This window comes from Desulfitobacterium elongatum (assembly GCF_055378975.1).
The window spans coordinates 3,344,144-3,401,814 of the sequence record NZ_AP038772.1; the positions used below are offsets into that span (position 1 = coordinate 3,344,144).

Here is a 57,671-nt window from a genome sequence, read left to right on the forward strand (position 1 = left end):
TGTTTAAAGCACCGGGTCCTAAAGTTCTTGAGATCGGATGTGGTACCGGACAATATACGAGCTGGCTTGTGCAAGAGGGATATGAGGTCACTGCTGTCGATATTTCCGGTGAAATGATGGCTATGGCCCAAAAGAAAATATCGGCGCTTGAGGAAAACACCTCGAAAGCTAAGCCCGTTCAGTGGTGGCATGCGGATATTACAGAAATTCTTGATCAACTTGAAACCTATGATGGGATTTTTTCCATGACCGCCTTTGAATTCGTACCTGAACCGGAAAACGTCTTGCAAAAACTTTTTAGCCGATTAAAGCCCGGTGGCTGTTTAATGATCGGACTCATCGCCGGCATGAGTGCCTGGAGTGAATACTATGCGGAGGCAGCTCGTAACAAGCCCACTTCTGTCTTCGCCCGTGCTGCTCTTTATACCAAAGAGGAAATATCTTCCTGGCAAATCGGTGTACCTGCCGAAATTGGGGAATGTCTTTTCTTCCCACCGAATGTTCAAACAACAGCTGAGGCCCTTTCTCTCGAGGAGAAAAGAGAAGGGAATCCAGGGTTTGTGGTGGCAAAGTGGGTAAAGGGCTGATAAAATTGCCGAATCAAGTTTCAAAATAAGGAAGTCCAGTCATACTGCTGGACTTCCTTATTGTATCAATTGTTAAATCCATATTGAGTGGAGACCGTGCATTTATAGACCCTTTTTATATCCAGTAGTATAATCATACTATTGGGATCAGCTTAAAACGTATATTAAATGATGCTAAGCAATCATAAAAATAATCACAAAAGGAAAGTAACATGATGGAAGAATCAAAGCTTATTGAAATGATCAAGAATAATCCTAATGCCATAGCCTATATATCTAATCCGACCGATGAGATAAAGTTGTTGGCTGTTCAAAAAAACGGACTAACGTTAAAATATATTGATAATCCAACGCAAGAGATGCAAGAATTAGCTCTAGACAATAATGGCCGGGCGATTCAATTTATAGATAACCCTACAGAAGATATGATGATAAAAGCGATCAATGATGGCTGGGTTAACTTAGAGTATCTTAAAAATCCAAGCGATCAGTTAATAAAATTAGCGATAAATCAAGCCGGCTGGGCTATTAAATATGTTAAGAATCCAAGTGAGGAAATGCAATTATTAGCTGTACGAAAAAATTACGATTCAATAAAGTTTATCAAAGAACCTTGCGCAAGTGTCCAGGAAGAGGCTGTAAAAATCAGTTATGATGCCTTAAGATATATCAATTCTCCTACCCATAAGGCAGAGCTTCTAGCGATCAAGAATAATGAGAGCGCTATTACCTTTATTAATGATTTAGATAAACATAAAATCTTGGAATTTTTGAAAGTCAATATTTTAGTGATCAAATATGTTATGAACGAAATCTCTAAAGATGAATTAGAACACGTGTTAAAGGAATCCTTAGCCAATGAAGATGTTGAAGAAAAATATGTCAGAGATTATTTGAATTGCAGTTATATCAATAAAAACAGCGACATTATGCCCATGGACATGATCATGTTTATTTATAAATATGGCAGTAAAAAAGCGAAAAAAATAGCTGTAGATGAAAAGCTGAAGATGATATAGGAGATGGAGCTATAATGAATTTTACAGATACCTTAAAAAGTGTTGACTTAGTACTATCTACCGGAGAAGTACCTCTAATCGTTGGTGAAAGCGGAATCGGAAAAACAGCGTTAGCCAAGGAAATTGCTCAAGAAAACAAGTGGAGTTTAATTGTTATTAATGGGAATCTCCTTAAAGAAGGTGAAATAGGCGGTCTGCCAACGATCGAATCTTATGCAGTTAATGATCAAGACGATCCGGTTGAAAAGAAAACCACAGTATATGCCGTTCATCATAAGCTCAGGGAAATTGATGAAGAAATATCTCAGGAAAAAAACGTTCTTTTATTTATAGACGAGATCAATCGCTGTGAACATACCGTCCAACAGGAACTTATGAATTTAATCTTAAACAGAGAAATCAATGGCTATAAGTTACCTGAAGATGTAAAAATATTAGCCGCTATGAATCCTTCAAGTAAATATGGTTCGGATTTTGATTACCAAGTTGTCGATATGGATGAAGCCCAAGAAAATAGATTTGTCTGGTTATATATGGAACCTGATTATAATCAGTGGATCGATTGGGCCATAGAGGCCGGAATTGAGCAAAAGGTTGTCGAGTTTATCTCCACCTTCCCCGATTATTTGCATAAGATCAACGAAGATGATCTAAGAGCAACCCCAAGAAGCTATGAGAGAATTTCCAGCAGTTATAAAATGTATAAGGAGAAAAAAGATTCCATACCTCGATCCGTATTTTTTAATGTTATCAAAGGAAATGTCGGGCGATTAATAGCCGAAGAGTTTGTGAGCTTTGTGGAATCCGATCATCGTTCGCTCATATCCTATCAAGATGTTTTTTCAGGAAATTCTCTTCCTGAATTGATCAGAGAAAGAGTAAAAAACGAAAGCCATACCCGGCTTTATCTATCCGCCAAGAATATTCTCAAAAACTTAGAAGCAAACATCTTAAATGATCGTGATGATTCAAGTTTTTATATGGACAGGCTGATTGAGTTTTTGAAACTATATCCTGTAGATTTAAAGATAGGACTCATGAAGGATATTAAAAACAGTTATCCTGAAGTATACAAACACGCCATAGAGAATGAAGCGTTTATCGATTCCTATTTTGAATCTTATCGTTCAATCAGGTGATATCTATGAAAACTTCTTTTGATAGCCAGGTTCAAGGGCTTTATGAAAAAGCAGATCTAATCATCAATAGTTTTTTCAAAGCAAAGCGCAAAGATGAAAATTCCAAGCTTGATATCCCCAAAGAGTTTAAAGAAGAGTTTTTCAGCCTAGTCGATCAAGTTAATTTGAGCCTTATGGAAGACAAAGATAATTTCTATGGCTATTTTTTGTTTCAAATGTCCAGAGAAATACGCTTTGACATCAGCAGCCCTACTGCTGTGAATTTTAAAGGGGCTAAATATGTTATCTATTTTAACCCCATCATTTTTTTAAATCTTAATCTAAAGCAAATGGAGAGCACCATTAAACACGAAATACTCCATATATTATCTATGCATTTAATCAGAGCCAAAGAATTTAAGGGTAGCTACAGCACATTAGCCACTAATATGGCCATGAATATCGTCGTCAATACCTATTTAGATCATCTGCCCCCCTATGCTGTTACATTAGAATGGGTCAATTTAAATTATTCTTTAAAACTCTTGCCCTTTAAACCTTTTGAATATTATCTAGAAGAGATCCAAACTGCCCTGGACTTACTGGAAGCAGATCAGGATGCAGCCGATGAAAGTGATACAGATGAGGCCGATGAGAGCAAAGATGAAGCAGATGATAGTGATCAAGACGAAACTATAGAAACAGCGTATGATCCTGAAAAAGCCCATGACATTTGGGAAGATTCCAGTGATATCGATGAAAAAACACTTCAAGAATTTACTGAGCAGTTTGTTGATAATGCTCAAAAAGGTAGCATTCCAAATTATTTAGATAGCATGATATCATCCCTTAAAAACAGCAAGGGTGAATTGCCTTGGAATCTTTATCTTAAGAGGTTGATGGGAGCTGTTGAAAGTAATAAAAAGAAGACGATAACAAGAAGAAATAGAAGACAGCCCGATAGATTAGATTTAAGAGGACAACTTAGGAGTCATAAGGCAAAAATTGTTGTTGCACTTGATATAAGCGGAAGCATTAGTGATCAAGAATTTAATCAAGCCATTAAAGAAGTCCTCGCTATTGTTAAAAATTATAATCATGAAATTACGATTGTAGAATGTGACAGCGAAATCAGACGTGTGTATAACGTCAAATCGATAAAGGACATCAAAGATCGAATTAATATCAGAGGAGGCACCAGATTTACCCCGGTTTTTGAATATGCCAATCAAAATAAGGTTAATTTGTTAGTCTATTTTACGGATGGCAAAGGCGAAGAAAAGCTTCTAACAATACCCCGGGGGTATAAAACGTTATGGGTTATTTCTGGGAAAGGAGATAAGCTTTCAATAAAAGAACCTTACGGGGCAGTTAAAAAACTTAGGAATTTTTTAACGAAAGATGATTCACTAAATATGAGTGATGTTAAAAGAGATGGATATTCAATGAATGACCAGGAAAGAATGAATATTTGATGCCCCAAACCCCTTGATACCTGGCTATTTCCTCTCTAAATTCTTATTTATTCTATTTCCGCCAAAAAGTTGAACATTCTGCCTTATCCAAAATATTAAACTCGATCATTTTCTCAAGTAATGATAAATCAACTGGACTATCCCACTGGATACGTACCAACTCCTTGCTGTGATCATAGCCAGCCTGTACAATTTCATCAGAAAAATGATTAATCCCTGCCCTTTCAGGGGCAACAGCCAAATGATGTTTGGCTACGCTAAAGCCGATAATAAATGTGCCGTGATCGGTAAACATAGGCTGATTCCACGCAATTTTTGGTATTAAATTTGGAAATTTCTTAGTTACCCAACCAAAAACCTCTTCCATTCGGGCCCTATGTTGCGGGTTATCAATACGCGCTAAATATTCTGCAAAAACTTCCATGTTGCTCTCTCCTAAAATCAATTTGGTCTGTTAACTTAAAACTAAAAGTTAGTATTATGACAGAGAAGCTCACCCTTTGCGGGAAGTCTTGCGGCTGGACTTGTTTAAGGTAACGGCAGCGCGGATTAGCTCCTTAAGCGCCTCCTCGTCCACCTTGTCTCCCTCGTGGAAGTCGATAGCCCTCCTGGTGTTCCCATCTAGGCTTGAGTTGAAAATATGTGAGGGGTCCTTTAGTGATGCTCCCTTAGCGAAAGTCATCTTCACGACGTTCTTGTAAGTCTCCCCGGTACATATCATCCCGTCGTGAGACCACACAGGGGTCCCCCTCCACTTCCACTCCTCAACTACCTCCGGGTCGACCTGCCTGATCAGGTTCCGCACTTTTGAGAGCATCTGGCCCCGCCAGTCGCCCAGTTCCTCAATTCTCTCGTCGATTAGTTGGGACGGGGATTTCGTTTCTTCCGTAGACTGCTTTTCCATAGTGAAACCCTCCTTCAATAGATTTTTGAATTTTTGACCACTTATTTTTCAGCAATTCCCATCTTTCCTGCTATTAAAATCATCTTCCATAACGAGGTTTTGTCTGTATAAAAGGCTGATGCCATGCTGGTTTGACTGCATGGCATCAGCCTTTTATACCTAAAATTTCGAAAAGCTAGCCAATAAAAGATGCCCGTCCTAAACGTGCTTTTTCCAAGGTATCTAAATCAAATTTTTTCATTTTCAAGAAAGCCTCAGTAACTCTTCGCACTTCATCCCTGGACCCTTTAGACAAGACCTCATCCATATTTTCCGGAACAATCTGCCACGAAACTCCAAATTTGTCCTTTATCCATCCGCATTGTTCTGCCTCAGGTATGGCGGAAAGCCTATCCCAGAAGTAATCAATCTCTTTCTGATCTTTACAGTTTACAATGAGCGAAAATGCCTCATTAAAACTGAAATCTACGTCAAATGCATTATCCATTGCTGAAAAATCAATACCGCAAAGTTTGAAAGCGGCATAATTCACCTTTGCCTTTGGCGATACTGCTTCTCCCTCTCCATACCTGCTGATTATTCCTATTTCTGAACCTTCAAATATTTCCGCATAGGACTCTACTGCTTCTTCAGCTTTCCCGCATGATTCATTTGAAAAAAGCAGGTTTGGTATAATCTTTTGAACAGCTTGTCCATTATCAGTAAGCATCAACTGCCAAGACAAACCATATCGATCCTGAACCCAGCCGTACCACTTACTAAAGGGGTATTCACCAAGTGGCATTAATTCAGATCCACCTTCTAATAAAGCTTTCCATTTGGTATTAACCTCTTCTACGGAGGAGCAAGCTACCATCAAGGAAATTGACGGATTAAACCTAAAATAAGGACCTGCACTTATTGCCGTAAATTGTTGCCCTGCCAATTCAAAGCTCACAATTTCTGAATCACCTGAAGGTGTGTTTTCTAGAACTGTCACATTTAATAGTCTAGACTGGTCAAATAAACTGATATAAAACAAGGCAGCTTCTCTGGCTTCTTTGTTATACCATAAATGAGGAACAATTTTTTGCATAAGAACCTCCTTCATCAATCATAAACACTTTGTTTTTAGGATTATAATCACTTTATTTTCAAATAACATACGCTACCTTTTAATAAATTACTCCACTGTAAACAATTATTTTTGGTTTTTAATGTAAGCTGAATTTCTTACTCTCATAGCCGACCAATCATCGTCCAAGGAGATAAGAGAAACGCCTTCAAAACCGTAAGGAGTGAGGACTTCTCTTAATGTATCCCTGTTACAATCGCATTTTCTGTACTTCTTTGACGTTCCTTTTGGATAGCAAATCCACAAAAGACCATCTCCTGAAATAGCGTTAGTTAGACGCTGACCCATGTCTATAATCTCTTTTTGAGAGTAAATGAATATCTGAATGTAGGAATACTCACTTTTGATTTCCTTATCTACAGTACCACTAAAACTACCCAGAACATTCAAAAACTCTTCAGGGGGATTTAAAACTGCGATGGTATTGTGCTTATTCAGTTTTAGTTTATTTAAAACAGCTTCATCCATTTTTTCAACTCCTTTTAAAATATCTACAATTCTGTTGATCATAAATTTACATGCTCAAGTAATTTCAGTAGAAATAAAGTTGATTTATTCAAACAATCAATCCTAATTTCAAGCTGTTTATCCCGTTCTCTAGATAGGCTTAAAGCATGTAAGCATAAAAACCCAGCCTTCCTTACTACCTATCAATAAATCCGTTAGTCCTTCCTTTTCAACAAATCCGCTTTCATTTACCTCTATAAGTGTTGCGGCATCATCAAGAGCAGATAGGGTAATTGCAACAGACACAGCCATTATAGCACAACGAAAATATTTTTCCATTTCATAGTAGATCTGACGTTGTGTGAGAAGGGCGGGATCTGGTTTTCCTTAATCACATCTGTATGGATGCGGTAATTAATTTTTGCCCTTTTGCTTTGCTACTCCATGTTTGACTAAAAAATTCCCCATCAAGATATTTAATCCTGGTAAAATGCTCTTTATTTTATACCGAGCTTTTTTGCTTTTCTGTAAAGAGTAGATTTACTGATACCAAGTAAGTCTGCCGTTAGGGCTATATTGTTGCCGGTTTCGGATAAGGTGTTTTTTATAGCGTTTTCTTCAACTTCTTGTATTGATTCAACCGTATGTTGCCGATTCAATTTTAAAAAAGACTGGCTTGCTTCCGCGTGTTGAACAATATTTCTTTTAACAATTTCATCCGGCAAATGTTCCGGCAGAATTATATCATTATCGCAAACATGTAGAGCATAAATCATCGCATTTTCCAATTGCCGAACATTACCCGGCCAATGATATTCCATTAATATCAGCTGCGTATCTTTGACTATATTGGGTATTATTTTACCATCACCACAGTGTTTCTTTAAGAAAAACTTAGCCAAAGTGATAATATCTCTCTCCCTTTGACGTAAAGGAGGAATATTCACTGTTAGAACTGAAAGACGATAATATAAATCTAATCTAAATAATCCATCGTTAACCATAAGTTGAAGATCTTTATTCGTTGCAGCTATTAGCCTGAAATCTACAGGCCTGTACTTTTGTCCCCCAACCCTCATGACTTGTTTATTTTCCAGTACCCTTAAGAGTACGGCTTGTGTTTCCAGCGGCATATCGCCGATTTCATCCAGAAAAAGGGTACCTCCTTCGGCTAACTCAATTTTACCTTGGCTGCCACTCTTTTTTGCTCCTGTAAAAGCACCGCCGTCATACCCGAATAGTTCACTTTCAATTAGATTTTTAGGAATTGCTGCACAATTCAGGACCATAAATGGCTCTGTTAGGCGGCTAAGATTATGAATAGCCTGAGCAAAAAGTTCTTTTCCCGTACCACTTTCACCGATCAATAGAATATTTGCTGACGACTCAGCAAAACGTCGAGCAAGCTTTAGGGCTTGAGCCATCGAGTTGCTCTCACCAATGATACTGCTGAAATGATAGCCGGTTTTCAGCCCGGTTTTAATATTCTCTTCTAAATGGTTAATATTAGTATTATCTTTAACATCATCGATATAAGACGGTAGATTTATAAAATTATAAACCTCTTCTGATTCCAATTCGGTATTGCATTTTAGACAGGATGTCCGTATTGGCTGATTTACACTGCCACAGCTTGGGCAGACTTTTATTTTAGCAGTAGTCGCAGGGCGAAAGCACATTGTATATCACCTCCTGAATTAAGAGCCATCGTGCTTATTTGTTTATTTCGTCGTCATCTTTAAAAAATCACCCATGCCCAAGAAAGAAGAGATCTATGGGCATGGGACATTTACGATAATATCCTTATAATGGACTAAATGTGACCATATCTAGACTTATCTAGCAGGCACTCATGCCAGCGTCCACTGAAAGCTCGGCGCCGTTGATCAGCTTGGACTCATCGCCGCAAAGGAACAGGCAGGCATAAGCGACCTCAATCGGGTCGCCGTAACAGAAGAAAGGCATAGCCCGGATCAGCTTGGACAGGCGCGCCGAGCCTTCGGGATGGTACTGGCCGCCCGAGTGCAAGCCGATCTCGGTCTTCATGCCGCCGGGGTGGATGATGTTGCAGCGTATGCCCTGGTTGCCGTAGGCGAACGCGATGCTGCGGGTCAGACCGGCGAGTCCGGCCTTGGCCGCTGTGTAGCTGGGTCCATGGTTGCCGCGCAGTGCCGCGTAAGAGCCGATATTGACGATAGAACCGCCTCTGCCCTTGACCATGAAGGGGATTGCCCGTCGGATGAGGCGGAACGGGGCTTTCAGGTCCAGATCGAAGACTCGGTCCCAACGTGCGTCGTCGGTGTCTTCCAGTGTGTAGCTGAGATCGTTGATGCCGGCGATGTTGCACAGGGCGTCCAGTTTGCCGTATTCTGTTTCCGCCGCGGCGAAGATGCGCTCAATGTCTTCCGCTTGCGTCAGATCGGCAGGGAAAGGAAGAACGTTTTCCGTACCCTGCCACTGAGCCAAGGCATCGGCCGCAATGTCCACAGCGAGTACCTTAGCGCCTTCCTCAGCGAAGAGCTTTGTCGCAGCCTGCCCCATGCCGTTGCCGGCGCCGGTGATGATTGCGGTTTTACCCGCGAGCCGTCCTGTCATGTTGACTCCTCCTTGTTTTAAGCACTTTATAATGGAAAGCAGAAGGGCCCCTCTGCTTTTTCCCATATCGGCATTTGGAGTTTTTAATCAAATATGCAGATTATCTTTGGTCAACCAGCTTATTCATCCTCATATATGCAATGTTTCCGCCGTCAATTGTGACATCGATTCCTGAGACAAAGGAAGCTTTATCGCTCAACAGAAATTCAATGACGGTTGCCATTTCCATAACATCTCCCATCCTCTTGAGAGGCGTATAAACATTTACCATATTAGCCATTCTCTTTGCTTCCGTTTTCATTGATGCTTCATATTCAACCCTACTGCCTAACGTATCTGCTATTCCGGGTGATATGCAATTCACTCTGATTCCCTTTTCTTCACCTAATTGAACGGCAAACTTCCGTGTCATTAAGTGAATACCTCTTTTGGCTATCGGGTAAGCCAGATTACAGGCCATTGGCTCTCCGGCAGACATAATAAACGGTGTAATCTTTTTTATAAAATCCGGGTCGGTATCTGATGCGTATAATATATCATCGATGTGATCGAGCATTTCCTTCTTCAGCATGTATGGAGATGAAGAACCGAAAAGCACGATGGATGAGCCCGCCTGCATGACCGGAGCAAACGCTTTCACGAGGCTGTTCACACCTAATAAACCGACATCCACAATTAACCTCCAGTTTCCGCAGGACGGTGTCAGTCCTGTTACCGCAACAAGCCCTTTGATCTTACCAGCCGAAGTAGATGCCTTCACCAGTTGGTTGATCTCATCTTCCTTTAAGACGTCGCAGACCAAAGCCATTGTGTCGATATTTTTGGATTTCATATAAGCGATTCCATCGTCGACCTCTTTCTGGTTTGTTCCGGTCATAACAACCTTGCCGCTTTGGGACAATTGCTCTGATACGGCAATTCCAATGCCTCCAACTTTTGCTCCGCCGATGACAACGTAGATATCATTACCCATTTATAACCACCTCCGTTTATAAGCACTTTATAACGAATCCCGACCGCTTAATAGGCCGGGATTCGTTGTAAGTCATTTCTTTGTGAGTCTACGCCAGGGGAATGTCCCCCAGGCCAATGTCTTTCTCCTTGGTACTGACATCCAGAACCTTGGACTTGCCGTCTTTCTCAATGGTCAGCTTAAAGTCAGCGTCCGGCAGGCCGCGCAGCCAGAAATCGCCGTAATTGTTCGTCGTGGCGCTGAAGTCGCCAGCGTCGCCCTTGAGCGTGACCGCTGCTCCGATGATGACTTCTTTCTTCTTAGGGTCGTAGACCGTTCCGGCCACGAACTTCCTGGGCAGACCGCGATAATAGACGCGGGGCTTCGTGCCATACTCTGGATGGAGGATTTCAGTTCCTTCGAGATCCAGTTCCGACTCCTCCCCGAAAAGGATGGCGCCAACCTGGCAATTATCAGAGCATCTCGGCACGCTGATCGGGTGGTCACCATCGAGCAGGTGAGCGCAGCCTGTGCACTTCTGCGCTAACTGCTCCTGCTCGTTCCAATAGATGACGCCGTAGGGACAGGCGTCTGCGAGATTCTGGTTGCCCTTGGCCTTTACCGGGTCGATGACGACCAAGCCGTCATCGCGCTTGTTGACCGCGTCCGGCGCCACTCTGATGCAGGGGGCATCGTCGCAGTGCTGGCAGAGTACAGGGAAGTAGGTTACCTTGACATGGGGTTTGGCGCCGCGCTCGTACTGGTTGACCTTGATCCAGAACTGGCCGGTCTCAGGCTGCGGCTTGGCGAAGGGCGACCAGTCGTTGCCGCAGTGTTCGTCTTTGCAACCGACCTGGCAGCCGTGGCAGCCCACACATTTGTTGATGTCTATTACAAATACTTTCATTCTGCTCCTCCTTCCACCCACGAACTGTAATTGATACCCACAGCCGGGTCGTAGTCCCTGGCGAAGGATTCTGGGTACTTCTGCTTCCATCCATCATACTCAATCTGGCTGAGCTTCGCGGCTTCCACCAGGTAGCCGGTGACCGGGAAGCCCATGCAGTGCTCGGAGATTGCCCTGGGCGGGCTGATGAGGTTCGTGGACCCGCCGCGGTCAATGTGAGGGGCGATAGGGTCAACCCTTGAGCCTTTGTTCACGATTACCGCGCCCTTGATGACGCGCTGGGAGACTTTGGCACCTACCAAAATCGTACCCTGGTCGTTGGTCAGTTTAACGATGTCGCCGTTCTTGATACCACGCGACTCCGCGTCCTCGGGGCTAATCCACGCAGGCTCGTAGAGATAGCCGTCGTGCCCTTTGACCTTGCAGGTCTCGATCTCGCGGAACCAGACGATGTCGTCGCCCTGGACGTGGACTCTCCAGCGCCCGGGGTTCGCGGTTAGGAGCAGCGGGTACGTTTTGGCTTTTTCGCCGGACTGGGTCTCATCATGGGTCCAGCCCTCGGAGGCCGGACCACCGATAATCCATTTGGCGATAGGCTGGCGCTCCTTGTCATCCGGGAAATTGGTGGCCAGGGCTTCGGAATAGAATTCCAGCTTGCCGGTGGGCGTGTCGAGGGGGTATTTCTCCGGATCTTCATAGAACTGCCTCATGCCGGGAGGGTCGTCTTTCCAGGTCGGGGAGATCTTGGGGATGTAGTAGCCCTTTTCCTTGAATTCTTCAAAACTGATCTCGTCTTTCACCTTGGACTCATTGAAGTAGTACTCGCGGGCTTCATCAATGTCCATGCCCAAAGTGATATACTCGTCGACACCAAAGCGTTTGGCCAGCTCCACGGCGATTTGGTAGTCGCTCATGGACTCGCCCACCGGGTCGAGGGCTCGATTCTGGTAGCCCGCGTGCTTAAGGGCGACGATTTGGCTGGCGCCGCCGATATCATCCTCCTCCAGGCAGGTCGTGACCGGCAGGATCAGGTCGGCGAACAGGCTGTCGTTCTCTATCCATTGGTGGTTGGTGACGAAGAACTCCACCTTGTCGCTACGCAGTGACTCCTGGTAGTTGAAGCCGCCGTTCCAGCAGCCCATGTTGCAGGGTTTCTCGGACCAGAGCATGTGGAACTCGCTACCGCCCTGATCGGCAGGGGCCGGATAATTGTATTCTTTGAACTGATCATCCGTTGTCACATAGACGATCTGTGGGCTGCCCCACCATTTAGCCTCGCCCTCTTGGATGGCCTTGGCCACCATAGTGCGGGGAATCGACTGAGGGTTGGGATAGAACTGACGAGCCTTGGTCCCCATAATGAAGGGCATAGTGGTTGACGGCGATATCGAGTGTCGGCTCATATCCGAGCCATTCATGAAGAACTGCTGCACGCCCGGGGCGCCGAGACCCTGCATGGCCAACTTGTAGGCTTCCGTCCTGCCGGCTTCATGGGAGTATGGACCTTTGACGGTGCCGCTGGAGAAGTGCACGAGGGCTGTCACCTTTGTGCCCCATTCGCGGGCCAAGGCCTTGATCGTCCATTCTGGCACGCCGGTAATTGGCGAAGCCCACTCCGGAGTCTTGGGAATGCCGTCCTCATCGCCCAGAATATAGGCTTTTACTTTGTCGAAGCCGACACTGTGTGTCTCCACATAGTCCTTTTTATAAAGGCCTTCCTGAATCCAAACATACATGATCGCGAAGTCCAGTGCCGCGTCGGTGTTGGGCAGGATGGGGATCCATTTCATACTGTCGTGGGCAACGGCAGTATAGTTGCAGAATGGGTCAATGATTACGAATTCCTTGCCCAGATCTTCCCAGAACTTAATGAGCTGGCTCCAAAACTGGCTGGCATAGGTCTGCGTCAGTTCCAGGTCGCCGGCGTGAAAGGCTATGAGCTCTGTGTTCTCGGTGATGTCCTTCGCTACATTCCAGGAGTTGTAGTTCGTCTGTGGCGGGGCGATCATGCCCAAACCCCTGTTGGAGCCTGAGCCCCAGACATGCTTGGCGCCCCAATAATAGCCCTCGACGCTGTCCGGCGTCCTGGTTTCCCGGGTGTAGCCACCGATGAGGTGCATTACAGTCGAGTGCATGCCGCCGGCGGCGTGGATGTTCTTGGACTCTTTGTGTCCGTCCTCGCCGATGGTGAGCACCGCGTACTTGCCGTACTTAGCCATGACACGTTTGATCTCCGATTCCATGATGTCAAACGCCTCTTCCCAAGAGATCCGTTTGTACTTACTCTTGCCGCGGTTCTGGGCATTGATCTTTGCCGGGTCGCCGCCCGGCTCCCAGTCCACGCGCTTCAGCGGATACTTCACGCGATTTTTGGAATAGACACGGTTCTTATAGGCCAGCGACATATACGGGGGAGCGGTTTTGATAGAAGGTCTGAGGGTCTTGCCCTGCACCTCAAGCTCCCACATACTCGGCTCCAACTCCTCCAGGGTGTACTTGTCATCCCAACGCATCGGCCGGATGCGCACGATCTTGCCGTCCTTGGAATCTACCGCCACGGGATCGCCACCGGTACCGCCCGACGCGATTCCCCGTATGATGGTTGTCTCGTTTGATTCACTCATAAAGGTCTCCTCTCTCTGATTATACAGTCGGTTTTTTTCTTGCTTTCCTTCGAGCTCTGTGTTAATCACCCCCTTTCAAATAGTCATATTGTTTACTCCATGTCCACGACGATCTTGATGGATTTCTCACGGTCGGCGGCCGTGTTCAGGGCTTCATTCAGCTGTTCAAGAGGAAAGTGGTGTGTGATGATGTCGTTGACAAAAGTCCGCTTATTGGTCACGTTATCGATGACTTCCTTGATATCCGAAAGGTCATAGCCGCTGGACCCCAGAATGGCGATCTCAGAGCTCATCATCCGATTCAGGTTCACTTCCTGCGGGTGGCGGTTCACACCGACGATCGAGAGCCGGGAATTCGGCTTCAGAAGCTTACAGAAGTCGTCAATGATGTTGGGCACTCCCGCGCAATCAACAACGATATCGACGTCTATTGCCGTGCCACTCTGGCGTTGCGGCAGCTCGCCGAAGTGTCCCTTCAAAAACTCGAACTTATCCCCCTCGAGGGGGCAGATAACCGCGCCAATCTTCTCCAGCAACGCTCTCTTATAGTCGCTGAGGGCAATATCGATGACGACAGGTATGATGCCCTGGGCGACGAGCCCGCTGATACAGAACAGGCCGATAGAGCCCGCGCCGTAAACCACCACATGGTCACCCGGCTTGGCTCCTGGTCTATTCTTGCCGCGGGTGCCGACCCCAAACGGTTCAATGAGTGATGCCTCATCCCAGGAGATCGAGTCGGGCAACAAGAAGAGGCTGTGATCCAGCTTCGCGTCCGGCACACGGATGTACTCGGAAAAGCCGCCGAGCATACATGTATAGTACTTCGGCATGGCATTCATGGGGTTGATCCAAACGCGATCGCCCTCCTTGAATTCCTTTACCGCCTTGCCGATCTCGGCCACGTAACCGGCGGTCTCATGCCCGAACTGTACACCCTCCTGTACGCCGACTCCATTTACGTCCGACCCGCAGATCGACGAACGGACGGTCTTTACCAGGACGTCATTCGGCCCGACTTCAGGCTTTGGGATATCCACGACCTCCGCCTGCAACTTACCTTTATAAATCCCTGCTCTCATGGTAGCCATGGTTTACAACTCCTTTCGTTGATTACCATTGAACTGCTGATCTGTGGACGTGATCAGCCCAGCTTGCGCCAGACGTCTTTGCCATCCCAGTCCAGCGACGCCTTCTGGATCATCTCCCAGAAGGGTTTGACACTGGGCGCGTGAATCTCCACGTAATGCCCCCATTTCGCCTTGCAGTCGATATAAGCTACCTTAAGGCCACCGCCCGACTGCATTGTGAACAACGGCTTAAAACCGGCGTTGGCGAACTCCCGCAGAGCGCCTTCGAAGTCTTCCACCCAGTTGGAAAAATGATGGAAGCCGTAGTGTCCTAACTCGGCGTAAGGATTGGGTTCACTCAATACCTGAACAAGCTCGATCTGCAGGCCGCCGAACTGGCCGAAAGCGGTCTGTAGGGTCACATCGATTTTCTGGCCGCGATAGTTCACATCTTTATTGGTCATCGGGTCCATATAGAAGAAAGGTCCTGAGCCGAAGAGCGCCGAATGCGCCCTGGCTGCTTCTTCGAGGTTCTCCACGTAGTAGGAAATCTGATTGGTGGCATATTTGTTGAAAATCGTTTCCATGATGATCTCCTTTCTTTGATCATTAGACGCTTGCAGTCGTTTCTTTCTGCGGCGTCTGAACCGTTTCTTTCAGCGGTACCAGGAACTGGGTGATGACGAGGGCGACGACGGCAGTGCCTACCGCGATCATAAAGGCCAGAGGCAGCCCGTTGGCGGGACCTTTCATACCGATAATCATCGTATAGACCGCCATGCCGACACCGCTACCCAGGTTTTGCGCCAACTGGAACACTGCGTTGCCCTGGACGCGAATCTGCGGTGCCAACTGCACCTGAGGCGCCGTCGAGACGAAAGCGGAGTTCTGGGCGCCATAGAAGCCGGTGATGAGCATGATGATATAAAGGGTGACTAAGGAGGTCGTCGGCGTGAGGACAAAGATTAGAACCAGCGTGATGACAATGCGGACGGATAGCCCCATAGTCAGCGCCGTACGGGCGTTGCGGGCTTTTGCGATCATACGTCCGAAGACCGGCGCCAGGAAAAGCCCGAGCACACTGTAAACCGAGGTGGCCATACCACCCCAGATCGCCTCCTTCTGCATGACGTAAATGACATAGGTGGGAATAAAGAAAAATACGGCCATATTAGAAAAATTCGTAAATAAATTGATCAGGGTGAGGCAGAGTGTGTTGCGATCTTTCAGTACCCTTGCCGGCAGGATGGCATCGTTCCCTTTCTTTTTGACCATCGCGATCAGGATGACGAGGCCGACGATTGCCAAGACGATCATGAGATTATTGCCCAGGCTGCCGAAGGGCATCACAATTGCGGAGGGACGGCTGGACTTCGGTCCCAGTGAGAGCGACAGGATGATACCGCCGAGAAAGAGAACAAAACCGAGGGCGCCGACCAAGTCAACCTGTTTCATTGAGGGCACGGCCAAAGGCGCCGCTTCCTCCTTGGTGACGTTAACCCCGAAATAAATTAGGAATGCGGCTAGTGTCAGTATCGGCCAAACCACATGGCAGGCGGCGCGCCAACTGATGGTCTGGATCAGGATGCCAGTTAGCGTCGGACCGATAAGCATGGACACGCTCATCATCGTGCCCGTCAAGCCGAGATAGAAGCCGGCTTTCTCCGTCTCGTACATGTCACGGATAAGCGAGAAACCGAGGACATAGATGCCGGCGCTGACCAGACCCCAGAAGATGCTGACGAAGACAATGAATTCCATGCTCGGCGCGATGGCGCGACCAAATGACACCAAGGCACCAGTGAAGACACTGAGCGCAATCAGGACGCGCTTGATCGCCGGGTTCTTGGCGCCGTAGTAACCGAAGAGCGGCATGGCGGCAATGCTGATTAGACCGCTGATGGTCGAGGCGAGTGGATAGAGCGTCTCACCGCCGATGTCCTTTGCCGCTGCCGGCAGGATCACAGAGAGGCCAGCGGAAACGAAGATCTGGCCCAGGAGAGCGATATAAATACCGGCCAGAGTCATGATTTTCTTCGAGTTCGGCGCCGTTTGAAAAGGATTGCTCATTTTCATTCTCCTTTCTAGGTAAAAAAACTAGATGAGGAAAACTAATTTTGCGGGCATTCAACACTTCCTCCCGAATCGCATTTTTCTGAATATGATATTGACATTCAGCTTAACCGTGGAATGAGCATTTCCTTCAATGGTTGGATCACTCGTTCGGGCTCTTGTAGGCCGCGGCTTCCTCCGCAGTCATGCCGCAATTCTTGCAAGCCGTTGCCGTCACCGGATTCTGAGTGCCGCAGCGAGGACATATGAAGGTCTCGGTCTCAGCTGCGAGCGGGGCGCCGCACTTGCGGCATTTTTCGGCATTTGGTGGGTTCAGTATTCCGCAGGCGCATCTATTCGGTTTGGCAACAGTAGGAGGACGAAAGCACATAAGCAAACTCACCTCTTTTCAAGATATCCTGATTTTTCATTGTCGTTGGCTTTTGACGATTCACCCCTTTCGTTCGCTCGCCGGGGACGCTGCCAAATTCCGGCGAACATTATTGTTTGTAATAACTTTAACAAGCCAGCTGAGGGGTTTCAATTCTCAAAATGGACCCCTTTGTCGTCAATATTGTTACAATATTTTAGTAATAGCGCTACGTTGGAAACAAATGGGTAAAAATGTTACCCTAATTTTGTGTTACCCTAATTTTGTCCGCCGCTTGCTTTCTTCTTCTGCGCGCCGGAGGCGCGGCGACCCCCCTAGTTTTCTACAACAAGTTTTATAACGCAAAAAGCCGCCGAAATCTCTCTATCTGAGGGCTCGGCGGCTTATTACGTCTATTTTACTGCAAAAGTCAGGTTATTACTTATAATAATTTTTAACGTTCCAGCGGAGGGGTTTACCCAATAGGCACACGCAGCGATCAAGCGTGCTCGCCTGAGCACTTATGCCAAAATCCTGCCTCACGCGAGTCTAGGCACCTGGTACGCTATGCTATACAGGCTCCTTATAACTCGTTGGTGATCTCAATGCTCAATAAACCAATAAGTGATCCTATGCGTTAGGTGGTTCAATAGTAGGGCTAAAACTTGATCACTACTTTCATAGCTTCATCGGATTTACACGCTTTAGTAATTGCTTCCTGTAAATCAGCGTGACAGTATTCATGGGTTATTAAACGTTCCAGTTTTTGATTATATTTTTTTAGTATTTGAAAGATTATAGGAAGATCGACATGGTCATAACCGGCGCTGCCTTGAATCCGGTGCTGGCTGTAGGTAATCAGCTTTAAATCAATCGGTCTTGGCTCTCCATGGACGCCGACGACGACCAGAACTGCTCCAAATTTAGCAACTTTTTGGAAAGTTTCCGGTACAGCCTTTACACCTGTCGCATCGATCCAAATATCGGCATTAAATGCGTCCTTACCTGCCATTTTATTTTCGCCGAATACCTGTTTGCCCTTCTCACGGAGATCTTCGCTTGCTGTGTTGCACACAGCAAAGCCAAAGTCTTTGGCAACTACAAGCCGGTTATCTACAATATCACAGACCATGACTTCTTTACAACCCATCTCTTTTAACGCAAAAGCAGCAGTTATCCCAATGATACCCGCCCCAAACACAACAGCGCCTTTCCCTTCTTTTGGCTCACCCAATCTAGCCGCCTTCGTGCCAATTTGGAACGGTTCAATCAGTGCAGCTACCTTATCCCCTATTTCATCCGGGACTGAGATTATCCCGTATCCGGCTTTTGCCTCCGGCAGATGCATATATTCAGAAAAACCGGAAATACCTCCGATACTCCTGGATTTTGCGAACACGCCAAACGGATATACGCGCTGGCCAACACGCAAATCCTTTACTTCCAAACCAACCTCTACGATTATGCTTACCATCTCATGGCCGAATTCATGACCTGGTTTATAAAAATGGGCTCCCGGACCATGTTTAAATATGTCGATGTCACTGCCGCAAATTCCTGTATAAATGTTCTTCACAATAATATCCTTGGGGCCGCAAGGTGGTAATTCACGTTCTTCAATATAAACACTTCCTTGCCCGCCATAAACACCGGCACGATAATTCATAACTTACCCACCCTTTCATAAAAAAAAAATTGTCTCTAAGTATTAGTTAACAATAATGAATGAAAGGCAAAACAATATCTTAGACGCTCGGTTATACGCGAATTTATATCGGCCGCGGCCAACAGTAAAAACTGCCGACCGCCGCCCTGAACCAAGATGAAGACAGACTATTAGCAAAGTCTCTGCCGTTCAAACGCTTATAGACCTCTTACAATTTCGTTGGCTTGCTTGATTGCTTCGGTGATGTTGCCGATCTTGTTGCAATCACCGATCTTGTTGACGACGGGGACGACCTCCTGGAGTGCGTCAAACAGCTCGTCGTTTTTCCTCCTGGCGCCGGAATAGATCAACACGTCATAGGGCATGGTCTTGTGAATGCCGTTGTGGTAATAACGGACGCCTTCGTTGCTGACGCCTTCCAGCTTAGCATGCTGAATCACCTGAGGATTTTGGACGCGGTAGGCTTCTTCACTGCGGCGGATATAATTGATGTCCGTCAGCTTGCGGCGCAGGAAGAACTTGCGCTCCCGGGTGATGTAGCCTTCGGCTGCAATGGCAAAATCGCCGCCGGGCCCCATCAGGGTAACGTCCGCCCCGGCTTCCGCCAGGTCGATGGCGAATTCTGCGGCCGGAAATCCGTAGATGAGGACTTTCTTTCTCCACTGGGACAGGCTGCGGAACTCGCGTTTGCGCTTCATGGCCTCCAGGTGGGTCATGACCATCATGCCGTCCTTGAGGTTATCGGGCAAAACCAGATCTGCCCCGGTAGCGAGTAGGCATACGTCGGGCGCAAACGCTTTGACTCTCTCTACGGTCGCTTCATAGCAGCAGCGGACGTTCACTTCCAGCTCTGCCAGCTGGCCAACATGATAGTCCACGATATTCTGGAACTCGGACGTCAGCGGCGTGGTGGCAAGGGTGGCAACTGTGCCGCCCAGGACGCCTTCCTTCTCCCAAATCGTCACGTCATGTCCCTTGAGTTTGGCGACGCGGGCTGCTTCCATACCGGCGACGCCGCCGCCTATAATCAGGATCTTCTTCGGATCGGCAGCCTTTTCAAGAGGAGGAAGGGCGAAGCCGGGGATCATCGCGCCGAAGCGATCGTAGTTAACACTGCAGTCGATGCAGCCGGGTTTGAGGCAGGAGATGCACTGACGGGTCGCTTTATATTCCTTTTTGCCGGCGAGGAAATTCTCCAATGTATTTTGGTCGGCAAAGATCTGACGGCCCATGTAAATGATGTCGCAGCATCCGTCACGCAGAGCCTTTTCGGCCATTTCAATATTTGTTATGCGTCCGGCGCCAATAACAGGAAGTTTTGTAACCTGTTTGACGGCCTTGGCCAGATGCAGCCAGACGCCGCGCGGATAATACATGGGAGGCAGCGGCCCCTGCGTCGTGTACATCGGGCCGCCCTGGGAGATGTCGATGCCGTCAAAGCCTGCCGCTTCGATCTGGGGAACGATATATTTGCAAACATCCTCAATTGTGTTGCCGAGTTCGCCCTTGAGGTCATCACCGTTGATCCGGATTAAGATCGGGTAATCATCGCCGACCAATTCGCGCATGCGCTTTATGGTGCGCCGGTGCAGCTCGAATCTGCGGTCCAGGTCGCCACCGTACTCATCGTCACGGTTATTGAAGAACGGATCAAGCGCGCAGGCGTACAATAGTCCGGTGCTGTGGGCGGAATGAAGCTCTACGCAGTCCAGTCCGGCTTCTTTGGCCCTACGGGCAGCCTGCGCTACGTATTCTACCAGTTTATCGAGACCCTCGACCGTCATGGTGTGGGTATCAGGCATTTCATCCGTCTTGCCCAGACTGTAAAATTTGTATTTTTTATTGTCTTCCGTGAGATCGGACATCTGGTTAAGTCCCTGAGGGCCCCACTCCCCCAACTGGGTTCCCAGCATAACACCACGCTCGTGGGCAAAATCCACAAGTACTTTCCAGCTGGCAATATGCTCGTCGGTTTCCAGACTGGCTACGCCGACCGGTCTTTTAGTTCTCTGGTCAATTGAACCGACGAATTTAGTGGGCTCAGGAACAGCACGGGACGGTCCGAACATCAACATGCTGATATTGCTCTCGATGAGCGTACGGCAATTTTTGACGGACAGTTCACTAACAAAGCCGTCGCCGTCGGCTGCCGGGATGCTGCCGAAGGGGGCGTTGGCCAGCCTGTTTTTCAGCGTCATGCTCTTGATTTTTATCGGTTTAAGGATTTCCAAATTTTCCGGGTTCACATAATCATCTCCTCAAAATAATTTCCTTATTCGCGACTAGACTTAGTCGATATCTCAGCCTGCAAAATAGCGCGAATTCGCGACTTAGTCGATACCCCAGCCTGCAAAATAGCCTGCGCGAACGGCTTCGCCCACCTGTCCGATGGCGGTGCAGTCGCCGATGGCCAGAGAAATATGCGGGTACTGATCCAGGATCACCTTGGCAGGCTCCCTGTTGGGCCGTGTGCCGAAAGCGAGAATGACGGTGTCGCATTCAATCTCTTTGACTTCGCCCTTGGCGTCGGCCTTCACGCCTGCCGCGGTGAACTCCAGGACTTTGTGGCCGGTGAGCAGCCTGATGTGGTACTGTTCAATGGCTCTCATGATGCTGACTTTGTTGCCGGGAGGGATTCTGGGAACGATCACGTCCATCATTTCCACGACAGACACGTCCTTGCCCTCCATCGCCAGTTCAATCGCGCAGTCCAGACCGGACATGCCGCCGCCTGCGATGACAACTTTCCGGCCGATGCGGCTCTGGTCGCCTAAATGCGAATCGGTAACTTCCAGCACTTTCGGGTTGTCTAAGCCCTTGATGCCGGGGAGAATCGGCTTGGCACCCAAGGCGACGATGATCTTGTCGGCAGCGGCCAACTCGGGAGAAGCGGCGGTTATCTCGGTATTCAGCTTGATCTTGACGCCGAGCTTCTCATTCTGGACTTTCTGATACTCGAGGAAAGCGCGCAAAGTTGATTTGAATACGGGTACGCCGGCGGGAACAAGCTGGCCGCCCAGCTTATCGCTCTTTTCATAAAGGGTAACATCATGGCCTTTTCTGGCCGCTGTCTGAGCTGCTTCCAGACCGCCTACGCCGCCGCCGACAACCACGACTTTCTTCGGTTTTTCGGTCTTGACGATCGGGTATTGGGCGCCGCACTGGACATTGACAGCGCAACGGGGACGTCCGGCAAGCGCTCTGTGGGTGCAAAGTTCGTTACAACGCAGACAGGGGCGGATATCTTCACTCCTGCCCTCGTAAAGCTTGTTGGCAAATTCAGCATCGGCCAACAGGCCGCGCCCTAACATGACAAAGTCGGCCGTACCATCTTTAACAGCCTTAAGCATAGTCTCAGGCGTTAAACTGCCGGCAATCATAATGGGTTTTTGCGTTACGGTACGAGCGATATCGCCGACATAAGCCATGGGGGCCTCGCCCATATAGACGGTCGGAAAACTCCAATCGTAGGCTTGGTAACAGCCTTCGTCCAAACTGAAGCAATCGATACCGAGGTTATCCAAGTAGCGGATGATCTCCAAGCTTTCCTCAGTCTTTCTGCCTTCGGGAGTCTTATGCTCCAATACCAAGCGGATAATGATCGGCATTCCGGAACCGACTTCGGCACGCATCGCCTGGTAGATTTCGGTGACAAAACGCATGCGGTTTTCGAAGCTGCCGCCGTATTCGTCGGTACGCTTGTTCCAGTGGGAGGACATAAATGTATCGATAAGATAGCCCAGATGAGCGTGGATCTCCAGGCCGTCGACACCGGCTAATTTGGCGCGGGCTGCGGCGCGGCCGTAACATTCCACAATGTCCTTAACCTCGTCGGTGGTCAGGCCGCGGGTTCCTTGCCCGGGCGCCCAGTAGGTAGGAATTCCGTCGGATGAGCCCACAAGCTGAGTACCGGGGATCGGACGGCCGTTGGGACCCAGACCGCAGCCGAGTGACAAAATTACAGCTGAGCCGTATGCATGACATCTTTCGGCCAGTCTGGTCCAGCCATATAACTGGGCCCCTGTGCCTATGCCGGTAAAATACTTTAAGAGGGGATCCGTCTTCGTGGTAACGTTTTGGAATCCGGGGATTATTAAGCCGACGCCCCCTTTGGCCCGAGCTCCGTAATAATCCAGACCCATTTCGCCGATGGTTCCGTCGTTATCGAGACCGGCTCCCATAGGAGCCATGACAATGCGGTTCCTTACGCCCAGGTTACCGATGTAAGTTCTCTCAAACAAAGGGCTAAATTCTTTTTTTCTCAAAATTCTTTCTCCTTTTCTCTTTTATTATTTAATCATTACTTTCAATGATTCATCTGTGCAAGCTTTACCAATTTAGCAGTTGGGTGCCTGTTGTTGTGAGTTATCCGAGATGCTACCCTCTTTCTTTTCGCGAACAATGAATAAGGCGAGCAGCATAACAACGACACCCGTAGCCGCTGTGATCAGGAAGATTGTATTCACTCCACTATTCAGCACGGGAAGATTTTTCGGATCTGGAACCAATGTGTTATAGATGATCCCAACGACTGCGCCTGAAACCGTACCGGATATGACCCCGAAGAAAGAGTTAAGTGCGGTGGCAGAAGCCATATCTTTCATTTCAACAACGCTTTGGATGAACGGCGTGATCGTGGTAGCTTTGCAGCTTTCCGCGATACCGAGCAGGGCGAAAGAAACGAAGAAGAGGGTGAGGCTCGTTTGCGGTGTTGTAAACCCGATCATAGCAAATGCAACAGTGATCATCAGTCCACATAGGAACAGAACCTGCCAAAGCCGGGTATCAAGCTTTTTGATGAGCCAGGCTGCAATAAGAGCAGGGAAAATGATGTTCGTGATGGAGCGCGTGACCATTACCGAACCGGATACTGCATTAGACATTCCCATTACTTTCTGGATCAGAAGCGGTGCATAAACAGCCATGGATATCTGATAGAAGACAGTGAAGAACGTGATGGCAAGGACGCCGACAACTTTCGAATTTCTGAACATAAAGATCGGAATAAGGGGCGATTTTGATTTTCGCTCAATTATGATAAAGACAAGAAGAGCAATCACAAAAATAGCTAATGCGGCTAAAACTGTCGGATTGCCCCAACCCAGTTTGTTGCCGAAGCTTGCACCATAAATGAGGGCGATAAGAGTGATGACCAAGAAAAAAATACCCGGATAATCGATATATATTTTGCCTTCGGCCTTTTGGTTTGTAATGCACACAGCGATCATAACAGCACCGATGAGACATAATACGCCAGGGTAGGCGATTGCGACCCACAGCATTTTGATGTCGGCAAGCCAACCTCCCACCGTGCCGCCTAGGAAGTAGCCAATTGCCAGCGCCGCACTGAGACAACCGTAAGCCATGTTACGTTGTTTGCCTAAGAACACACCCGCTAGGACGGCAAAAGGCACAACCATGGTGATGCCCTGTCCGACAGGGATTAGTGCACGGAATAAAAAGAATGTAAAGAGCGTTGGCGCTAGACTGGTTATAATGCTTGATATGCAGACAATCGATGCGCCAATCCACAATAAGGTTTTCTTGCCGAAAAGATCTGCAAGCTTGCCGCCGATAGGTACCGTTAGGGCCATGCCGATGGATGCAAGCAACGATAAATAAGCAAAGTAGCTCATCGCATTAAACTTCGTTAATATCTCGGATTGGAGTGTGTTAATGCCCTGAGAGCTCAAGGTCTGCGAAAGTAGTATGAAGATTGCGCCAATAAAAATGATGGCCTTTTTAGTATTGCTGTACTCAGTTGCCAAAATAATAACCCCCTTTTAACCTCATTTAAGTATCTTATAAATTATGAAAATGGGGACTGAGCCATAGCACCTCCTTTCTCAAATTTTAAGAATACTCCTTAAAACTTAATCTGTATTAATTTTACTTTCATTAGCGGCTTCGTGACAAACTGCTAAGACAACGCTTAACCCGCCTTTATATTTGTGCTTGTTGTGGTGTCTAAGTTGTGGGAATACATTAATAAAAGTTGTAGCAAATGTTGGAAATTTCTATGCCTCAGCTAAATAAATCATCTATAATAAAGATATAAGATATTAACAGACTTCTGGAGGGAGCGGCTATGGAACTGGATCAATTGCGTTATTTTCTGCGCGTATGCTCGGATCTGAACATCACAAGCTCAGCGTCAAAGCTCTATATTACGCAGCAAACTCTCAGCAAGGCCATCCGACGGCTGGAGGACGAGCTGGGCGTCATGCTATTCACCCGGGAATCCAAGGGCCTGCGTCTGACGGAATATGGAAAATATTTTCATAAGGCCGTCCGGGATTCAGTTACCATTCTTGATAATGCCTGCACCCATTTACGGATGAAGAGCGGCCAGATACGCACCCTACTGCGCGTAGGTGTGGTCGGACGTATCAATGAGGTCAGTCATATCTGCACGATGTTTACCACGGAAAACCCCTATGTGGACTTTGAAGTTTCCGAGCTGACAGATGTCATGTGCCAAGAACTACTTCTGGATAAGAAGCTGGACATAACCTTTCTAACGGGCCCTTTAGACGATGAGCGCTTCTCTTCCCGTTTACTGTATGAAGCCCCTTGGTGCATGGTAATGCCCGCGGGCCATCCCCTCAGCGAAAAAAAGTCCTTAAAGATTACTGATATCCTGCCTTATCCTATCGTAGACGGTACCGACCAGTACAACGCTTTCCGGGAGTTTGAGGATTATTGCAGAAAGCGAGTACGGCCTCTCCAGTACAGGTCACGTACACTGGACAGCGCCACGCGCCTCATCCGCTGTAAGAGGGGAGAGGGGCTCTCATTGTTTTCCCTGATTGGCGCCAAATCAGTCGTATCGAACGATTCGGCTTTCACCTATGTACCCATAGATGAAGATATTAAGTTGAAGTTCTGCGTTGCAGTACCTAAGGAGGAGTATATCTCGGTGGAAGTGCAGGAATTTTTGGGCTTTGCGGCCAGAAACATAAAATCCGAGGGGTAAAAAAAATCAGCCCATCGATTTACGGAATTGACGGGCTGAAGGCACATCTGTATGCAGTTCTTAAACGCAATGCGTACGGTCTCAGGAACTTTACGCAGTTCCTTTCAAGGATCCTTTGTACGACGGCTTAAGGCGCGTTAGTCAGAAATGAAATAAACCTGGCTTCATTTCATTTCTGACTAACAAAAAAATCGCTGATTATTTCACCAGCGAAATCAATAACTGTATGATTTATTTATTAAGACAGAGCACTTTTCTTCGACGTGCCGGAGGCGCGGCGCGCCCCAGTTCGTGCCCGGCGCGGCTCGAGGCTTTCGTCCGCTTCTAGCGTCCCCCAGTATTGCATTGCCCATTTTGTGTAATATTCAGCCATTTGTAGCGGGGACAGGCGCTCGCATCCCTCCTGCAGCCACTTTAACAGTAGCATGGCCTGCGATGCCGCGAAAAAATAGCTCATGTATTCGATCTCGACCGGTGGCAAGGTTTTCGTATACTTTTGGGTTAGATCCTTATTGATGTTCATGATATGCGCCACCAGTCGTTCGCGGAACCAATACTGCTCTTTGCCCCGTACGATGCAGGCGTAAAAGTCTTTGTTATCATAGAAGTTTTGATAAAAACGCTCCAGCACAATGACCGTAGAGGAATCATTGCTGCGCTTGGGTAGGAGCTCGCGTAGCTCGTACATGGAAGCGACGACATCATCCTGGAACATTATATCGATCAGATCAAATTTATCGGTGAAATATGTATAGAATGTCTTGCGGGAAACATAGGCTTTGCGACAGATATCCTCCACGGAGATCTTTTTCAGCGGAGTCGTCTTTAGGAGCGATTTCAGGCTTTCTTTAATCATCTCACACGTCGTCATGACACCCTCCTATATGGGTCAGCCATGGCCCAGTACTCTTTTCTATTATACAAATTTTTCCTACAGGATTCAAGATATAGGGCGTGCTAAAGACGGTTATTTTTAAATCAACTCGAACATCCATTCTAGCGGCCGTTTCCTCAATGAGAGCTTAATTTAGGATATATAAAATCCAAAGGCGTCGGAATACAATGAGCTCAGGCACCTTTGGATTTTATTTACGTCGTGGAAGAATTGTTTTGACTTTTACATATCTCTCACAGTAATTAATATGTACCTAATTTGTCTTGTCGACCACTATTCTCTATCAGAACTACACACCCCACAAGTCAATTCGGATACATCTGAATTGCTTACCGCTTCGACTCAGAACAAATGGCAGGCTACCTGATGTCCTTCCTTCACCTGACGGAATTCCGGCATCTGCTCGCGGCAGATCTCTTTTGCGAAGGGACACCGCGTGTGAAACCTGCATCCCTGAGAAGGCTTTTCCGGACTGGGAATATCGCCGCTGAGCACAATTCGATTACGCTTGAATGTAGGGTCAGGTATTGGTACAGCAGATAAAAGAGCCTTAGTATACGGATGAATCGGATTGGTAAACAGTTCGTCTCTTGTTGCCAGTTCCACGACGACGCCGAGATACATGATGGCAATTCTGGAGCAAAGGTGTTCCACAATGCTGAGATCGTGCGAAATGAAAAGATAAGAAAGATGTCGCTGTTCACGCAAGTCGCTGAACAGATTGATAATTTCAGCCTGGATTGAAACATCGAGTGAAGACACCGGCTCATCCGCCACGATGAGCTCAGGATTCAGCGCCATGGCCCGTGCGATAACAATACGTTGCCGCTGCCCGCCGGAAAATTCATGCGGGTAACGATAGTTCTGTCAACAATTTTCTAGTTAAAACTTCTCTTAAATATTAAGCGTCCCCAGATAGAACATTTGGCTTTCGTGTAACAGCTTTATTCTTTGACTATCAAATCCATCACATCTCTTCGCATGCTTTGCGGGACTTCTTTTGTGGGTTTGCCCAAACGGACGAGCATCTGAATGGTACCTCTATCTGAAGCGTAGTCGCTGTGGATGCTGCTGTATGGCTCTTTCATCTCGGGATATTCCTCCAGAACCTGGCTGAGGGGCTGCATAACAAAGCCTAAACGCTGAGCTTCCAGTATCAATCTGCTGTAAAGCATACCGCTTTTGACCTGACTTGAACGGCTATTGTCCTTCGTAATAATCATAGCATAGACTGGTGTGTTGTCCACCGATGTCCTAGTAGACTGAATAAACATATCCGTTGCAGCTTTCCCGCTGTTCATCGAAGGAAAGAGCGTGACCAAGCCCTGCATAAGGTGCCTCATGATACCTGAAGTACCCTGCCCTTCGACAGAAAAGCCATAGCGATATTTATTTTTTTGGTACTCGTTAGAACGAAAGATGATTTCCGATTCCTTCATAACACGACTCACGCCCGCTTCGATGGTCGCCCCCTGCATTGCGTAGCCGTTTAGTTTGTCCATATTTTCCTTATCCTGAAAAATTTTTATCGACAGACCGGCGTCGGCATTGATGGCTTCCAACTGATTGATTTGCTCAGGAGTTAACTTGTTTGGCAGATATGCCGCTCTGTTTGTGTCCGGTAAAAACAGAAAATCATAAAGAGGGTCGCTTTGAGGATTCGTTTTTGTAAGCGTGATTTTTGCTACCGGTTTGGTCTTCATGCTTTCCGATAGTTTTTGTTCGTTATAGGTGCCTTCTGGAAATAATTCTATTGCAGTTTGATACCCTGATTCATCTCCTGCAATTTTGACATACTCCAAAAAGGTACCTTGAGTAATCATCATTTGCCGTGCCGGTGGATCTACCTCGTTCGTTAAGCGGTCGCTGTCGGCATATAAGTAAAATGCCATGGGATCATCCTTGTCAAGCCGAATCTTCCATGGTTGCATGTTATGTCCGTTTGCAGCTAACAGACCGTGAGCCGCAAGACGTATTCGTGGATCATCAAATTTTTGAGAATAGGTCTTTTGCCATGGTTCCAAGTACTTTGGCGACTCAAAAATCCCACTTATGATGAATAGGGATGTAAAAGCTATGATCAATAAAGCGCCAATGCATGAAAGAATAATGGTCATTGTTCTCTTCTCCGTTCTCTTGCTCATCTATGATTTTCTCCATTCTCAGTTTGTATTGACCTGATGATAAGTTGAAAAGCTGACGATACTAATTCCTCCGGTGTCGTCCTGTGATAGTTCTTAATATAGTTTTCCTTTTTTCTTGCGGTATTAAATACGCCAATCATACAAGCCCATAATACAAGCGCTGTTTTTACTACATCCAAATCACTACGGATAGATTCTTCCGCAATGCCCTTTTCTAACGCTCCAATCAAATACCCCAGTATTTCCTCTCCAAGAGAATAGCATTCTTCTCTTGATTGATCCAGAATCCCTTTTTGAAAATCAAATTCGGCATTTTCATACTCCATAATTGCAGTAAAATATTCCGGATAATCCTTACTGAATCGGTAAAGTGTCAAAGACAGCTGTCTTATTTCCTCAATCGCATTACAGGCTTTTTCTTTTTGTGAATCATCCTTCAGCATACCGATTAATAGATTGTATCCCCTTGTCATAATTTCAAAATAAATCTGCTCTTTACTATTGAAATAGACATACACTGTTCTCTTGCTGAACTCAGCCTCTTTTGCCACATCGTCCATCGTGGTATTATCGTATCCCTTTGTAAAAAATAATCTTTCCGCTGCTTCAATAATATCGTGCTTGCGGATCTCCTTTTCTTTTTCCTTGCGTTCATTTATTCCCAACAGCTATACCTCCCCAATTTCACTCTAGTGTTATAAAGTAAACCAATAGTTTACTTTATTATATGATACATTTTGCCTTATGTCGATACATAATGCTCCCATTTAACCGCTATTTGGCTGTTGTGGTAGAGTAGAGAAAGGGTTTTATATCTTTTTGCGTAAAGATAAGACCCCCTTAAAAACAAGGGGGTCGCGCTATTGATAGCTTTGAAGAGCATCGCCTCAAGAAGTACTTTTGCGACACCCCCTTTGTTTTCCTCAGTTATAACATCTTAATTTTGACCCTGAAAATAATCTGCTACAACCTGAAATGACGTGCTGCAGTCTTCGCAAATTTCCCATTCGTGTTTCTTTTCTTTTTCAGAGAATACCACCAGTAATTCATGCATGACGGTTTCTTTAACATTTTTGCAGATGTCACATTCATGAATCATATTTATCCCACCCTTTCAGTATTTAGTTCATTATATTATATACTGAATTTTCTGAATACTATGTGAAAAAATATATTTTCTTCTTAACTTAAGTCAATGAAATATGAATTTTTCTTTCACATAAATTAGAAATAGGACAATTATCACATAATGGGTTAGTTGGTCGACAATATTCCCTTCCAATAACCCAAATAGGAGTAGTAAGTTTCCCTGGAAAATCAGGATAAATTAGTTTTGCAACTTCAGTCACTTGCTCTAATGTATCACTCTTAACCAATCCAATTCTTAAGAAGACCCTTCTAATATGTATATCATAAGCAATATCAATATTATGAGCATCCTTTACATAGACGCCTTTATCTCTTACTAATAACATTGTTCCAAGAGCAGCTTTTTTCGAGCTAATACCTTTAAAAGCACATAATCGGCTAATTATTTCTTTAGCACTGTCTGTATTTGACCAAATATTAGCCCCATCTGCTTGATAATTATCTATAATATGCTTACTCGCTAAATAAAGATAATTAGCTATTCTTCCTGGATATCTATGTAAAGCTGGCTTATCTTTTATCGCCTTCTCTATTTCATACTCATATCCCTCACTACCCATCTTGTGCATATCATAATGACCTAGTCTTTTCTTTAAGTGAAATGGTAAAGACCATGCTAATTCAGCTTTTGTAGATTGATCAGATATTAATCCAAAAATAAATGCATTAGCATTGTTCACAATAAATTCTCTTGCTTCTTCTGAAATCAATGACCCAAGTAAAACACTCTGATCTAAACAAGATTCTTCATAGTAAGCTAACAATTTTTCACTTAACTCATATTTTCTTAAGTATGTTGATTCCATAGTTTTAAATATGTCCTCCATCTTTTTGCTCCAGTTGAGTGAGTGCTTAATTATTATTCCTATATTAATGAACACTTGAATCTGCCCAAGTTTGTATTTTAATTATAGGGGACGGCAGGCTGTGTGGAAATGGGTTTTATATTCCATTTTCACACAGCCTGCCGTCCCCCCTGCACCACGGATTGTTCTATGACGAACGGGATAAAACCTTCCAAGTTATCGACTAAGACAACTTAGAGGATATTTATAATTTTTCAAAAGTATTCTTCAATAACAATGCATCTTTCTCTACCAGTGGTCCCTCTACAATTATACATCCTTTAACGTTATAATCTTTTATGGCTTTTAAACACTCTGAATAGTTGAAATCACTTTCTAATAAGGGAAGATGGTTTTTCTCGCCTTTTTCATTGTAGTTTATTCCACCCATGTGGATATGCAAATCATCTAGAGCAGACCTACCCAGCTCATCCAGCACATATTGCAGTATTTTTGCAAAATCATCATAGCCTTTTAAACAGCCATTCTGTCTTGCATGTATATGAGAAAAGTCAATACATAACTTGCAGGAACTTACTTCTTTACAGAGAGAAACTAATTCCTCAAGTGTCCCAAACTGGGTTCTTTTTCCCGTAGTCTCAAGCCTATAATCTATTTCTTTATATGGAAGCTTTAACAAGTTTTCTTTTATAGTATTATAAGCCTCCTCATTTGAGTCCTTTAAATAAAAACCTGGATGAAATATTAAACTTTTCCCCTTAACCTTTGATAATCCTTCCATTGCATTTGTTATTCTTTCCATTGACTGTTCTTGCTTTTCATATTCATCTGCATTTAGATTTATATAATGTGATCCATGAGCCGACAGATAAAAATCATTGTCTAGCTTAGTTTTTAATATCATATGCTTATTTTTATCCGTCACATTGACACTTCTCACAAAAAGAAGTTCCATTGCATCAAGCCCTATTGATTTTATATAGTCAATGCCAGAAGCATAGTTAATTTTTTTTAATCCACTGCCTATTGGTAAGCCTGATATCCCAAATAATAGTTTATTCATATTTTTTCCTTACACTTTTAAACAGTAATAATAAATACAAAGCGTTCCAACTCTCCTGATTTAATATTATCATTAAATTCCTTCATAGCTATTCATATTTATTTTAGCAGGATTTCAAAAATCTTTTTTATGCTCTCTCTCGAGGGTCACCTTAAATCACATATATAGCAAAATGCTGCGAGTAGGTAGTTCATTCATAGCTGTCCAACATTACTCTTCATCTTTTTTAAATCCTATCAGTCACTCTATCAAAATCTGATTGAAAGAGCTTGTCCTGAATAATGTTTCTCAACAAACTTATAGTCCAACCTGCCATCTTTTTTTTGAATAACATATGGTACAAATTTAACACGTTTCATCTTATTGTCATTGGTTAGTCCACCTTCTGTAACAACTTTCCTCTACTGTAAACCTAATATTAGTACAGCTACTTTTTTTCAGTAAGATAATAAAGAAATGCAAGAACCGGCATACTTAATCCTATCATAGACGCTGCTGCCCAATTCCCATGGGCATATGACCATCCTCCTAAAGCAGATCCAATTGCACCTCCAGCAAAGAAAACTGCCATGAATACTCCATTTACCCGTCCGCGTATTTCATCGCCTAATGCATAAATTGCCTGCTGACCAAGAACAAGATTTCCCGAAACAGCCATATCCAAGAGAATTGCAGCCGTACAAAATATTATAAGTGATATTGTTTGGTTATTTTGTAAAACATGAGTTATCGCAAATGAGGAAGCTGCGGTTACAAAAGCGATCCCCGTGAGTTTCCTGGTCCAGCCCCTGTCTGCCAGCCTTCCTGCAATTGGCGCCGCAACAGCACCTGCAACACCTACAAAAGCAAATACTGCAATTTCTTTCTGCGTCAGATGAAAATGATGTGCCAGCCATAAGGGAACAACAGTCCAAAATAAGCTAAAGCTGCCAAATAAAGCTGCTTGGTACAGCGATCTCCTACGCAAAACAGGGGTTGTTTGAAAAATGAACCACAACGATTTTATGATAGCACGGTAACTGTCTTTCGGCGGCGGATTCCTTTTCGGGAGCAGACAGCTTAATAGGATTGTGAGTATTCCCATAATGACTGCGGACATTAAAAACACTGCCTGCCATCCCCAAATACCGGTAATGAGGCTTGCTATTGGCCTTGCGAGCATAATCCCTAAAAGAAGACCGCTCATTACATTTCCAACAATTCTGCCTCTTTGTTTTGCAGGTGCCAGATGTGCAGCAAAGGGCACCAATATTTGAGCTGCCACAGAGCCCAATCCGATCAGTGCTGCGGCAACGAAAAATATATGTGAATTTTTCGCCATTGCTGCTGTAATCAGACCTAAAATAGCAATGGCCAATATGGATACAACCAAGCGCCTATTCTCCAGCAAATCACTTAAGGGAACAAGAAACAAAAGACCTGCCACATAGCCTAGCTGTGTCATGGTCACAATTAATCCGGATGCGCCGGAAGAAATTCCTGTCGTTACACCAATAGGGCCCACTAAGGGCTGTGCATAATATAGATTTGCCACAATCAAGCCACATGCACCTGCAAGTAAAAATATAAGCCATCGGGAAAGCTTTTTTTCTTCAGACAATTCGGTTTTCATATAATACCCTCCACTCTTATTCTAAATAATTTAAATACTAAACGTTTAGTTTATATTTATATAATAAACGCAGCGTCTAGTTTCGTCAATTCTTTCTTTTAAAAAAATAATATTATATAATATACGTATAGTTTTTATAGTACTTTCTGAAATAAATAATAAGGAGAATTCAATGGATAAAAAGATAGGACGTCCTCGTAGTGAAGAAACAAAAAAAGCCATTCTCACAGCTTCTTACGAGCTATTGCTTGAGAATGGCTTTAATGCCGTAACCGTTGAAGGTATTGCCGAGAGAGCCGGGGTAAGTAAAGCAACAATTTATAAATGGTGGCCTAACAAGGCAGCTGTGGTTTTAGACGGTTTTTTTGCAGCCACGGAATCAATGCTCCAGGTACCGGATACCGGTTCAGCAAGAGAAGATCTTTTCATTCAAGTAAATAATCTGGCATCTTTTATTACCAGTCCTAAGGGGAAGGTAATTACGGAGCTTATTGCAGAAGGTCAATTTGATAAAAATATTGCTGAAGAATATCGAATCAGGTATTTCAATCCCCGCCGTCTCATTTCACGGCATATCATTGAGCGTGGCATTCTAAGAGGGGAATTAAAAAAAGATCTGGACGTAGAGCTAAGTATTGATCTGATTTTTGCCCCTCTTTTCTATCGGTTATTAATAACAGGAGAAACTGTAGATTCCGCTTTTGTAAAAAATCTGATATTCTATGCCCTTATGGGGTTAAGTACGGAAGCATAATCTCTGCTTGTAACGATGAATAAATATAAATGGCTTTGTTTGATCGGTAAACAATCATTCGATATAGCTTTCCTGCTGCAACAATTTTTCCGTATCATTCCACAACTGCTTTTGCATATGGATATCCCCTCCAGGTAGCGGCAAGGTCCAGCGCCAGCTACGGGTAAAACTGGCAAGAGCCGTTTTAGCCGCTACATAGCTGGTGGGGTTATGCCCAATCCTATCCAGTAAGTCCTAAGACCCTGGCGGATATCCGCAAGGCCACCAAGCTGCCATTCATCTTAAAAGGCGTACTCAGTGAGCAGGACGCACAAAAAGCCTTAGACGTCGGCGCTGCAGCGATTGTAGTTTCTCATCATGGCAGGACTCAAATTTGATATGTCTTAACGACTTAGTTCAGAAGTAGATAAGTCTGCTTAAGAAGCCCTCTCGTCTCAAAAACGAGAGGGCTTCTTTATTTTCTCATTTATTCGTTTAATGCCGTGAATCTATAGGTCTCAACGAAATTATTTCACTGAAACATACTTGTTATCTTCTATATAAAATCTCCAAAGATAGTCCTTGGCTTCCCCGGCATAATCAATTCCTACCCGTTTAGCAGATACTATGCTGAAATTTTCATCTTCTCCTTCTTCCACATATAGCTTACTACCGCACAAATCTTCTCCATTTAAACTTCTATCAATCAATAAGGCCTTGCATAATTTCCCCGGTCCATTAGTTAAGCTAATTATTTGGCTCCTGCTTAACTGATTATATGGCTTTTTAAATCTATTTTGAGCCATATAATCAAATCCTCCTACTGGCTCAACTGCCCTGATCAAAACAGCCTGAGGATTTCCTTCTTCCCTGGTAACTATATTAAAGCAAGAGTACATACCGTAAACAAGAAATACATAAGAAAATCCCGGCCCTCCATACATAACCTCCACCCTTGGCGTTCTTTTTCCGCCATAGGAATGCGCAGCTCTATCTTCGATACCCATATAGGCTTCTGACTCCACGATTTTAGCAGAAATTTTTTGCCCGTCTATTTCGTGTACGAGCACCTTACCTAAGAGTTCTTTGGCGACGATCAATGAATCTCGGTTATAAAATTCCCTGTCTAATGTTTTCATTTTATAAAGATCCCTTTCCTAATCAATATAAAAAGTAAAACTTAATTGCTTACTTATCATTTTCTTTTTTAATCAGTTCTTCCATCTGCTGTTTTGCTTCCGGTGACAATGCATCGATCAGATAATTACGGTCTTTTCCCTGGCTTTCCTGATATTCCTGCTTTATTCTTTCATTGGCCCCGACGATCTCAGTCCTCAGTTCTCTGGCGGACAATAAGGAACATCCTGCTCCCCTGATAATAAGCTGCTGTAAACCGTCTGACGTTGCAACGGTGATATTATATTTTTTCTGATTGTCATGGGCAAATCGTTCAATATACTGGTCCGCCGTTTGTGCCTCCCGGGTATAGACCACATGGATATTATGATAGTCGAGGACTTCCTCAAGATGCCCCGGAACAAGGTAAGCATCAAACACAATGATAATCTGACATTTTCGGATTCCCTGATAATTGCTGAGTAAATCAAGCAATTTCATTCTGGCTCCGTCCATATTCCCATCTACAAGCTCTTTCAGTTCAGGCCAGGCATGGATAATATTATAGCCATCCACCAGGAGATACTCTTCTTGTGTTTCCTTTGGTCTGCTGACATGGGCAACAGATTCATAATAACTTTCACGGGCTGTTTTGCGTCTTTTCCAGGCCGACTTCTTCCCTTGGTTCGCATAGAAGGTGTTATTGATAATTTCGTCAATCTCCTCTAAATCGATCCACCGCTCTTCTGTGGCTGAGGTCTGATGGCGGACTGCTTCTCCCGCTAAATCGGCTTTTTTCTGAAAATAACTTTCCACATGCATGTACTCCTTGACTTGATACCAATCCACCAGAAAGCCTGCCCCATGGGCGCAAAACACAGAGCCTGTGGGATTTTCAAGGTCTCTTTCCGAATCATATCCGATACGTTCGATGACCTCTGACTCATTATGGCATGGCTCGTACCCTTTCAGGCTGCAAAACAGCCTGCCAAGTCCTTTGGTATAGGCAACGACCTCCTTCTGATAATTCCGCATGGTAATAACGGGGGCGCTCCCCACCAAAACCGCTGTCCCGCCATTGGTCTGGGATATTGCGCAGACACCGTGCATTTGCTCAATGTCCGTCATCGCTCGTCCAACCATTTTCTCAGGCAGTTCCAGTTGAAAGGCATAATAAGGCTCCAATACGATAGATTCCGCCTCCATCAAGCCCTGGCGCACTGCACGGTAGGTAGCCTCTCGGAAGTCACCGCCGTCGGTATGCTTATTATGAGCACGCCCTGAGACTAACGTGATTTTCAGATCGGTAATCACTGACCCGGTGAGAACGCCTTTATGGACTTTTTCTTCCAAATGGGTTAAAACAAGTCTTTGCCAGCTTTTCCCAAGCACATCTTCACTGCATTCCACCCCAAACTGCAGACCGCTTCCCGGTTCACTCGGCTCCAACAACAGGTGGACCTCCGCATAATGACGCAAGGGCTCAAAGTGCCCTACTCCTTCTACCGTATTAGCAATGGTCTCTTTGTAGACGACCCTTCCGGCATCAAAGGCCACCTCAACCCCAAAACGGCTTTGGATAAGGCTCTGGAGAATTTCAATCTGCACCTCGCCCATGATCTGGGCCTGAATTTCCTGCAGCTGTTCATCCCAGACAATATGAAGTTCCGGCTCCTCCTCTTCAATCTGACGGAGCTTGGGAATTATCACCCTTGGATCGCAGCCCTCCGGCAGGATAATCTGGTAGGACAGCACGGGTTCCAGTACAGGTGCTTCGGAAGCTTCCTCGATCCCTAAGCCTTCTCCCGGCCTGGTTTGGCTGAGGCCTGTGACCGCGCATACAGAACCGGCCTCCAGCTCGCTCACTGCCTCGAATTTCGATCCGGAATATAGACGAATCTGATTGACCTTCTCTTCCCAGACGCCATTCGTCAAGACATCTTTGACTTTAAGTTTGCCCCCGGTAAGCTTCAAGTGGGTGAGACGGTATCCCTGCTCGTCTCTTGATATTTTAAATATCTTAGCCCCGAACTCCTCAGGATAGCACGGTATCATGGCGTACTTCACAATACCCTCCATAAACCGTTCAACGCCCTCCAATTTTAAAGCGGAACCGAAAAAACACGGAAATAAGCTGCGCTCCCTGACCGCTTTTTTAATCTGCGTAGTTTCAATCTGTCCTGTTTCCAGAAAGGCTTCCATCATGAGTTCATCACACATGGCCAGTTGGTCGTAAAAACTGTCCGTCTCTACTTGCCCAAATTCAATGCATCCGTCGTCCAGCTGATTCTTTAGTTCTTTTATTAACTTGTCCTTATCCGTCCCTATCTGATCCATCTTATTGACGAATAAAAAAACAGGGATTTGATACATATCAAGGAGCTGCCATAAGGTTTGGGTATGCCCCTGCACCCCATCCGCACCGCTGATCACTAAAATGGCATAATCCAGCACCTGAAGGGTTCTCTCCATTTCAGCCGAAAAATCCACATGCCCCGGGGTATCCAGTAAGGTAATCTGAGTCTCCCCGATTTCAAATATGGCCTGCTTGGAGAAAATGGTGATGCCTCTGGCTCTTTCCAGCTCATAGGTATCTAAATAAGCATCCTTATTATCCACCCTGCCCAGTTTACCAATTTTACCGCTCAGATAAAGCATACCCTCTGATAAGGTGGTCTTGCCCGCATCCACATGCGCCAATATGCCAATGACTAATTTTTTCGTCATCTATTTCAAATCCTTCTGTTTGTCTGTTTCGAAAAAACGCAGCCTGTCAGGCCGGTATATTCGTATATCGATTCTTTCCTTATTATGATACCAGTAATCAAAAAGAAATTAAAAGGTAAGTTAGAATGAAAATACTCTTTCATTCTAACTTACCCAGTAAATCTACTTTGTTCGCTAGATTCATCTTGTATATATTATCATTATTGCCATCGTTGTGATTGCCGGATATTTATTTCTGAGCAATCAGTTTTAGTTTTTCCTCACGAATCGGCAGATTCACCAGTGCAGCCAAAGCTGCGAGTATTATATCCGCGTACCACATCCATTGGTAGTTCCCCAGATTTTCAATAGCCAGGCCTCCCAGCCAAGCTCCCAGAAAAGCGCCGATTTGGTGGCTGATTAATGTCAGGCCAAAAAGAGTGGCCAGATATTTGGTGCCGAAAAGTTTGCCGATTAAGCCTGAGGTCGGCGGCACTGTCGCCAGCCAGGTAAATCCTAACGAAGCGGAAAATATATAAAAAGTCAGCACGGTTTTCGGCGCGAGCAGAAAAAGCGCTATCATCACACTGCGGCTGCCGTACATGAAGGCAAGGATATATTTCATCCGGAATCTCGTACCCAGATGCCCTGCCAAGATACTCCCAGCGATATTGAATAAACCGATAATCGCCAGCGAGGAAGACGAGACCATTCCCGAATGCCCCGCCAAATGTACTTCGCCCGGCAAATGAGTTGTCAAAAAAGCAACATGAAAACCGCAGGTAAAAAATCCGGCATGTAAACATATGTAACTGCGGTCGCGCATGGCCTGGCGAACTTGCTGCAGAAGTCCTCCGGATTTATCTCCGACAGGATTGGCTTGAACTGCCTTCGAATCCTTACGGAAAATGGTCGCAACGGGAATTGCCAACAAGGATGTCACTGCCATGGTAAGCATTGCGGAAACCCAACCAAATCCGTTGATGACGGCCTGCAAGAATGGCGCGAAGATAAACTGCCCAAATGATCCACCGGCATTGATAAACCCGCTGGCGAAGGAACGTTTCTCCGGGGGTATCAGGCGGGAAGTACCGCCAATCAGGATGGAAAATGCTCCAGCACCTGCTCCTGCCGAGGTTAATATGCCCAGGGTCATGGTCAGTGCCCATTCGGACTTTACTAATGGAGTTATGGCTAATCCGGTCGCGAGAATAATGGTTCCGGCTACAAGCACTCCAAACGCGCCCTTCTTATCTGCAAGCGCGCCGAAAATCGGTTGAGCCAGACCCCAAACGAATTGCCCCACAGCCAAAGCTAAGCTAATCGAAGCAATACTCAGTCCCGTACTTTCATGAAGGGGTAAAATAAAAAGTCCCGTGGATTGCCTGGCGCCCATCGTGATTGCCAGGATTGCCGCCGCACTTAGCATAATTATCCACGCCGACCTGGTAGAACTCGTATTCATCTGTTTTCTCCTTTTATCTCGTTACGGAACAATGGATTCTATCTTTTGCATCACTCTTCCCCAAACCAGGCTTTCCTCTTCCGATAAAAGTTCGTTCAGGTATTGCTGGGCCTCCTTCCAATAGGGAATTGCGGACTCCAAAGCGTTCAGCCCTCTATCTGTCAAACGAACCAGCCGGGCTGTTGACGCCTTCCCGGCCTCAACGCTCACCAGCCCCATGTTTTCCAAAGGTTTAAGATTTCTGATAAGAGTCGTACGTTCCAGACGGACAGCCTGAGATAACTCCTTCATGGTAAGCGGGCCAAGGCGTCTCAGGTGGTTTAACAACGAATATTGCGTTATTTTCAATCCACTCGGTTCCAGCTGATTATCGTAAAATTGGGTAACTGCCCTGGATGCGCGCCGTATGTTCGTACAATGGCACAGGCTTGGTTGCTTAGAAAAAGTCTTTATTTCCATAAAAACCTCCTGTCTTTGTCCTTATAAGAATCCATGGTGATATATGTGTATATACACTACATGGGTTGTATGCTAACATTTTATATTCGATTTGTCAATCTATAGGTGCCCCAGTAGTTTCTCTACATCCGGACAAAGCCAACCGCAATAAAAATTTTTGCCCCACACCAGGTGTTTTTGGGGTGAAAGCGTGTCCGTATTGACTGGTGAAATATTGTACTAAAACAGGTAAGGGTATTTTATATTTTCATGATCCACTGAATGGTCCGCCTTTTCAGGCCTGCTAAATAATGAGGGCCTCTACAGACCAGAGACCCTCATCAAGATGTATGGCATGGAGTACAGGTAATTTCAACTTACTGTAATGAAAGCGGACGGTTTTCTACGTTTGACCGCTGTGATGGTTATGGCTGTCCTTCCCGATGATGCTGCATTTATTTGTTAAAGATACATTGTGTTTCAACACCAAAGCACTTCGTACACGAAATACATTTAGCAGGCGTCCTGTCACCGCTGGCCCAACGGTTAATCAGCTCCGGTTCCCGTATAAAAGGCCTGCTCAGCGAAATAAATTCAATTTTTGTTTGATTAACAATATCTGTTAATCTGTTTAAATCACGATTTCCACCTACTACTATGACCGGTATATCGATTTCTTCTGCAATTGCTGCTGCATATTGCCTGAAATATGATTCCGTTTCTGAAGTGACCTTTCTGATTGTTCCTTCATTAGCCCTGGATGATACGGTTCCGCCGCTGATTTCAACAGCACTCAAGCTTGCTTCTTTCAGCATTTTGCACACATGCTTACATTCTTCGAAAGTCAATCCCTGATCCATAAAGTCATCACAGTTTATTTTAGCCAAAACAGGATAATCCGGGCCAACGGCCTCTCTGATACTGCGGCAGATTTCCAAAATTACTCTCGCTCTGTTTTCTGTACTGCCGCCATATTCATCGGTTCTTCTGTTGTAATATGGGGTCAGGAACCGGCTCAGTAAATATCCATGTGCAACGTGAAGCTGTACACCATCAAAGCCGGCTTTCTTTGCTCTTACGGCTCCGTTGGTAAAGGCCGACTTCATAGTCTCAATATCCTCTTTGGACATCTCCTGCGGCACAGTTTTGAACACTAAATCCTCAACCGCACTTGGCCCCCATAATACTCCATCATTTTTGCTGCTGTTTTGAACACCGTTGCAAACAAGTTGAACAATGATATTTACATCGTACTTATGAACTGTATCCGTTAATGTTTGGTATTCCTCAATAAAAGAATCATTGTAAATTGCCATTTGACCCGGAACGATTTTTTCTAAATCAGTTACATTTGTCAGTCCGGTTATAATGGTGCCGACCCCGCCTTTCGCAAGATCTTCATAATGATGAATCAGCTTTTCTGACACATGCCCTAACGCATCCGCCCTCCCGTCATGGGTCGCCGAACGCACAAATCTGTTTTTCATCTTCATCCCTGATAATTGTGTTTGATCAAATAATGTTTTCATTTAAACTCTCTCCTAATAATTCATATTTGGTTCCAATGATTCTTTGTCTTTTAACAGGATTTACAAAGTACAAAAGTTTGCCTTTGGGAACGAACGTTCTAATTGATGTAAAAAAATTAATTGCATAACAGATTCAAGAAAAAATCCGCTATGCGATGCATTTTTTCTTTGCTCGCTGAGGTTCTTATTAGTACACGTATTCCAAGCAAAGTATTATGCAAAATTTCTGCCAAAACTTCCGCATCATAATCACAGGAAAATTCACCTGTTTGCTGTCCTTCACGAATAATTTCCGCAAGAAAATGCTCAGCTTGCATAAATGCTTCTTCCGTCTTTTCTTCTACCTCTTTATCTCGTGGAGCCATCTCAGTTGCTGCATTAACAAAAAGGCAACCCCAACGTCTATCCTCATTTCCCTCGATTATATAGTCAAAGATAGACTGTATTGCTTGGTTCGCCGTTTTTGCACGTAAAGTTTCAGATTTTAGTTTGCCTGTACTATATTCTCCGTAGCGATCGATCGCTTTTAAATATAATGCATGCTTATCACCGAAGGTATCATATAAACTTCTACGATGGATTCCCATATGCTCTACCAGGTCACTCATAGATGTCTTTTCATATCCTTGTTCCCAAAATAATTCCATGGCTTTCTGTAGAACTATATCTTCCTCAAATTCTTTGCTTCGTCCCATTGCCTTACCTCCTGTAAATAGGATAATAACATTTTGAGAACGATCAGTCAAGAATTATTCATTTGGTATTCATATTCAAAAAGCCATAGAAATCCATTATTTATAAATACTAATCTCGATTTCTATACTGCGATGCAGTCGCAGCAAGTCACCATATAACCTTCTTGCTCTAAAGCGTAACTTAAACCTGATGCAATCATTATGTCATCATCTACAAGCAGGATAGACATTTTTATGCCTCACCTCGCAATTAAAGAATATGTCATTTTTTATCCCCTCAAGGGTCACACGGGCTGCTTATCCGCCCGAAAGCCTTGTATATCAACGTTTTAGCCCCGCTCAATCCTTACCACACATTCTGTATGCCTTGAGGATACAGAAAAGATGCTGGGCAAAGCTAATATCCCCTTGGCTGGTTATGTTTCTAAAAAACTGTCTGTATTCGCAGTATTGTGCTATTTTCGCAGACTCGTTTTACTACAGAAGGTCAATCCAATATATTTCTGTTATTGTTTCGCTTTCTTCATCAAAACCTTCTCCTGATAAAATGCCTCCGTTCTTTATCGCGACCTTTGCAGAGGCTCTATTGCTTTTATCACATGAAATCATGACCTTTTGAATTTGCAGTGCTTGCGCTTGAAGCAATACAAGCGCAAGTTGCTGTGTCCCATAACCTTTGCCCCTTTCTGACGGGCATATTCCGTAACCGATATTTCCTCCGTCTTTCTTTAGTTCTTCTGTTAAATGATGACGCAATTGAATAGAACCTATGATTTTATTGTCTTCTTTACGTATTGTGAAATATGTCGTGGCAGGCGTATCTTCCTGCGAAGCTTCCTTGCATTTTTCAAGCTCAATTTTCCTTAACCATTCATCATAATCTTGATAGTGAATAAATCCACTGCTACCATTTATTTGTTTTTCTCCATGGGATATATAGTCTTGTCTGTATGCCATAGCTTGCTTCTCATATTTCTTTGATACTTCAACTAATAATAAGTCGCACATAATATTCCTTTCACCTACATTTCTTCATTTATCAAGCTTTGAGCCACGTTCAAGCAAGCAAACCGTTTCTGTATGCCTTGAGGATACAAAAAAGATGCCGCTGGAAGCTAGTGGGGCCTTGGCGAAATGTTTTTTAATTTCAAACGTTTAAGTGTAAAAGTTAAACGGGGCTTATTATCCCGCCATCTGGATGCCGTGGACTTACTCCGGCGCTTAGAAGCGGAAATTTGGTTATTATCTTGGCCTCCTTCCTAGCTTTCATCTTTTATTTAATTCCCCAGGAGGAAGACAACATCTTCTCCATTATAGGATTTCTACATACCCTTCTGTTCCATGCACACGAATTCGTTGCCCATCTTTGATCAGCTTGGTAGCATTTTCTACTCCGACAACTGCTGGTAAGCCATATTCACGTGCGATAACTGCTCCGTGGGTCATCAGTCCGCCAACTTCGGTGACTAAGCCTTTTATGGATACAAACAATGGTGTCCAGCTAGGGTCAGTAAAGGAGGTGACTAATATATCTCCATCTTCTAGATCAGCATCATCCATGTTTAAGATGACACGTGCTCGCCCCTCTATAACTCCGGAAGAAACAGGTAGACCTACAATAGCTTCGGCTGGGATATTTTCTCGTTTGTACTCACCTGCAATGATTTCACCATCAGACGTGATAACACGTGGCGGAGTTAGTTTTTCATATAATTTGTACTCGTCTTTTCGTTTGCTGATGATCTGGTAATCCAGTTTATTTGTGCGTACGACTTCGTGAAGTTCTTCGAAAGTGAGATAGTATATATCTTCTTTTTCATGTATAACGCCCACTTGTACGAGTTGTTCGGCTTCTTTCAGTAAAGCCTGCTTATAAACGAAGTAGCGATTAATCATGCCGTATTTTGGATATTCACGATATCCGATGAAATTCCGGATTAGGTCGATCATTCGTTTTGTTTCTTTGGCTTTTTGTTCTCCATCCGGTAATTGCTTCAATCGATCTAATAACTCTTGTTCTTTTTTCAAAGCTTCCTGTCGCCCTTGCTCAAATTTCCGCTTGCTAGCATTAGGCTCAAAGTTTTTGATGTTACTAAGAATCATGGAGACAAGGGTAATTGGTTTTTCGCTCCAACGGGTTTTAGTTATATCGATTTCTCCGGCACATCGCATTCCGTACTTGTTAAGATAAGCATAGATAGCGTCTTGGGCAACTTGCCCACCATCAAACTTAACCAGTTCCTCCAAAAAGTTGCCTTTTACATGGTGTAAATAATCAATGACTTCTGGATAAGGACGAATCACATCTGCCACATCCAATAGGGCCAGACCCATTTCCGAAGTAATATTGTTTGGTACAGATTGAGAAAGGATGTCTGCTACGTTTTTTTCACCTAACCACATGTTCATTTTTTCATTGATCCATGCTGAAGCATTTATAGCAGCCATAAAGACAGCATGACTTTGTGGGTCAAATAAAATCTTCTTTAACTCCTGGATATCTTCTAGTATAAAATCAAATAAATCTGTTCCTGACTTCGTTTGGATGCTTTGCTTTAACGTTTCTATAGATGTTTGACTATTTTTAATCAAATCGGAAACGATTGCAGGATCGTTTTCGATTTGTGCTTGAAAACTCTCAGACGACATATCTTTCCTACTTTTACCGGGACTCTGTTCTTTCTTGTCATTTGGCAATAATTTTATAAAATCTCGCTCTATTATGGTCATGAGTGCGTCTTTCATTAGCGGATCGTGTTGTCCCATGTTATTTAATAACATTTTTCTGCTGTCATGTGAAGCCAGCATAGGTGTAACATCAACAAACAACCTTCCACCGGCTTTCCGCATGGGTGCAGGAGTAATTAACAGGTGAAAAGACAATCCCAAGGGTTTAATAGGGTCGGTCATCATTTGTTGATGACCGACAGATACATAAACGTGATTTTCTTGATCCTTGGCTTCAGGGATGGGGAAAAGAGTAGTGATTGGCCGACTCTGGACAATATAAAATGTATCATCAACCAAACACCATTCGATGTCCTGGGGGCGGCCGAAATGTTCTTCGATCTTTCTGCCCATGTGCTCAAGCTGCAAAATCTGCTCATCCGTCAGCGCTTGCTTGTTCTTCCGCTCAGGCTCAATCTCCTGTTCTTTCGTACCGCCATCTTTTACGGCATAAATAGCCTGCTTTTTGGTGGATATCTTCTTATCGATAACCTTGCCGTTACGCACTTTATAGATATCAGCATTCACCAGGCCGGAGACCAAGGCCTCACCAAGTCCGAAGCTGGCATCAATGGATAACACCTTCCTATTAGAAGTGACGGGATCGGCAGTAAACAAAATTCCTGCCGCCTGCGGGAAGACCATCTTCTGAACAACCACAGACAGGTGGACTTTTCGGTGGTCGAAGCCGTTTTGAAGGCGGTAAGTTACTGCCCTCTCGGTAAATAGCGATGCCCAGCACTTGCTGATATGCCTTAGGATTGCCTCCTTTCCGATAATGTTCAGATACGTATCTTGCTGGCCTGCAAAGGAGGCCGTCGGTAAATCCTCTGCAGTTGCGCTGGATCGTACTGCATAGGCATTCTTTTCTCCAAGCCTGGAGAGGAAGCGGGTGATCTCTTCATTAATGTCTTCAGGGATGGCTATCCCTTCGATGACCCTGCGAATCTCACCGCTAAGTTCACCGATTTTATCCCGGTCTTCTACCTTTAGAAGCGATAACTGATTAAGTAATTCGTTAATCGACGACGTTTCCCCAATGATTCTTTTAAAGGCTTCAGTAGAAATACAAAAGCCATCTGGTACGCGTATTCCTTCAATCCTGGAAATTTCCCCCAGGTTCGCGCCTTTACCCCCAACAACCATGAGTTTTGTTTTGTCAATATACTGAAAACCAAGTACATAGGAACTCATACGTTTCCCTCCTTTGGCAATTCCTTCTTTGATAATTTTGATGACATCCTTCAGGCTAAACGATTTTTGGAGTATTGTACTAGCCTATAATGTGCCTTTTACATATATTCCATATACCCCTCCAACAAATCGCATTAACGTGCTATTGCATTATAGCAGTAGCAAATGGGAAGAAATAGTCTACGTTTACAATTTTTTGTATGTTATAATTAAAGTAGGAAGAGTTCAATTTTCAAATAGAAACCATTTGATTGCTGTTACGGTAGTCACAGAACCACATAAGCCTAAACCAGCTCCTGCAAGCAGTCCATATGTAATCAACATCATCGATGATGTTGTTGCAACGCTCACAAATGGGAAACCGCACCTCTTGGTAAATCTAAAGCAACTATTGAAATTACCATGAAAAGCCAGTATCATACACTTAGTAAAGGTTTATCTATGTGACCTCATGAACAAACGAGCGATTATTGTTTACAATTTGTTTATGATTTGTTTGAAATAGTGCTTTATTTCTCGAACAACGTCCTCGATTTCTTTAGTTCCTGAGCCTTGCATCAATCTGTTTTTGCCCTTTAAGAAAAGAGTAGGAGCTGATCTGATTGAAGACAGACAGTAATGCTGAGAAATTAATCAAAGATGCATTTCTCGCTTTGTGCTGCGAAAGGGGAATTGCCCGCATCTCCGTTTCGGACCTATCCCGAAAAGCCAATATCAGCCGAGGCAGCTTTTATTTGCGTTATGAGAATCTAAACAGCCTGGTAAAAGAGATAGAGGATGAATTGCTTGGAGACTTGGAGCAGCTTTCGTCATCGCATACCTACTTGGCTGGAACGGACAAATATCTGTGGTATCGGTCATCGGTAAAGTCCCAATTTTGCAGGGTCAAGGATAATCTCCCCTGGTTCAGCATCCTCCTCAATCCCAAAGGTGACCCTGCTTTCAGCAGCAAGGTGCAGCGCTTTATCTGGATGGATGCTGTCAAAAAACATAATGTTATGGGTTTTCCATGGGACAATGCAACCCTTGAATATGCCGCCATAGGCGATTTAAGCATATTCCAGCACTGGATTAGAACAGATGCGAAGCTCGATGTTGACCGACTGGTGGATCTGATGAATTTACCGTTTTATAGAAGTCAGTACAGACATGGAAAGTAACTATACACCTCATTAAACAAGGGTTGAGACAAGTGTTGGAAGCACTTGAACTCAATCCTTTAATATTGACGTGATACAATATAATATTTGTGAAAAGATGGCATAGCGGTTTCACCCCCGCAAGTTAATGAGAAAGAGCATAGCAGAAGCGATGCTCTTTCATAAATAGTTCCTTTTAGTAAAACTTCACAAGGTGTTATTACCCTATTATTTGGCTTGTGCCAGAGCCTTCGTTACCGCTTCCTTAATGGCGCCTGAAGTTAGGCTTGCTCCGGACACTGAATCCACTTCCGCCGATTGGGACTGAACAATTAATGAGGGAAGCTTTTCAATGGCCAGGGTGCCAATCCCTTCCGTCTCTTCGTGTTCAGTCACTTTAACAGATGCGATTTTCCCATCTTTCACAACTACGGATACTTTTAAGCCCGGATGTTTTCCCGCGTCACTGGTACCTTCATAGGTACCGTCTTTATAGGTGGCTGTTGCTTTGGCGGCATTTTCAGACGGCTTCTCGGCCGAGGCCGGTGTTGTAGAGCCGCATCCCGCGGCAATAACCATAACAAGTAACAAGGTTAAAACGAGTGCAAATTTAGTTTTTTTCATTGCTAAGCTCCTTTTCCTATTAACGGTGATTTGCTTTATCTCTTAACTTGTATCCTAAAGTTTCCGGGGTGAGCGAAGTGTTATGCTTTTGTTGCATATTTAACTGCGATCTTGCCACTGTTTCTGCCCGAGTATAAGGCATAACTCTGGGAGGTAGCCGAAATGTTAAAGTCATAGGTATCGCCATGCAGACCCGAGCAATCCAAGCCTGCGGCATAAAGGCCAGGAATCCGGTCATAATTAGTGTCAAGAACTTCGAATTCAGGGGAGATCCGAATGCCGCCATGGGTGTTGGATCCGTGGATTTTCAAATCAAAGGCGTAGAAGGGGCCGCCTTCAACCCTGCGCATAAATGGCGCGTCCTTTCCTAATTCGGTATCTTTGCCCTGTTCCACCATCTTGTTATAATTGTCGATCGTGGTTTGCAACGCCGCAGGGTCAATCTTAATCTTTTTGGCCAGCTCCGCGATGGTGTCCGCTTTGAAGATGTTGGAAGGATTTTTGGCCAACTCTTTATCTAATTCCGACTGGATGTTTGTCAGCACCGACCCTCTAAAGACATAGGAACCCCACCCTACAGTGCATGGCTCTTTCATGAGCCTGTTGATTTCATTTTGGGACAGGATGGAGTACATCTTCTTCTGGTTCAACATGACGTTGCACATCTCGGCAGGCTTTTTCAATATGAAGGATTCATCCATAAAACGCACGCCATCTTGATTAATCCAGAAATACGGCTCATTGCAGGCGGCCACGCTCATATGGCTGCCGTGATTTATGCCCTCCAGAGCGGCCCAATAATACCCGATGGTGGTCGCTCCGCCGTTATCGGCACCGATCTCATAGGCCATCTTGATCCCGTCTCCCATGTGATTTGGCATGGAGTTAATATACATACGGTCGGTATCATGACCGGTCAGTTCCTTGGCCAATTCGCGATTCTGCAGAAAACCGCCGGTAGCAATAATAACGGCTTTGGCCTTGATTGGAAACTCGCCGTCCTTACCTTTCGCCAGGACACCCACGACCTTGCCGTCCTGCTTATACAGATGCATTCCCTGGGTTTCCTTCAAAAATTGGACTCCAAGCTTTTCCGCGCGCGGAACCAAGGCATTGTTGATCATCGCTTTGCCCTGGCCGACGTATAAATGTTGTGTTTGATATTTACCAAAGCCTGATACTTTTTCATGAAACTTTACGCCCATGCCCTCCAGCCATTCGATTTGCTCGACGGTGCTCAAAAGGAAATTTTTGACCAAACGACGGTCGGCGCGGTTGTGGGAATATTCCATCTTATGCTGGTACATCTCATCAAGGTCGTATTTGTATCCCATCGCTTTTTGATATTTGGTGTTGATAGCGCAGATTCCCTCCGCCGCGAGGCTGTTGCCGCCCAAAAGCGCATTGACCTCCAGAACGAGCGTTTTTGCCCCCCCACTCGCGGCTTCGATCGCAGCCGCCAGGCCAGTGCCTCCGCCGCCTACTATCACTACATCCGCCTGGTATTTTGCTCCAGACAGATCCGGGAGAGATTTGGGCGCTTCGGTTACGGGCGTTTTAGAGCTGGTTTCGACAGACTGCGCACAACCTGCAAGCCCCAATGCCGCCACACCGACGGCTCCCGCGGCCGCTCCCTTCAAAAAACCACGCCGGGAAATATTACTACTGCTCATAACTGATCTCTCCTTTTAAATTAATCGTTCAAAAGCCATGTGCAATTGATTCCTCTTCCGCTTTTTTTAGTCACCTCCTTAACAATGCTGATTTCTCTTAAGCCCCCTCTTTTGGGTCATGGTTTTGATGGAGAAACTAAATGTTAGCTGAATACATTCCGGCAACTTTGTTAGAATCGTCACTAGGACTAGTATAGCGTTTAGGATTCAATTCCAATGAACAAACTGACATCATTTGTTCATGGTATAAAGTGGAAACGGAATATAATGATATATAAAAGACATCTAATCTAAGAGAGCAAACATATAAGTAGGCTTAGAACGCCGTATTAAATAAGGGTTGAGACAAGTGCTGAAAACACTTGAACTCAACCCTTTCATATTGAATACCTTATTGTTGTTCTTTTTCTGAGGTTAAATATTCTTAGAGTGGGGAGTTCCCTTTCATGGTTCATAAAAAGAATAGACCTTCCCCCTGGCGGGAAGGTTATTTTCTACGGACTTAGTTGGGATCTTCCTGAATTAAATAAAACATATTACTGCTCTTTCCTCCATTTTCTCTCCACCGGTGTTCCTTTCGAATACGTCCGCTCTTTTCAAGGTCGGACAACGCCCGCTTAACGGTGCTGCGGGACAGCTTCAGCTCCCTGGCGATGGTACCAATTGCTGGGTAGCATTTGCCGTCCCTATCACAACGGTCGCCCTGAAAAGGGATGGAAGAGTTGAGAGTCGAGATATTAAATAAAAATTAACTCGTAACTCGACATTAAGCAAGATAATCACTATCGTGTACTCTAGAGTAACAGTTATTCCGCAGCTTTGAATCCCTTACATTTATTCATGTATAAAATGGTTACAGGTAAAAAGATTATACAAAAAGAATTTTGCTACAGGGGCGAAAATCAGATCTTCTCGATCGCATTCAGGAACTTCTCGAGCTCCTTCTCTTCCATGTGGAAGCCGTGCTTATCCTCGGGATATCCGCCGGTACGGACATCGTTGGCCCAGGCGCTGTATGCGCCAGCGGCCCACTTAAAGAAGTCACCATAGACCTTCGCATGAGAGGCCAGAGAGGGCATCATGTTGAAGGTGTCGAAGTCGACCATCTCGCAACCGTCGGCGGCGCCGCCTGCGGCGATGGAGATCACGGGCACGCGCAGCTTCTTGGCGATGGCGTTGGTGACTTCGATCGGAGTCAGCTCGATGGTCATGGCCATCATGCCGTTCTCCTGATACTCATAAGCCATACGGAAGACCTTCATGGCGTCCTCAGCTGTCTGACCCAGACGCTTGTAGCCGCCATGTCTGCTTGTCTGCCAGCCGGACAGCGCGCCCACGTGACCGAAGACCACGAGATGGTTATCAGCCATATACTTTAGAGTCTCATTGTTGACGCCCATGGGGAGCAGGGAGTCGGCGCCTTCGTACATGTACTGGGAGCCATACTCCAAAGCTTTTTCCTTGGAGGCGAAGGTCGGGGTCTGCATAACGAAGTTGATGTGGATAAGCTTCGCGGCGTTACGGACGGTGCGGATCCACCATGGTGCATTTGCGATCGACATTACCATATTCTCGGCGGGAACAGTCAGGCGGCAGATGTCGCAACCGGCCATCTCAGCGGCCATAGTAAAAAACTGGTCTCTGTTGGCAGGGCACATCTGGACGATGGGGATGCCCTCGTCCTTGCGCTTCTGCAGATAGGCGATGGACTTGCGGCCTTTCACCATCTTGGACGACTTAACATTTTTGTCCTCCGATTTGATCTCAATTTCATTCTTTTCTTCTGTCATTATTGTATCTCCTTTCAATTAATAAAATGTTTACCAATATCGTCTCAACGATAGGTCAACCATAAATAGAATACACAAAACTTCTGAAAGCAAAATTCACAGATCTATGTAGTTTTTGTGGGTCATCCTCGGCACACAGGCGGCAGCAGCGTCCCTTATTTGATTACAGCGTTGGCATAGACAAAGTCGATTGCCTTCCTTACCAGCAAATCATCTTTCAGCGATTCCAGATCCTCGCCGAGAAAATCCTTCACCACCTCGATCTGCATTTGCTGCCGAACAGATATGGCCTTCGCCTCTTCCTCCAGATCTTCTTTGGTTACTTCAAAGTTCTCTGCTTCAATGATTCCCTTGAGCACCAGTCTGGTCTTCACCAGCTTGAAGGCTTCTTCTCTGAACTCTTCCATACGATCGGCCATATCATCCTGCATGAAGTCGAAATACCCGCCGGACACCATGCTCTCGTATTTCGTCTTATGTTTCAGCTCCATGACCATCATTGTGACTTCATTGTCGACCAAATCCTGCGGAACCTCGATGTCATTGGCTTCCAGGACCTTATCGATGATCGCGTCCTTCATCTGCATTTCTGCGTTTTTGGCGGACGGCGCGTTTTTAACTCGCTCCACTTCAACGCCCTTGTAGTTCTTCACTGCTATCATCGGCATCTGTGCTTTTTCTCCTTCTATTAGAAGTCCATTCTATATTTAACCGACTGGTCATGCCTGCATATCCGCCGCTAGAGCACCCGAATAGGCCCAGGCTCCTCCCCATCGGGAACGGGGGTAGTTTAAATTAACCGAGGCAGATACCGCCGTCGATTTTCAGCGTGCCTGCATTCATGAATGCAGATTCATCACTTGCAAGATATACTGCGCCGCCTGTGATGTGCTTAGGATCAGCTGCAACATATCTTTCTGTGACCCATTCTCCAGCCAGAATCCAGTCACGAGAGCTTTTGTTGTAGCCGCTACCACGATGGATTGCGGCACCTTTGTTGGCCATGGCCTTCGCACCCCACGCAGGATCGCTGCTGATCGCGGTCATAAAGGGACCGGGCTGAATGGTGTTAACGCGGATTCCGTTACGGCCATATTCGAATGCCATGCACTGTGCCAGGGACTCAGAACCGCCCTTGGAGGCTATGTATGCAACACCGGCAGTGTTGCCTTCTACTGCGCCGTTGGAGGTGACCAATATCATACTTGCCCTGATTTCGTTAGGAAGGAAATACTTCAGGCAAGCACGGGAAATCCTCATTGAAGCGGTCAAATTGATTGCAATAACATTGTCCCAGTCTTCGTCCGTCACTTCTTCAGCAGTGGCGAAATAGTCCATACAGCCAGCGAAGTGTGTCAGTACGTTGAGGGAGCCGAAAGCTTTAACAGCTGCCTCCACAGCTTTGTCGCAGTCTTCATTGCTTGTAATATTGCCAGTAAAGGTTACTAGGTTTGCCGCAAGGCCCATTTCCTCAACTTCCTTCTGCAGAGCGCCCAGACGGTCGCCTTTATTGTCCATTGCAACAACTTTACAGTTTTCACGAAGATATTCCAGAGCAGTTGCTTTGCCCATGCCGGCTCCGGCACCGGTAACTATAGCGATTTTCCCATTCAATCTGTTAGCCATAGTAAGCACTTCCTTTCAATATCATAAATAATTTACATCGCGCTCTTGAGCGAATTTGAGGAACTGGCAAAAGCAGGGACTGAACGGCCAGCGCTTCTTCAACAACGACCTGCTTTCTATCAACAAAAGCTAGAAATGACAATTAATCAGCCCTTATCGCCCCAGGGGAGCTGAAGCCTTATCAGCTGACGGGTGATTGTGAAGAGCGACTGAGAAATGGGATCGTTCAGCACGTCGCAAGCCTTTGTACGAGGCATGATCGGGTCGTAGATGACGGCGCGCATATTGAATAGCTCCTTCAGCTCGGGGTTCTCGTCGACGAAAGTGTCCCAGGAGACCTTGGCAAAGTAGGAACTGCTGAGCTGACCAACCAGCATATGAGTCGAAGAATCGCCTAAATTCGACAGAGAAGGATTGGTACCAGCCGTCTCAAGCAGATGAGCCGTTTTGAAGCCTTCAAATTTTCTAAACTTTTTCAGTACTTCTATTGTAAAGAACTCGTCAGGTTTCCTGTCACCCTTGGACTCTAACTTCACGAGCAGGACGGACTTGTCACCCTCGTAGTCGGCAAAATCGGCGAAGTCGTCAACCATGACGCCCGGCTTCCAGAAATTCTCGCAGAAGTTGCCGAAAGCGGATGACACCGGCATCTTGTGAGGATCGCGACCCCAGGCGTAGCACACGCTCGTCCACGCTTCGAGGTCAAAAAGCTCATAAACTGCAATTACACTGAAATCCAGATATGCATCTTTCGGTTGGAACTTGCTCTGTTTGAAACGCTGAACAGCAATGGAACCGTCCATCAACATGCAAGTAAGGACATGCTCCGCGGTATACCAGTTATTCATTTCATCTGCGCGGCATTCACTTATGGGGTTGGACATGCATAATGTAATGGCATTCATAATATCCTCCTTTTATACAATGTGCCAACATCTATATTCCTTTGATTAATATGTAAGTTGAAGTTGTCATTAAACTATTCTTTGACATCTTATGCTGTACCTCGTATCAAACTGGTTCAATAGGAAGAAAACATACGAGGTACAGCATTTATGCTATGCCTATAAGTGTTTAGCCTTTTGTTTCTGAAGGACCTACCAGCTTCTTCAGCGGCAGGCTCGTGAAGAAGGCAACGACAGCTGCACCCAATGCAATATATAAGGACGTTGTCATGCCGTCCATAACACCGGCAACTCCGATAACCATTGTGTAAATCGAAATAGCTATTGTCGAACCAAAGCCGGAGCCGAGCGAAACGACGGCATTACCTAACTGACGCTTTTCAGGAGCAATCTGAACCTGCGGTCCGACTGCGGGAACAACGCCTCCACCGGAGCTGGAGAAACCAAGCACCAGCATAAACGCGAAGACAAGATAAATTGAAGTCGTGGGTTTGAGGAAAATAATGAAAGCAGCGGTTACGACAATTCTGATGGCTGTTGTAAAAAGTGCAACGAAGCGGGCGTTGCCGGCTTTACCGATCATACGGCCGAAGATCGGGCCCATGAACAGTCCGACAACCGACATGCAAGTAATGATGAGCCCAGCCATTGCGGGGGGCTGCTTCATGACGTAAGACGCGTAAAGGGGCAGGAAGAAGAAGAGCGCCATTACTGAGAAGTTAGACAAGAAGTTGAAAGCTGTGAGGGAAAGCGTATTCCCATCATTAAGAACTGTAGAGGGGATGATGGCATTGGCTCCTTTTTTGACGACGACAATAATCAGAGCAATCAGCGCAACCACCGCAATTACTACCAAGATGTTGTTAAGAGTTCCGCCAAACGGTGCAAGCTTGCCAAGCGAAAGAGCAAGAACAAATGTGGCAAGGAAGACGACGACTGCAAGCGCGCCGGGGAAGTCAAACGAAGCTGATGTAGAAACCATTTGTTTTGTTTCTTCTTTCGAGACTTTAACACCAAAGAAGACCAAGATGCCGGCGATCAGGAATAACGGCCCAATCACGAAGAATGGGACACGCCAGCCAGCCGCCTGCACCAGACCGCCGACCAAGGGGCCGCCAATGAGCATGCCAATACTCTGCATCGTGCCTGCGAGGCCGAGGAAGACGCCGGCCTGCTTCGGGTCATACATATCACGGATAGTGGAATAACCGAGGACATAGATCGCGGGGCTGTATAAGCCCAGGAAAACGGAGGGGATGACGATAGTCCACATGCTACCAGCTAAACCACGAGAAAAGATGATGACACCGGCGAGGAGGAAGGATGCAGCGCCAAGCACGCGTTTTGAGGAAGGACTCTTAGCGGCGATAAAACCGTACAGAGGCATCCCGGCGATAGACAAACAGCTAGCGAGTGTCGTTGCCAGAGGATAATAATCCAACCCTCCGATTTCTTTTGCAGCGACTGGGAGCAGTATGGAGCTACTGGAGGAAATGAAAATCGACGTGATCATCGCGATGTAAACGCCGATCACCGTCATCATTTTCTTTCCACTTGACGCAGTTTGGAATGGATTCATTAAAAAAACTCCCTTTCTAATACTTTTCTCCTGTTAAGGAATGGAAGTCTAATATTTCTGAATGAACAATCTTGCTCCGCCATCAGTAACAAAACCAGCGCCATGCATAAAGTCGCTTATTCCTATTGTTTCATCATATAAACAACTCGCGCAACATCATCCGGATCTGTCACGGGTGCTCTCGGGCTCGTTTTCGATATTTCTTTAATCTCCGTAGTAGTTTCCGTATGTATTGCTCCGATGAACTTTACTTTGGCCTCTCCCACCACGTTATAAATCTGATTTTAGATCTTGGTTTTTGGTGCAATGATTATATTGGGTGCGCTTGCTTCTGCCATCTAATTTGCCCCTTTCATATTGGTATTTTTTGGTGATCAATTTGAGATAATTTAATTATAAAATTCTTCTGACTAATGTTCTATACATAGAACTATGTAATCTGGGGTAGTGGAAGGCATATCCTTTTTTAGCTAAAATTAGGCAAATAGGAGCCTAAATCTCAAATATTTGAGACTTACAATAAAAGCCTGCAAAATAGACACAGAGGCTATATATGCAATTTATTCCGAACCCAGCTGGCGGTTAAGAAAATACCATGTTTGCCACTGTATATTGTTAAAAACCATGTGATTATTTTAGCTTGGGTCGCAAAATGTTTTTGAATCTTCTCAATCTTTTGTTATAATTAGAATTACAGAATCATCCAACTCACTTTGCAATAATTGTTGATTTTCGAATAATGGTTTAATTCTTTTGTAAATAAGGAGGGATTAACTTCCATGATTCAATTAAATCAATTGCAATGGTTGAAAATTCATGATTTCTTACTTGATATAGAGAATTCCCGGGAACCCAAGGAATTTTGCATGCAGGTGATGGATAAGATCTATGCGCTAATGCCATATGATAAAGCTCGTATCTATATCATCAACAACAATGGACAAATAAGTAATGAGATTTTATTTGGAGTGGAACAAAGATGGAGTGAGAAATATCTCTCATATTATTCCAAAATAGAAAACAGTCGATATTCGATTTTTACCAACCGTAAATGTTCCAATCCGGATATCCACGGTTCTGTAACTGATTGGGCTAACCACAAGATTGATGAATTTGTTACTTGTTATATCAAACCCCAGGAAATAAAACACAGCTTAGGTTTTACGCTTTACGGCGACACTTTCGGGAAAGGTATTTTTTGTTTTGACCGTACCAGTTGTACCAGCTTTCAAGATAAAGAGATAGGAATGATTAGTATAGTCCACCCTCATATACAGAACCTTCTCAGAAATTCATTTGTTTCTGTAGTAACGAACACTTCTTATAAAAAAAATCCAGAAGTTAAAATTCCTCTTACTAAGAGAGAACATGAAATAGCTGAATTACTATACAATGGAGTAAATCCGAATAACATAAGCAACAAATTATTCATAAGCCTGTCAACTACATACAGGCATATTGCCAATATTCATACGAAGCTTAATGTAGCTAACCGTCAAGAATTAATCATCGCATTATTTGGTTATTTTCAAAACAATACAAACTTTAATCGAAATAATTTTCTATGAATCCCGGGCTCAACCATAGAAAATGTTCCGCGTGAAGTAACCAATGCTGTCGCCAAGAAACTGCGTGCTCCCGTTATTGGAGTTGCAGCCGGCGGCGGTGACGCTGATGGTTCTGAATTAATTCATTATGACCTTTTTGACATGATGCCGCCGGACAAAGCGGGAAGTCACGTCAAGGTATACGCAGAACTGATTAAATTCTGCGTTGGCGCATATAAAGCTTTCGCCGATGACGTGCGAAGTGGCGGATACCCTGAAGAGAAGATGGCCTATCCTATGAATGAGGCAGAACTCGACAAATTCATGAACGCTTTGGAACAAAAGTATTGATTAACATTCTCATTTGATAAAGACTTTTTTACACTTTAAATTGCCTCATGCTTACTGCATGAGGCAATTCTCATAATATCCATGTTGCCATCGTCATTTGTAAGGCCTTATACCATCTCCATCAGGCAAATCGTTTCTGTATGCCTGAACATATAGCAAGCTTTAGAACCCGTTCCAAGGCATAATCCTACCCTCACGACTAACTATTAGCGGCCTGATTCGCTAAGTGTCATCCCTTTTGTTTCCGGAGCCCAGGCAATACTTATTAAAAGGCCGACCAAAGAAACCC

At 45.0% G+C, this 57,671-nt stretch carries 49 protein-coding genes and 3 pseudogenes (2 of these 52 running past the window's edge); 10 read left to right on the forward strand and 42 right to left on the reverse strand.

Annotated elements, in window-relative coordinates; genetic code table 11:
* The 4 genes from ACZ42W_RS15820 to ACZ42W_RS15835 all read left to right on the forward strand — a co-directional run.
* Positions 1–587, forward strand: the 3' portion of a protein-coding gene (locus ACZ42W_RS15820; protein WP_464166243.1) for a class I SAM-dependent methyltransferase. Its footprint begins 106 nt before the window's first position; the window shows 587 of its 693 coding nt (coding positions 107–693); the start codon falls outside the window, past its left edge; it ends in the stop codon at positions 585–587.
* A 215-nt stretch (positions 588–802) separates the two neighbouring features.
* Entirely contained in the window at positions 803–1,606 is an 804-nt protein-coding gene (locus ACZ42W_RS15825) for a hypothetical protein (protein WP_464171041.1), read from the forward strand.
* A 14-nt stretch (positions 1,607–1,620) separates the two neighbouring features.
* Positions 1,621–2,745 carry an ATP-binding protein gene (locus tag ACZ42W_RS15830; RefSeq protein WP_464166244.1) on the forward strand — a complete coding sequence of 375 codons (1,125 nt, stop codon included), beginning with the start codon at positions 1,621–1,623 and terminating at the stop codon, positions 2,743–2,745.
* 5 nt (positions 2,746–2,750) lie between these two features.
* Positions 2,751–4,199 carry a vWA domain-containing protein gene (locus tag ACZ42W_RS15835; RefSeq protein WP_464166245.1) on the forward strand — a complete coding sequence of 483 codons (1,449 nt, stop codon included), beginning with the start codon at positions 2,751–2,753 and terminating at the stop codon, positions 4,197–4,199.
* Between the two features lie 52 nt (positions 4,200–4,251).
* Here ACZ42W_RS15835 and ACZ42W_RS15840 read toward each other — a convergent pair whose 3' ends face one another.
* From ACZ42W_RS15840 to ACZ42W_RS15920, 17 genes are all read right to left on the reverse strand, one after another.
* Complete coding sequence (locus ACZ42W_RS15840) at positions 4,252–4,623, reverse strand: iron chaperone (RefSeq protein ID WP_464166246.1); 372 nt, start codon at positions 4,621–4,623, stop codon at positions 4,252–4,254.
* Positions 4,624–4,692: 69 nt separating this feature from the next.
* Entirely contained in the window at positions 4,693–5,103 is a 411-nt protein-coding gene (locus tag ACZ42W_RS15845; RefSeq protein WP_464166247.1) for a DUF1801 domain-containing protein, read from the reverse strand.
* A gap of 175 nt (positions 5,104–5,278) precedes the next feature.
* A complete protein-coding gene (locus ACZ42W_RS15850) occupies positions 5,279–6,178 on the reverse strand; it encodes a VOC family protein (RefSeq protein ID WP_464166248.1) in 900 nt (299 codons plus the stop codon).
* Positions 6,179–6,283: 105 nt separating this feature from the next.
* Positions 6,284–6,685 (reverse strand): hypothetical protein, encoded by a 402-nt coding sequence (locus tag ACZ42W_RS15855; RefSeq protein WP_464166249.1) that lies wholly within the window; start codon positions 6,683–6,685, stop codon positions 6,284–6,286.
* 476 nt (positions 6,686–7,161) lie between these two features.
* Entirely contained in the window at positions 7,162–8,343 is a 1,182-nt protein-coding gene (locus tag ACZ42W_RS15860; RefSeq protein ID WP_464166250.1) for a sigma-54 interaction domain-containing protein, read from the reverse strand.
* A gap of 160 nt (positions 8,344–8,503) precedes the next feature.
* On the reverse strand, positions 8,504–9,259 hold the full coding sequence (locus ACZ42W_RS15865) for an SDR family NAD(P)-dependent oxidoreductase (protein ID WP_464166251.1): 756 nt from the start codon (positions 9,257–9,259) through the stop codon (positions 8,504–8,506).
* A 100-nt stretch (positions 9,260–9,359) separates the two neighbouring features.
* Positions 9,360–10,232 (reverse strand): SDR family NAD(P)-dependent oxidoreductase, encoded by an 873-nt coding sequence (locus ACZ42W_RS15870; RefSeq protein ID WP_464166252.1) that lies wholly within the window; start codon positions 10,230–10,232, stop codon positions 9,360–9,362.
* 88 nt (positions 10,233–10,320) lie between these two features.
* Positions 10,321–11,118 carry a 4Fe-4S dicluster domain-containing protein gene (locus ACZ42W_RS15875; protein ID WP_464166253.1) on the reverse strand — a complete coding sequence of 266 codons (798 nt, stop codon included), beginning with the start codon at positions 11,116–11,118 and terminating at the stop codon, positions 10,321–10,323.
* Positions 11,115–13,742, reverse strand: coding sequence for a molybdopterin-dependent oxidoreductase (locus ACZ42W_RS15880; RefSeq protein ID WP_464166254.1), 2,628 nt, complete (start codon positions 13,740–13,742; stop codon positions 11,115–11,117). Before ACZ42W_RS15880 ends, ACZ42W_RS15875 begins: the two co-directional genes overlap by 4 nt.
* Positions 13,743–13,834: 92 nt before the next feature.
* Entirely contained in the window at positions 13,835–14,833 is a 999-nt protein-coding gene (locus tag ACZ42W_RS15885; protein WP_464166255.1) for a zinc-dependent alcohol dehydrogenase, read from the reverse strand.
* A 53-nt stretch (positions 14,834–14,886) separates the two neighbouring features.
* Entirely contained in the window at positions 14,887–15,399 is a 513-nt protein-coding gene (locus tag ACZ42W_RS15890; RefSeq protein ID WP_464166256.1) for a VOC family protein, read from the reverse strand.
* A 22-nt stretch (positions 15,400–15,421) separates the two neighbouring features.
* On the reverse strand, positions 15,422–16,882 hold the full coding sequence (locus ACZ42W_RS15895; protein ID WP_464166257.1) for an MFS transporter: 1,461 nt from the start codon (positions 16,880–16,882) through the stop codon (positions 15,422–15,424).
* 145 nt (positions 16,883–17,027) lie between these two features.
* Positions 17,028–17,255 carry a zinc-ribbon domain-containing protein gene (locus ACZ42W_RS15900; protein ID WP_464166258.1) on the reverse strand — a complete coding sequence of 76 codons (228 nt, stop codon included), beginning with the start codon at positions 17,253–17,255 and terminating at the stop codon, positions 17,028–17,030.
* A gap of 637 nt (positions 17,256–17,892) precedes the next feature.
* Positions 17,893–18,900 (reverse strand): zinc-dependent alcohol dehydrogenase, encoded by a 1,008-nt coding sequence (locus ACZ42W_RS15905; protein WP_464166259.1) that lies wholly within the window; start codon positions 18,898–18,900, stop codon positions 17,893–17,895.
* A gap of 197 nt (positions 18,901–19,097) precedes the next feature.
* On the reverse strand, positions 19,098–21,146 hold the full coding sequence (locus ACZ42W_RS15910; protein WP_464166260.1) for an oxidoreductase: 2,049 nt from the start codon (positions 21,144–21,146) through the stop codon (positions 19,098–19,100).
* A gap of 84 nt (positions 21,147–21,230) precedes the next feature.
* On the reverse strand, positions 21,231–23,165 hold the full coding sequence (locus tag ACZ42W_RS15915; protein ID WP_464166261.1) for an NAD(P)/FAD-dependent oxidoreductase: 1,935 nt from the start codon (positions 23,163–23,165) through the stop codon (positions 21,231–21,233).
* A gap of 72 nt (positions 23,166–23,237) precedes the next feature.
* Positions 23,238–24,668 (reverse strand): MFS transporter, encoded by a 1,431-nt coding sequence (locus ACZ42W_RS15920; protein WP_464166262.1) that lies wholly within the window; start codon positions 24,666–24,668, stop codon positions 23,238–23,240.
* A gap of 320 nt (positions 24,669–24,988) precedes the next feature.
* Between ACZ42W_RS15920 and ACZ42W_RS15925 the strand changes: the two genes are divergently transcribed.
* Positions 24,989–25,876 carry a LysR family transcriptional regulator gene (locus tag ACZ42W_RS15925; protein WP_464166263.1) on the forward strand — a complete coding sequence of 296 codons (888 nt, stop codon included), beginning with the start codon at positions 24,989–24,991 and terminating at the stop codon, positions 25,874–25,876.
* A 238-nt stretch (positions 25,877–26,114) separates the two neighbouring features.
* On the opposite strand, the gene ACZ42W_RS15930 is transcribed toward ACZ42W_RS15925, so the two are convergent.
* From ACZ42W_RS15930 to ACZ42W_RS15965, 8 genes and pseudogenes are all read right to left on the reverse strand, one after another.
* Positions 26,115–26,747, reverse strand: coding sequence for a TetR/AcrR family transcriptional regulator (locus ACZ42W_RS15930; RefSeq protein ID WP_464166264.1), 633 nt, complete (start codon positions 26,745–26,747; stop codon positions 26,115–26,117).
* 366 nt (positions 26,748–27,113) lie between these two features.
* A pseudogene (locus tag ACZ42W_RS15935) lies at positions 27,114–27,629 on the reverse strand (oligopeptide/dipeptide ABC transporter ATP-binding protein); the annotation flags it as partial.
* A gap of 86 nt (positions 27,630–27,715) precedes the next feature.
* The gene (locus ACZ42W_RS15940) at positions 27,716–28,915 is read right to left on the reverse strand and encodes an Acg family FMN-binding oxidoreductase (protein ID WP_464166265.1); all 1,200 of its coding nucleotides are present in this window, start codon (positions 28,913–28,915) and stop codon (positions 27,716–27,718) included.
* Complete coding sequence (locus tag ACZ42W_RS15945) at positions 28,912–29,580, reverse strand: TetR/AcrR family transcriptional regulator (protein ID WP_464166266.1); 669 nt, start codon at positions 29,578–29,580, stop codon at positions 28,912–28,914. Before ACZ42W_RS15945 ends, ACZ42W_RS15940 begins: the two co-directional genes overlap by 4 nt.
* A gap of 272 nt (positions 29,581–29,852) precedes the next feature.
* The gene (locus ACZ42W_RS15950) at positions 29,853–30,014 is read right to left on the reverse strand and encodes a hypothetical protein (protein WP_464166267.1); all 162 of its coding nucleotides are present in this window, start codon (positions 30,012–30,014) and stop codon (positions 29,853–29,855) included.
* Positions 30,015–30,102: 88 nt separating this feature from the next.
* Positions 30,103–30,891 carry an endonuclease III domain-containing protein gene (locus ACZ42W_RS15955; RefSeq protein ID WP_464166268.1) on the reverse strand — a complete coding sequence of 263 codons (789 nt, stop codon included), beginning with the start codon at positions 30,889–30,891 and terminating at the stop codon, positions 30,103–30,105.
* A gap of 223 nt (positions 30,892–31,114) precedes the next feature.
* Positions 31,115–31,933 carry a TIM barrel protein gene (locus ACZ42W_RS15960; RefSeq protein ID WP_464166269.1) on the reverse strand — a complete coding sequence of 273 codons (819 nt, stop codon included), beginning with the start codon at positions 31,931–31,933 and terminating at the stop codon, positions 31,115–31,117.
* 427 nt (positions 31,934–32,360) lie between these two features.
* Complete coding sequence (locus ACZ42W_RS15965) at positions 32,361–33,545, reverse strand: MFS transporter (protein WP_464166270.1); 1,185 nt, start codon at positions 33,543–33,545, stop codon at positions 32,361–32,363.
* Positions 33,546–33,717: 172 nt separating this feature from the next.
* On the opposite strand from ACZ42W_RS15965, the gene ACZ42W_RS15970 reads away from it, so the two are divergent.
* Both ACZ42W_RS15970 and ACZ42W_RS15975 read left to right on the forward strand, forming a co-directional pair.
* Positions 33,718–34,299: a TetR/AcrR family transcriptional regulator gene (locus ACZ42W_RS15970; RefSeq protein WP_464166271.1), complete on the forward strand. Its 582-nt coding sequence runs from the start codon at positions 33,718–33,720 to the stop codon at positions 34,297–34,299.
* Between the two features lie 224 nt (positions 34,300–34,523).
* Positions 34,524–34,658, forward strand: a pseudogene (locus ACZ42W_RS15975) (alpha-hydroxy-acid oxidizing protein); the annotation flags it as partial.
* Between the two features lie 147 nt (positions 34,659–34,805).
* Here the strand turns inward: ACZ42W_RS15975 and ACZ42W_RS15980 are convergent.
* The 8 genes from ACZ42W_RS15980 to ppsA all read right to left on the reverse strand — a co-directional run bounded on the left by ACZ42W_RS15980 (position 34,806) and on the right by ppsA (position 46,148).
* Positions 34,806–35,417, reverse strand: a complete 612-nt coding sequence (locus tag ACZ42W_RS15980) for a DNA-3-methyladenine glycosylase (RefSeq protein ID WP_464166272.1) — start codon at positions 35,415–35,417, stop codon at positions 34,806–34,808.
* Between the two features lie 49 nt (positions 35,418–35,466).
* Positions 35,467–38,121 carry an NYN domain-containing protein gene (locus ACZ42W_RS15985; RefSeq protein WP_464166273.1) on the reverse strand — a complete coding sequence of 885 codons (2,655 nt, stop codon included), beginning with the start codon at positions 38,119–38,121 and terminating at the stop codon, positions 35,467–35,469.
* Between the two features lie 229 nt (positions 38,122–38,350).
* Positions 38,351–39,565: an MFS transporter gene (locus tag ACZ42W_RS15990; protein ID WP_464166274.1), complete on the reverse strand. Its 1,215-nt coding sequence runs from the start codon at positions 39,563–39,565 to the stop codon at positions 38,351–38,353.
* 21 nt (positions 39,566–39,586) lie between these two features.
* Positions 39,587–40,024, reverse strand: coding sequence for a MarR family winged helix-turn-helix transcriptional regulator (locus tag ACZ42W_RS15995; RefSeq protein ID WP_464166275.1), 438 nt, complete (start codon positions 40,022–40,024; stop codon positions 39,587–39,589).
* Positions 40,025–40,458: 434 nt separating this feature from the next.
* Positions 40,459–41,532: an NADH:flavin oxidoreductase gene (locus ACZ42W_RS16000; protein ID WP_464166276.1), complete on the reverse strand. Its 1,074-nt coding sequence runs from the start codon at positions 41,530–41,532 to the stop codon at positions 40,459–40,461.
* Between the two features lie 116 nt (positions 41,533–41,648).
* Positions 41,649–42,227: a TetR/AcrR family transcriptional regulator gene (locus ACZ42W_RS16005; RefSeq protein ID WP_464166277.1), complete on the reverse strand. Its 579-nt coding sequence runs from the start codon at positions 42,225–42,227 to the stop codon at positions 41,649–41,651.
* A gap of 477 nt (positions 42,228–42,704) precedes the next feature.
* Positions 42,705–43,235: a GNAT family N-acetyltransferase gene (locus tag ACZ42W_RS16010; RefSeq protein ID WP_464166278.1), complete on the reverse strand. Its 531-nt coding sequence runs from the start codon at positions 43,233–43,235 to the stop codon at positions 42,705–42,707.
* 303 nt (positions 43,236–43,538) lie between these two features.
* Positions 43,539–46,148: a phosphoenolpyruvate synthase gene (gene ppsA / locus ACZ42W_RS16015; RefSeq protein WP_464166279.1), complete on the reverse strand. Its 2,610-nt coding sequence runs from the start codon at positions 46,146–46,148 to the stop codon at positions 43,539–43,541.
* Between the two features lie 602 nt (positions 46,149–46,750).
* On the opposite strand from ppsA, the gene ACZ42W_RS16020 reads away from it, so the two are divergent.
* Positions 46,751–47,308: a TetR/AcrR family transcriptional regulator gene (locus tag ACZ42W_RS16020; RefSeq protein WP_464166280.1), complete on the forward strand. Its 558-nt coding sequence runs from the start codon at positions 46,751–46,753 to the stop codon at positions 47,306–47,308.
* Between the two features lie 207 nt (positions 47,309–47,515).
* On the opposite strand, the gene ACZ42W_RS16025 is transcribed toward ACZ42W_RS16020, so the two are convergent.
* From ACZ42W_RS16025 to ACZ42W_RS16060, 8 genes and pseudogenes are all read right to left on the reverse strand, one after another.
* On the reverse strand, positions 47,516–47,911 hold the full coding sequence (locus ACZ42W_RS16025; protein WP_464166281.1) for an FMN-binding protein: 396 nt from the start codon (positions 47,909–47,911) through the stop codon (positions 47,516–47,518).
* An 80-nt stretch (positions 47,912–47,991) separates the two neighbouring features.
* On the reverse strand, positions 47,992–49,584 hold the full coding sequence (locus tag ACZ42W_RS16030; RefSeq protein ID WP_464166282.1) for an FAD-dependent oxidoreductase: 1,593 nt from the start codon (positions 49,582–49,584) through the stop codon (positions 47,992–47,994).
* 502 nt (positions 49,585–50,086) lie between these two features.
* Positions 50,087–50,284 (reverse strand): annotated as a pseudogene (locus ACZ42W_RS16035) (helix-turn-helix transcriptional regulator); the annotation flags it as partial.
* Between the two features lie 202 nt (positions 50,285–50,486).
* A complete protein-coding gene (locus ACZ42W_RS16040) occupies positions 50,487–51,374 on the reverse strand; it encodes a 3-methyl-2-oxobutanoate hydroxymethyltransferase (RefSeq protein WP_464166283.1) in 888 nt (295 codons plus the stop codon).
* A 155-nt stretch (positions 51,375–51,529) separates the two neighbouring features.
* Positions 51,530–52,042 carry a hypothetical protein gene (locus tag ACZ42W_RS16045; protein ID WP_464166284.1) on the reverse strand — a complete coding sequence of 171 codons (513 nt, stop codon included), beginning with the start codon at positions 52,040–52,042 and terminating at the stop codon, positions 51,530–51,532.
* A gap of 127 nt (positions 52,043–52,169) precedes the next feature.
* Positions 52,170–53,000 carry an SDR family NAD(P)-dependent oxidoreductase gene (locus ACZ42W_RS16050; RefSeq protein ID WP_464166285.1) on the reverse strand — a complete coding sequence of 277 codons (831 nt, stop codon included), beginning with the start codon at positions 52,998–53,000 and terminating at the stop codon, positions 52,170–52,172.
* A gap of 146 nt (positions 53,001–53,146) precedes the next feature.
* The gene (locus tag ACZ42W_RS16055) at positions 53,147–53,905 is read right to left on the reverse strand and encodes a hypothetical protein (RefSeq protein WP_464166286.1); all 759 of its coding nucleotides are present in this window, start codon (positions 53,903–53,905) and stop codon (positions 53,147–53,149) included.
* Between the two features lie 169 nt (positions 53,906–54,074).
* Positions 54,075–55,484, reverse strand: a complete 1,410-nt coding sequence (locus tag ACZ42W_RS16060; RefSeq protein ID WP_464166287.1) for an MFS transporter — start codon at positions 55,482–55,484, stop codon at positions 54,075–54,077.
* 779 nt (positions 55,485–56,263) lie between these two features.
* On the opposite strand from ACZ42W_RS16060, the gene ACZ42W_RS16065 reads away from it, so the two are divergent.
* On the forward strand, positions 56,264–57,052 hold the full coding sequence (locus ACZ42W_RS16065) for a LuxR C-terminal-related transcriptional regulator (RefSeq protein ID WP_464166288.1): 789 nt from the start codon (positions 56,264–56,266) through the stop codon (positions 57,050–57,052).
* 75 nt (positions 57,053–57,127) lie between these two features.
* On the forward strand, positions 57,128–57,382 hold the full coding sequence (locus ACZ42W_RS16070; RefSeq protein ID WP_464171042.1) for a 3-methyl-2-oxobutanoate hydroxymethyltransferase: 255 nt from the start codon (positions 57,128–57,130) through the stop codon (positions 57,380–57,382).
* A gap of 206 nt (positions 57,383–57,588) precedes the next feature.
* Here ACZ42W_RS16070 and ACZ42W_RS16075 read toward each other — a convergent pair whose 3' ends face one another.
* Positions 57,589–57,671 carry the 3' end of an MFS transporter gene (locus tag ACZ42W_RS16075; RefSeq protein WP_464166289.1) on the reverse strand. Its footprint extends 1,210 nt past the window's final position, so 83 of the gene's 1,293 nt are visible here — the last part of the coding sequence; its start codon lies beyond the right edge, outside the window — the gene reads right to left on this strand; its stop codon occupies positions 57,589–57,591.

What these genes read in the sequence shown, in the direction of transcription:
- ACZ42W_RS15825 (WP_464171041.1), top strand. Translation starts at nt 803, where the DNA reads ATGGAAGAATCAAAGCTTATTGAAATGATCAAGAATAATCCTAATGCC.
- ACZ42W_RS15830 (WP_464166244.1), top strand. Translation starts at nt 1,621, where the DNA reads ATGAATTTTACAGATACCTTAAAAAGTGTTGACTTAGTACTATCTACC.
- ACZ42W_RS15835 (WP_464166245.1), top strand. Translation starts at nt 2,751, where the DNA reads ATGAAAACTTCTTTTGATAGCCAGGTTCAAGGGCTTTATGAAAAAGCA.
- ACZ42W_RS15840 (WP_464166246.1), bottom strand. Translation starts at nt 4,623, where the DNA reads ATGGAAGTTTTTGCAGAATATTTAGCGCGTATTGATAACCCGCAACAT.
- ACZ42W_RS15845 (WP_464166247.1), bottom strand. Translation starts at nt 5,103, where the DNA reads ATGGAAAAGCAGTCTACGGAAGAAACGAAATCCCCGTCCCAACTAATC.
- ACZ42W_RS15850 (WP_464166248.1), bottom strand. Translation starts at nt 6,178, where the DNA reads ATGCAAAAAATTGTTCCTCATTTATGGTATAACAAAGAAGCCAGAGAA.
- ACZ42W_RS15855 (WP_464166249.1), bottom strand. Translation starts at nt 6,685, where the DNA reads ATGGATGAAGCTGTTTTAAATAAACTAAAACTGAATAAGCACAATACC.
- ACZ42W_RS15860 (WP_464166250.1), bottom strand. Translation starts at nt 8,343, where the DNA reads ATGTGCTTTCGCCCTGCGACTACTGCTAAAATAAAAGTCTGCCCAAGC.
- ACZ42W_RS15865 (WP_464166251.1), bottom strand. Translation starts at nt 9,259, where the DNA reads ATGACAGGACGGCTCGCGGGTAAAACCGCAATCATCACCGGCGCCGGC.
- ACZ42W_RS15870 (WP_464166252.1), bottom strand. Translation starts at nt 10,232, where the DNA reads ATGGGTAATGATATCTACGTTGTCATCGGCGGAGCAAAAGTTGGAGGC.
- ACZ42W_RS15875 (WP_464166253.1), bottom strand. Translation starts at nt 11,118, where the DNA reads ATGAAAGTATTTGTAATAGACATCAACAAATGTGTGGGCTGCCACGGC.
- ACZ42W_RS15880 (WP_464166254.1), bottom strand. Translation starts at nt 13,742, where the DNA reads ATGAGTGAATCAAACGAGACAACCATCATACGGGGAATCGCGTCGGGC.
- ACZ42W_RS15885 (WP_464166255.1), bottom strand. Translation starts at nt 14,833, where the DNA reads ATGGCTACCATGAGAGCAGGGATTTATAAAGGTAAGTTGCAGGCGGAG.
- ACZ42W_RS15890 (WP_464166256.1), bottom strand. Translation starts at nt 15,399, where the DNA reads ATGGAAACGATTTTCAACAAATATGCCACCAATCAGATTTCCTACTAC.
- ACZ42W_RS15895 (WP_464166257.1), bottom strand. Translation starts at nt 16,882, where the DNA reads ATGAGCAATCCTTTTCAAACGGCGCCGAACTCGAAGAAAATCATGACT.
- ACZ42W_RS15900 (WP_464166258.1), bottom strand. Translation starts at nt 17,255, where the DNA reads ATGTGCTTTCGTCCTCCTACTGTTGCCAAACCGAATAGATGCGCCTGC.
- ACZ42W_RS15905 (WP_464166259.1), bottom strand. Translation starts at nt 18,900, where the DNA reads ATGAATTATCGTGCCGGTGTTTATGGCGGGCAAGGAAGTGTTTATATT.
- ACZ42W_RS15925 (WP_464166263.1), top strand. Translation starts at nt 24,989, where the DNA reads ATGGAACTGGATCAATTGCGTTATTTTCTGCGCGTATGCTCGGATCTG.
- ACZ42W_RS15930 (WP_464166264.1), bottom strand. Translation starts at nt 26,747, where the DNA reads ATGACGACGTGTGAGATGATTAAAGAAAGCCTGAAATCGCTCCTAAAG.
- ACZ42W_RS15940 (WP_464166265.1), bottom strand. Translation starts at nt 28,915, where the DNA reads ATGAGCAAGAGAACGGAGAAGAGAACAATGACCATTATTCTTTCATGC.
- ACZ42W_RS15950 (WP_464166267.1), bottom strand. Translation starts at nt 30,014, where the DNA reads ATGATTCATGAATGTGACATCTGCAAAAATGTTAAAGAAACCGTCATG.
- ACZ42W_RS15955 (WP_464166268.1), bottom strand. Translation starts at nt 30,891, where the DNA reads ATGGAGGACATATTTAAAACTATGGAATCAACATACTTAAGAAAATAT.
- ACZ42W_RS15960 (WP_464166269.1), bottom strand. Translation starts at nt 31,933, where the DNA reads ATGAATAAACTATTATTTGGGATATCAGGCTTACCAATAGGCAGTGGA.
- ACZ42W_RS15965 (WP_464166270.1), bottom strand. Translation starts at nt 33,545, where the DNA reads ATGAAAACCGAATTGTCTGAAGAAAAAAAGCTTTCCCGATGGCTTATA.
- ACZ42W_RS15970 (WP_464166271.1), top strand. Translation starts at nt 33,718, where the DNA reads ATGGATAAAAAGATAGGACGTCCTCGTAGTGAAGAAACAAAAAAAGCC.
- ACZ42W_RS15980 (WP_464166272.1), bottom strand. Translation starts at nt 35,417, where the DNA reads ATGAAAACATTAGACAGGGAATTTTATAACCGAGATTCATTGATCGTC.
- ACZ42W_RS15985 (WP_464166273.1), bottom strand. Translation starts at nt 38,121, where the DNA reads ATGACGAAAAAATTAGTCATTGGCATATTGGCGCATGTGGATGCGGGC.
- ACZ42W_RS15990 (WP_464166274.1), bottom strand. Translation starts at nt 39,565, where the DNA reads ATGAATACGAGTTCTACCAGGTCGGCGTGGATAATTATGCTAAGTGCG.
- ACZ42W_RS15995 (WP_464166275.1), bottom strand. Translation starts at nt 40,024, where the DNA reads ATGGAAATAAAGACTTTTTCTAAGCAACCAAGCCTGTGCCATTGTACG.
- ACZ42W_RS16000 (WP_464166276.1), bottom strand. Translation starts at nt 41,532, where the DNA reads ATGAAAACATTATTTGATCAAACACAATTATCAGGGATGAAGATGAAA.
- ACZ42W_RS16005 (WP_464166277.1), bottom strand. Translation starts at nt 42,227, where the DNA reads ATGGGACGAAGCAAAGAATTTGAGGAAGATATAGTTCTACAGAAAGCC.
- ACZ42W_RS16010 (WP_464166278.1), bottom strand. Translation starts at nt 43,235, where the DNA reads ATGTGCGACTTATTATTAGTTGAAGTATCAAAGAAATATGAGAAGCAA.
- ppsA (WP_464166279.1), bottom strand. Translation starts at nt 46,148, where the DNA reads ATGAGTTCCTATGTACTTGGTTTTCAGTATATTGACAAAACAAAACTC.
- ACZ42W_RS16025 (WP_464166281.1), bottom strand. Translation starts at nt 47,911, where the DNA reads ATGAAAAAAACTAAATTTGCACTCGTTTTAACCTTGTTACTTGTTATG.
- ACZ42W_RS16030 (WP_464166282.1), bottom strand. Translation starts at nt 49,584, where the DNA reads ATGAGCAGTAGTAATATTTCCCGGCGTGGTTTTTTGAAGGGAGCGGCC.
- ACZ42W_RS16040 (WP_464166283.1), bottom strand. Translation starts at nt 51,374, where the DNA reads ATGACAGAAGAAAAGAATGAAATTGAGATCAAATCGGAGGACAAAAAT.
- ACZ42W_RS16045 (WP_464166284.1), bottom strand. Translation starts at nt 52,042, where the DNA reads ATGCCGATGATAGCAGTGAAGAACTACAAGGGCGTTGAAGTGGAGCGA.
- ACZ42W_RS16050 (WP_464166285.1), bottom strand. Translation starts at nt 53,000, where the DNA reads ATGGCTAACAGATTGAATGGGAAAATCGCTATAGTTACCGGTGCCGGA.
- ACZ42W_RS16055 (WP_464166286.1), bottom strand. Translation starts at nt 53,905, where the DNA reads ATGAATGCCATTACATTATGCATGTCCAACCCCATAAGTGAATGCCGC.
- ACZ42W_RS16060 (WP_464166287.1), bottom strand. Translation starts at nt 55,484, where the DNA reads ATGAATCCATTCCAAACTGCGTCAAGTGGAAAGAAAATGATGACGGTG.
- ACZ42W_RS16065 (WP_464166288.1), top strand. Translation starts at nt 56,264, where the DNA reads ATGATTCAATTAAATCAATTGCAATGGTTGAAAATTCATGATTTCTTA.